This window comes from Amycolatopsis sp. NPDC049252 (assembly GCF_043197175.1).
GTDB lineage: Bacteria > Actinomycetota > Actinomycetes > Mycobacteriales > Pseudonocardiaceae > Amycolatopsis.
Genome location: NZ_JBICSQ010000043.1, coordinates 1 through 57,671, shown reverse-complemented (window position 1 = coordinate 57,671; position 57,671 = coordinate 1). Strand labels below are relative to the sequence as shown.

General features: G+C 73.0%; 27 protein-coding genes and 1 pseudogene (1 of these 28 running past the window's edge). 24 read left to right on the top strand and 4 right to left on the bottom strand.

Annotated features, from left to right (window positions below):
• From ACGFMK_RS32325 to ACGFMK_RS32275, 11 genes are all read left to right on the top strand, one after another.
• Positions 1-10,584, top strand: the 3' portion of a protein-coding gene (locus ACGFMK_RS32325) for a non-ribosomal peptide synthase/polyketide synthase (RefSeq protein ID WP_392771291.1). 9,459 nt of this gene lie to the left of the window's left edge; 10,584 of the gene's 20,043 nt are visible here — the last part of the coding sequence; its start codon lies beyond the left edge, outside the window; the stop codon is at positions 10,582-10,584.
• On the top strand, positions 10,581-14,552 hold the full coding sequence (locus ACGFMK_RS32320; RefSeq protein ID WP_392771276.1) for an amino acid adenylation domain-containing protein: 3,972 nt from the start codon (positions 10,581-10,583) through the stop codon (positions 14,550-14,552). The genes ACGFMK_RS32325 and ACGFMK_RS32320 overlap by 4 nt, the downstream gene beginning before the upstream one ends.
• A gap of 11 nt (positions 14,553-14,563) precedes the next feature.
• Positions 14,564-15,496, top strand: a complete 933-nt coding sequence (locus tag ACGFMK_RS32315; protein WP_392771273.1) for a kinase — start codon at positions 14,564-14,566, stop codon at positions 15,494-15,496.
• Positions 15,497-15,501: 5 nt separating this feature from the next.
• Positions 15,502-16,530, top strand: coding sequence for a pyridoxal-phosphate dependent enzyme (locus ACGFMK_RS32310; protein WP_392771271.1), 1,029 nt, complete (start codon positions 15,502-15,504; stop codon positions 16,528-16,530).
• The gene (locus ACGFMK_RS32305) at positions 16,530-17,729 is read left to right on the top strand and encodes an ATP-grasp domain-containing protein (protein ID WP_392771268.1); all 1,200 of its coding nucleotides are present in this window, start codon (positions 16,530-16,532) and stop codon (positions 17,727-17,729) included. The genes ACGFMK_RS32310 and ACGFMK_RS32305 overlap by 1 nt, the downstream gene beginning before the upstream one ends.
• Positions 17,726-17,854 carry a hypothetical protein gene (locus ACGFMK_RS32300; protein ID WP_392771266.1) on the top strand — a complete coding sequence of 43 codons (129 nt, stop codon included), beginning with the start codon at positions 17,726-17,728 and terminating at the stop codon, positions 17,852-17,854. The genes ACGFMK_RS32305 and ACGFMK_RS32300 overlap by 4 nt, the downstream gene beginning before the upstream one ends.
• Complete coding sequence (argH, locus tag ACGFMK_RS32295; protein WP_392771263.1) at positions 17,851-19,338, top strand: argininosuccinate lyase; 1,488 nt, start codon at positions 17,851-17,853, stop codon at positions 19,336-19,338. Before ACGFMK_RS32300 ends, argH (ACGFMK_RS32295) begins: the two co-directional genes overlap by 4 nt.
• An 11-nt stretch (positions 19,339-19,349) precedes the next feature.
• Positions 19,350-20,465, top strand: a complete 1,116-nt coding sequence (locus ACGFMK_RS32290) for a GntG family PLP-dependent aldolase (RefSeq protein ID WP_392771260.1) — start codon at positions 19,350-19,352, stop codon at positions 20,463-20,465.
• Positions 20,466-20,827: 362 nt separating this feature from the next.
• On the top strand, positions 20,828-21,319 hold the full coding sequence (locus tag ACGFMK_RS32285; RefSeq protein WP_392771257.1) for a hypothetical protein: 492 nt from the start codon (positions 20,828-20,830) through the stop codon (positions 21,317-21,319).
• Between the two features lie 235 nt (positions 21,320-21,554).
• Positions 21,555-22,499 (top strand): TauD/TfdA family dioxygenase, encoded by a 945-nt coding sequence (locus ACGFMK_RS32280; RefSeq protein WP_392771254.1) that lies wholly within the window; start codon positions 21,555-21,557, stop codon positions 22,497-22,499.
• Between the two features lie 247 nt (positions 22,500-22,746).
• Complete coding sequence (locus ACGFMK_RS32275; protein WP_392771251.1) at positions 22,747-23,523, top strand: BTAD domain-containing putative transcriptional regulator; 777 nt, start codon at positions 22,747-22,749, stop codon at positions 23,521-23,523.
• Between the two features lie 30 nt (positions 23,524-23,553).
• On the opposite strand, the gene ACGFMK_RS32270 is transcribed toward ACGFMK_RS32275, so the two are convergent.
• From ACGFMK_RS32270 to ACGFMK_RS32255, 4 genes are read right to left on the bottom strand one after another with little or no spacing between them, the layout of a single operon-like run.
• On the bottom strand, positions 23,554-24,147 hold the full coding sequence (locus ACGFMK_RS32270) for an LOG family protein (RefSeq protein ID WP_392771249.1): 594 nt from the start codon (positions 24,145-24,147) through the stop codon (positions 23,554-23,556).
• A complete protein-coding gene (locus ACGFMK_RS32265) occupies positions 24,144-25,250 on the bottom strand; it encodes a branched-chain amino acid aminotransferase (RefSeq protein ID WP_392771247.1) in 1,107 nt (368 codons plus the stop codon). The genes ACGFMK_RS32270 and ACGFMK_RS32265 overlap by 4 nt, the downstream gene beginning before the upstream one ends.
• A gap of 9 nt (positions 25,251-25,259) precedes the next feature.
• Positions 25,260-26,285, bottom strand: a complete 1,026-nt coding sequence (locus tag ACGFMK_RS32260) for a class I SAM-dependent methyltransferase (protein WP_392771245.1) — start codon at positions 26,283-26,285, stop codon at positions 25,260-25,262.
• Between the two features lie 16 nt (positions 26,286-26,301).
• Positions 26,302-27,597, bottom strand: coding sequence for a Zn-dependent hydrolase (locus ACGFMK_RS32255; protein WP_392771243.1), 1,296 nt, complete (start codon positions 27,595-27,597; stop codon positions 26,302-26,304).
• Positions 27,598-27,803: 206 nt separating this feature from the next.
• Between ACGFMK_RS32255 and ACGFMK_RS32250 the strand changes: the two genes are divergently transcribed.
• The 13 genes and pseudogenes from ACGFMK_RS32250 to ACGFMK_RS32190 all read left to right on the top strand — a co-directional run.
• Positions 27,804-29,096, top strand: a complete 1,293-nt coding sequence (locus ACGFMK_RS32250) for an MFS transporter (protein ID WP_392771241.1) — start codon at positions 27,804-27,806, stop codon at positions 29,094-29,096.
• A complete protein-coding gene (locus tag ACGFMK_RS32245) occupies positions 29,093-30,082 on the top strand; it encodes a kinase (protein ID WP_392771239.1) in 990 nt (329 codons plus the stop codon). The genes ACGFMK_RS32250 and ACGFMK_RS32245 overlap by 4 nt, the downstream gene beginning before the upstream one ends.
• Positions 30,079-36,423: an amino acid adenylation domain-containing protein gene (locus ACGFMK_RS32240; RefSeq protein WP_392771236.1), complete on the top strand. Its 6,345-nt coding sequence runs from the start codon at positions 30,079-30,081 to the stop codon at positions 36,421-36,423. The genes ACGFMK_RS32245 and ACGFMK_RS32240 overlap by 4 nt, the downstream gene beginning before the upstream one ends.
• Before the next feature lie 44 nt (positions 36,424-36,467).
• Positions 36,468-36,674 carry an MbtH family protein gene (locus tag ACGFMK_RS32235; RefSeq protein WP_392771289.1) on the top strand — a complete coding sequence of 69 codons (207 nt, stop codon included), beginning with the start codon at positions 36,468-36,470 and terminating at the stop codon, positions 36,672-36,674.
• Positions 36,675-36,766: 92 nt separating this feature from the next.
• Entirely contained in the window at positions 36,767-49,726 is a 12,960-nt protein-coding gene (locus ACGFMK_RS32230) for an amino acid adenylation domain-containing protein (protein ID WP_392771233.1), read from the top strand.
• Positions 49,727-49,735: 9 nt separating this feature from the next.
• Entirely contained in the window at positions 49,736-51,070 is a 1,335-nt protein-coding gene (locus ACGFMK_RS32225; protein ID WP_392771230.1) for an acyltransferase domain-containing protein, read from the top strand.
• On the top strand, positions 51,067-52,230 hold the full coding sequence (locus tag ACGFMK_RS32220) for an acyl-CoA dehydrogenase family protein (protein WP_392771228.1): 1,164 nt from the start codon (positions 51,067-51,069) through the stop codon (positions 52,228-52,230). The genes ACGFMK_RS32225 and ACGFMK_RS32220 overlap by 4 nt, the downstream gene beginning before the upstream one ends.
• A complete protein-coding gene (locus ACGFMK_RS32215) occupies positions 52,227-53,468 on the top strand; it encodes a hypothetical protein (protein WP_392771226.1) in 1,242 nt (413 codons plus the stop codon). Before ACGFMK_RS32220 ends, ACGFMK_RS32215 begins: the two co-directional genes overlap by 4 nt.
• Positions 53,465-54,316, top strand: a complete 852-nt coding sequence (locus tag ACGFMK_RS32210; RefSeq protein ID WP_392771224.1) for a 3-hydroxyacyl-CoA dehydrogenase family protein — start codon at positions 53,465-53,467, stop codon at positions 54,314-54,316. Before ACGFMK_RS32215 ends, ACGFMK_RS32210 begins: the two co-directional genes overlap by 4 nt.
• The gene (locus tag ACGFMK_RS32205; protein WP_392771221.1) at positions 54,313-54,576 is read left to right on the top strand and encodes an acyl carrier protein; all 264 of its coding nucleotides are present in this window, start codon (positions 54,313-54,315) and stop codon (positions 54,574-54,576) included. The genes ACGFMK_RS32210 and ACGFMK_RS32205 overlap by 4 nt, the downstream gene beginning before the upstream one ends.
• Positions 54,573-55,622 (top strand): cysteine synthase family protein, encoded by a 1,050-nt coding sequence (locus ACGFMK_RS32200; RefSeq protein ID WP_392771219.1) that lies wholly within the window; start codon positions 54,573-54,575, stop codon positions 55,620-55,622. The genes ACGFMK_RS32205 and ACGFMK_RS32200 overlap by 4 nt, the downstream gene beginning before the upstream one ends.
• The gene (gene argH / locus ACGFMK_RS32195; protein ID WP_392771216.1) at positions 55,619-57,115 is read left to right on the top strand and encodes an argininosuccinate lyase; all 1,497 of its coding nucleotides are present in this window, start codon (positions 55,619-55,621) and stop codon (positions 57,113-57,115) included. Before ACGFMK_RS32200 ends, argH (ACGFMK_RS32195) begins: the two co-directional genes overlap by 4 nt.
• Positions 57,112-57,671 (top strand): annotated as a pseudogene (locus tag ACGFMK_RS32190) (argininosuccinate lyase); the annotation flags it as partial. The gene argH (ACGFMK_RS32195) and the pseudogene ACGFMK_RS32190, both read left to right, overlap by 4 nt.

Genomic DNA, 57,671 nt, shown 5'->3' with positions numbered 1-57,671 from the left:
GTCACCGAGCAGGCGCGGGTGAAACGGGTCCTGACGACCGCGCCGCACCACCCGGACACCACGAACCCGGACGTCGAGCTGACCCCGGCCGACCTGGCGTGCGTCATGTTCACCTCCGGCTCGACCGGTGTGCCCAAGGGCGTCGCGACCTCCCACCGCGGGGTCGTCGCCACCATGGGCCAGGGCTACGCCACCTTCGACGCCGACCAGGTGTGGCTGCAGTGCGCGCCGGTGTCGTGGGACGGCTTCGCGCTGCAGCTGTTCGGCGCGCTGCTCTACGGCGGCCGCACGGTCCTGCAGCCCGGCCAGAACCCCGAGCCGGACCGCATCGCGGCGCTGATCGTCGAGCACGGCGTCACCGTGCTGCACGCTTCGGCGAGCCTGTTCAACTACCTGCTCGACCAGGAACCGCAGGTCTTCGGCGTGCTGCGCCGGGCGATGACCGGCGGCGAGCCGGCGTCGGTGGCGCACGTGACCAAGGCGCTGCGCGAGCACCCGGACGTCGCGCTGATCAACGGCTACGGCCCGGCCGAGAGCATGGGCTACACGACGTTCCACCCGATCACCGCCGCCGACCTCGGCGGCCCGGCCATCCCGATCGGCCGCCCGGTCGCCAGCAAGCGCGCCTACGTCCTCGACGCGCACCTCACCCTGACCGCCCCCGGCGTGACGGGTGAGCTGTACCTCGCGGGCCACGGTCTCGCCGACGGCTACCGCGGCCTCCCCGGCGCGACCGCCGAGCGGTTCGTCGCCAACCCGTTCCAGGCCGGGGAGCGGATGTACCGCACCGGCGACCTGGTGCGGTGGAACGCCGACGGTGTCCTCGAGTACGTCGGCCGCGCCGACGACCAGGTGAAGGTCCGCGGCTTCCGTGTCGAGCCCGGCGAAGTTCAGGCCGTGCTGGCCCGCCACGACGGGGTCGAGCAGTCCGCGGTCGTCGTCCGCGACGGCCGGCTCATCGGCTACGTCGTCGGTACCGCCGAACCCGCCGCGCTGCGGGCGTACCTGGGCGAGCGGCTGCCGGACTACCTGGTGCCCTCGGCGATCGTGCCCCTGCCCGAACTGCCCCGGACGGCCAACGGCAAGCTCGACCGCCGCGCACTGCCCGCCCCGGACTTCACGTCTTCGTCCAGGCGCCCGCGAACCGTCACCGAGAACGTCCTCTGTGGACTGTTCGCCGAGGTCCTCGGGCTGCCCGAGGTCGGCGTCGACGACGGGTTCTTCGACCTCGGCGGCCACTCACTGCTGGCCGCCCGGCTGATCGGCCGCGTCCGCGCCGTCCTCGGCGTCGAGCTGGGCATCCGCGACCTGTTCCGAACGCCCGCCGTCGCCGGCCTGGCCGAGGTGCTCGGGGACGCCGCCCCGGCGCGACCGCCGGTGACCCGCCGCGAGCGTCCCGAGCGGCTGCCGCTGTCGTTCGCGCAGCAGCGGCTGTGGTTCGTCGACCAGGCCGAGGAGGCCAACGCCGGCTACGACGTCCCGCGAGCCCTGCGCCTGCGCGGTTCCCTCGACGTCGAGGCTCTGCAAGCCGCGTTGGCGGACGTCGTCGAGCGGCACGAAGCCCTGCGGACGCTGTTCCCGTCGCACGAAGGTGAGCCGTGGCAGGAGATCCTGACCACGCCTTCGGTGCCGTGGACGGTCACGCAGTCCACCGAGGACGAGCTGCCGGGTGTGCTCTCGGCGGCCGCGTCCCACGTCTTCGACCTGCGGGCCGAGCTGCCCCTGCGGGCCCACCTCGTCGAACTCGCTGACGACGACCACGTCCTGCTGCTGGTGCTGCACCACATCGCCAGCGACGGCTGGTCGGCCGCGCCGATGCTGCGTGACCTGTCGACGGCCTACGCCGCCCGCGTCACCGGTGAGGCCCCGGGCTGGGCGCCACTGCCGGTCCAGTACGCCGACTACACGCTCTGGCAGCGCGAAGTCCTCGACGAGACCGAGCTCGCCGAGCAGATCGCCTTCTGGCGTTCCACGCTCTCCGGCGCCCCCGAAGAGATCGCGCTGCCCGCCGACCGCGTCCGCCCGGCCGTCGCGACCCACCGCGGCGGGGCCGTGGACTTCGCACTCGGCGCCGACGTCCACGCGGCCCTGGCCGACCTGGCCCGCGGCAGCGGAGCGACGCTGTTCATGGCGCTGCAGGCCGGGTTCGCCGCGCTGCTGTCGCGGCTCGGTGCCGGGGACGACGTCCCGCTCGGCGCCGTCGTCGCGGGCCGCGGGGACACCGCGCTCGACGACCTGGCCGGGTTCTTCGTCAACACCCTGGTACTGCGCACCGACGTCTCCGGGCAGCCGACGTTCCGGCAGCTCCTGGACCGCGTCCGCGACACCGGGCTCGCCGCGCTGGCCCACGCCGACGTCCCGTTCGAGCGGGTCGTCGAAGAGCTGAACCCGGCCCGCTCGGCGGCTCGGCACCCGCTGTTCCAGGTGATGCTGGTGCTGCAGAACAACGTCGCCGGCGAGCTGCGGCTGCCCGGCCTGACCGCTTCGGCCGTCACGGTCCAGCGTGACGTCGCGAAGTTCGACCTGACCGCGGGCATCGAGGAGAACCGCGCCGCCGACGGCACCCCGGCCGGCCTGACCGGCCAGCTCGAGTACGCCGCCGACCTGTTCGACGCGTCCACGGCGGAGTCGATCGCAGCCCGGTTCGCCCGGTTCCTGACCGCCGCGGTGTCCACTCCGGACGTCCCGGTGACGGCGTTGGACCTGCTCACCGCCGACGAACGCGCCGGGCTCCTGGCGCAGGGCATGACCGAGGTGACCGCGCCCGCCGTGCGGCTGCACGAGCTGGTCGAGCGGCAGGCGGCCTGGGCGCCGGACGCGACCGCTCTCATCTTCGAGGGTTCACGCTTCAGCTACGGCGATCTCGACACGGAGGCCAACCGGCTCGCGCGGCACCTGGGCGCCGAGGGGGTCCGCCGCGGTGACGTGGTCGGTGTCCACATCGGACGCGGTCCGCGGCTGGCCGTCGCACTGCTCGCCGTCCTCAAGGCCGGCGCCGCCTACACCGTGCTGGACACGGACTTCCCGGCCGAACGCCTGGCCGGGGCGCTGCGCCGGACGTCCGCCGCGCTGGTGCTCACCGACGGGGGCGAGCTGCCAGGGCGCAGGGTCGATGTCGTGGCCGACGCGGCCGCGATCGCCGTCCGCGACGGGAGTGTCCTGGGGCTACCCGGCAGCCCGGACGACCTCGCCGTCGTCATGTTCACCTCCGGCTCGACCGGGGTCCCGAAGGCCGTCGCGGCTCCGCACCGGGCCGTCGCAGGCACGCTGACCGGGCAGGACTACGCCGGCTTCGGCCCGGACGACGTCTGGCTCCAGTGCGCGCCCGTGTCCTGGGACGCGTTCGGCACGCAGCTGCTCGGCCCGCTGCTCTCGGGCGGCACGGTCGTGCTGCAGCCCGGCCAGCGTCCCGAACCAGCCCTGATCGAGGAGCTGGTGCTCGCGCACGACGTCACGGTCCTGGACGTCTCGGCCAGCCTGTTCAACTTCCTGGTCGACGAGCACCCAGCCGTGTTCGAGACGGTCCGCCGCGCGATGACCGGCGGTGAGGCGGCGTCGCCGGCGCACCTGGCGAAGGTGCTGCGCTCGTACCCGCACGTCGCCGTGATCAACGGGTACGGCCCGGCCGAGACGATGGGGTTCACCACCTTCCACGCGGTCACCGCCGTCGACGGCCCGGTCCCGATCGGACGGCCGCTCACCGGCAAGCACGCCTACGTCCTCGACGCCCTTCTGCAGCCGGTGCCGGCGGGCGTCGTCGGTGAGCTGTACCTGTCCGGTGTCGGTACTGCGCACGGTTACCTCGGGCAGCCCGGCGCGACCGCCGAGCGGTTCGTCGCCTCGCCGTTCGGCGCGGGGGAGCGGCTGTACCGCACCGGCGACCTCGCCCGGTGGAACCGCGACGGTGTGCTGGAATACGCCGGCCGCGCGGACGACCAGGTCAAGATCCGCGGCTTCCGCGTCGAGCCCGGCGAGGTCCAGGCCGTGCTGGCGCGGTACGAGGGTGTCACGCAGGCCGCGGTGGTGGCCCGCGACGGGCTGCTGGTCGCCTACGTCGTCGGCACGGCCGACCCGGCCGCGGTCGCGGAGTACGCCGCCGCGCAGCTGCCGGACCACCTGGTGCCGTCGGCGATCGTGCCGCTGGAAGCACTGCCGCGGACGGCCAACGGCAAGCTCGACCGGGCCGCCCTGCCCGCGCCGCAGCGGGTCAGCGCCGGTCACGTCGCCCCGCGGACGCCTGTCGAGGTCGCCTTGGCCGCGATTTGGGCCGACGTCCTGGGCATCCCGGAGCCGGGGGTGGAGGACAACTTCTTCGCCCTGGGTGGTCACTCCCTGCTGGCGGCGAAGGTCACCGGCCGGATGCGTACCGAGTTCGGCGTCCGGCTGGGAGTGCGAGCCCTGTTCGAAGCGCCCACGATCGCGTCGCTCGCCCGGCTGATCCCGGACGCGTCCACAGTGGACTTCGAGGCGATTCCGGCTCGTGACCGCGACGCTCGTACGCCGCTGTCGCCGGTCCAGCGTGGTCTGTGGTTCGCCGAGCGGCTCGCGCCGGGGTCGGCGGAGTACTTGGTGCCGCTGGCCCTGCGCATCGGCGGTGACCTGGACATTGAGGCGCTCACGGGGGCGTTGTCGGCGTTGGTGGCACGGCACGAGGTACTGCGGAGCCGGTTCGTCGAGGTGGACGGTGAGCCCGCCCAGGTGGTCGACGCGGTGCGGCCGATGCCGCTCCCGATCACCGACGTGACCGAGGTCGAAGACTTCGTCCGGTCCCAGGTGGACACACCGCTGGACCTCGAGAACGGTCCCGTCTTCCGGGCCGCGCTCGGCCGGCTCTCGGCCACCGAGCACGTGCTCGTCCTGTGCCTGCACCACATCGTCGCCGACGGGTGGTCCATGGGCGTCCTCGCGGCCGAGCTGCGGGACCACTACGCCGGGATCCGGCCGGCCGCGCTGCCGGTGCAGTTCGGGGACGTCGCCGCGTGGCAGGCCGCCGCGGCCGACGACGCCAGGCTGGCTTTCTGGCAGGATGCCCTCGACGGGATGCCGCACGTCGCCGAGCTGCCCGCCGACCGGCCCCGCCCGCTGACGAGGGACATCGCCGGCGCCAAGACTCCGGTCCACGTGCCCGCCGCGGTCGTAGCGAAGCTGGCGGCGCTCGGGGCCGAGCACGGCGCGAGCCTGTTCATGACCGTCCTCGCCGCGTTCGAGGTCCTCATCGGCCGCTACACCGCCATGCGGGACTTCGCGATCGGCACCCCGGTGTCCGGTCGCAGCCACCCGCAGACCGAAGCCCTGGTCGGCCACTTCGTCAACACCGTCCCGCTGCGCGCGGACCTCACCGGCGACCCGGCCTTCACCGAACTCCTGCGCCGGGTCCGGACGAGCACGCTGGCCGCGTTCGACCACGACGACGTCCCGTTCGACCGGATCGTCGAACTCCTGCGCCCGCAACGCGACCTCACCCGCACCCCGCTGGTGCAGATCGTGTTCGCCCTGCAGAACAACGACGAGGCCGGCTGGGCCCTGCCGGGCCTGGACGTCGAGCGGCTGAACGTCGACACCCGGGTCAGCAAGTTCGACCTCGAACTCGCCCTCGCCCAGGACGCCGACGGCGCCCTGACCGGCATCTTCGAGTACCCGACCGCGCTGTTCGACACCACCACGATCGAGCGGCTCGCCGGCCACTTCACGACGCTCCTGCACCGGATCGCGGACGCGCCGACAACCCCGGTCGGCGAGCTGGACCTCCTCAGCACAGCCGAACGCGAACACCTGATCAACGGCGTCAACGACACGAAAGTCGCGTACGACGAGGACGTCTGCCTGCACCAGCTGATCACCGAGCAAGCCGGAAAGACGCCGGACGCGACAGCCGTCGAGTACCTGGACGAGCACGTCGACTACGCCGAACTCGAACGCCGGGCCGGAGTCCTCGCCGCCCGGCTCGCCGAGCACGGCGTCGGCCCGGACGTCCCGGTCGGGCTGCGGATGGACCGCTCGATCGACCTGATCGTCGGCCTGGTCGCGATCCTCAAGGCCGGCGGCGCGTTCGTCCCGATCGAGACCGACGCGCCCGAACCGCGCGTCCTGGGCATCCTCGGCGACGCGAACTCGCCCGTCTGCCTGGTCAACGCGGGTGCGCCAACGCCGAAGGACAGCGAGATCGTCTTCCTCGAGGTGTCCGGTTTGGACGGAGAAGCACCTGAGCTGCCGGACACCACCCACCCGGACAACCTGGTGTCGATCTACTACACCTCCGGCTCCACCGGGAAACCCAAGGGCGTCGCCAGTACCCACCGCGGCTGGGTCAACCGATTGCGCTGGCACCAGGACACCTACCGCCTGCAGCCGGGGGAGGGTGTCCTGCAGAAGACGACCCTGGTGTTCGACGACGCGGCCGTGGAATGCCTGTGGCCGCTCATCGTCGGCGGCCGCGTCGCGCTGATCCCGCCGGGCCTGCACCGCGACCCGGCCGCGATCCTCGAAGGCGCCGTGAAGCACCAGGTGTCGAACCTGCAGTTCGTGCCGAGCATGCTGACGCTGTTCCTGGAGCAGCTCACCCCGGCCGACCGCGCGGCCCTCAAGCCGCTGCGCAACGTCATCACCAGCGGCGAAGCCCTGCAGCCGGAACTGCTGAAGCTGTTCTTCGACCGGCTGGGCGAGCAGGCGACCTTGCACAACCAGTGGGGCGCCACCGAGGTGTCGATCGACTCGACCATGCGCACGTGCCTCCGGTCCGACCTCGACGGCGCCGGTTCGGTGAGCGTCGGGTCGCCGATCGCGAACAACCAGATCCACGTCCTCGACGAGCACTTCCGGCCGGTCCCGGTCGGCGTCCCCGGTGACCTGTTCATCGGCGGTGTCGGGCTGGCGCGGGGCTACCTCGGCAATCCGGGCAAGACGGCGGCGGCGTTCCTGGCCAGCCCGTTCGTGCCCGGCGAGCGGCTCTACCGCACCGGCGACCGCGGCCTGCGCACCCCCGACGGCGCGCTGACCTTCCTCGGCCGCCAGGACTCGCAGGTCAAGATCCGCGGCATCCGCGTCGAGCCCGGCGAGGTCGAGCAGGTCCTGCTGGAGCTGCCCGGAGTGCGCGAAGCCGCGGTGACGGTGTGGCAGCCGTCGCCGGGCGACAAGCGCCTCGCCGGGTACGTCACCGCGCAGGCCGGCGTGACGCTCACCGAAGCCGAGGTGCGCGAGCAGCTGCGCGAACGGCTGCCCGTCTACCTCGTGCCGACGGCGCTGAGCGTGCTGCCGGAGTTCCCGACCACGACCAGCGGCAAGATCGACCGCAAGGCGCTGCCCGCGCCCGCCGCTGCCGGAGCCGAGTACCGGGCGCCGGAAGGCCCGGTCGCGGAACTCGTCGCCGAGGTCCTGCAGCACGTCCTCGGCGTCGAGCGGGTCGGCGCGGACGACAACTTCTTCGACCTGGGCGGGCACTCCCTGCTGGGGGTGCGGGTGGTCGCCGAGCTGCGCAAGCGGCTCTCGGCCGACATCCCGATCCGGCTGATCTTCGACTCGCCCACGGTCGCGGAACTCGCCGACGCCGTCACCCGCGCCACCCGGCGCGAGTTCGAGGCCATCCCGAAGCGGCCGGACGGTCCCGCGCCCCTCGCGGGTGTCCAGGTCGGCATGTGGCTGGCCGACCGGATGGCGCCGTCGAGCGCGGAATACCTGGTGCCCAACGCGGTCCGCCTGCGCGGCACCCTGGACGTCGACGCCCTCGCCGCCGCCCTGGCGAAGCTCGTCGAGCGGCACGAGATCCTGCGCACCCGGTTCGTCGAGCTGGACGGCGAGCCCAAGCAGGTCGTCGACCCGGCCGGGCCGGTCCCCTTGCCGGTCACCGACATCGACGCGGTGGAGCCGTTCCTCGAGGCGCGACCCATCGACCTCGCCACGGGACCGGTGTTCTCGGCGGCGCTCGGACGGCTGGCCGAGAACGACCACGTCCTGGTCCTGTCAGCGCATCACATCGTGCTCGACGGCTGGTCCGAAGGCATCCTCGCCGAGGAGCTGCGCGACCTCTACGCGGGCGTCGACCTGGCGCCGCTGCCGGTGCAGTACGCCGACGTCGCGACCTGGTCCCAGCCCACCGAGGCCGATGTCCAGTTCTGGCGGACGCAGCTCGCCGGAGTCCCGCAGGTCGTGCAGCTGCCCGCGGACCGGCCTCGGCCGGCGGTGCGCGACCCGCGGGGCGCGCGGTACGAGTTCAGCGTCCCGGCGGAGCTGGCCACCCGGCTCGGCGAGCTGGGCGCCGGAGCCCGGGCCAGCCTGTTCATGACACTGCTGGCCGGGTTCCAGGTGCTCGTCTCCCGGCATACGGGCCTGCGCGAGTTCGCGGTCGGCAGCCCGGTCGCCGGTCGCGACCACCCGGACACCGAGCGGCTGATCGGCCAGTTCGTCAACACACTCGCGCTGCGCGCGGACCTGACGGGCTCGCCCGGCTTCACCGAACTCGTGGCACGGGTCCGCGAGACGGCGCTGAACTCCTTCAGCCACCAGGAAGTTCCGTTCGACCGGGTCGTCGCCGAGCTGCGGCCCGAGCGTGACCCGAGCCGGAACCCCCTGGTCCAGCTGATGTTCGCGCTCCAGACGGTCTCCGAAGGCGGCTGGGAACTCGGCGACCTCGACTGCGAGCCCCTGGGCGTCGAGACGGGCGCGGCCAAGTTCGACCTCGCGATGGTGCTGCGCGAGCAGCCCTCCGGGGCGGTCGACGGTGTCCTCGAATACCCCGTCGCGCTGTACGACGAGGAGACGGTCGCCGGGTTCGCCGAGCGGTACGTCCGGCTGCTGACCGGGTTCGCCGCCGACCCGCACCGCCCGGTGGACCGCGTCACGATGCTCGACGCGGCCGAGGTCACCCCGCTCGACGACCACGCCCCCGGCGGGACGTTCGCGGAGCTGGTCGAAGCCCAGGTGCGACGCAATCCGGACGCCCCGGCCGTGCTGGCCGGACCCGACTCGCTCACCTACGCCGAACTGGACAAGGCAGCGAACCGGGTGGCCCGAGTTCTGCGGGCTCGCGGTGCCGCTCCGGAGACGGTGGTCGCGTTGCTGCTGCCGCGTTCGGCCGACCTGGTCGTGGCGCAACTGGCGGTGGTCAAGACCGGGGCCGCGTTCCTGCCGGTCGACCCGAGCTACCCGGAGGAACGCATCCGCTACATGCTCGACGACGCCGACCCGGTACTCACCCTCCGGAAGCTGCCGGAGTCCACCATGGACGACAGCCCGCTGGACGTCGAGGTCAAGCGGGAGAACGCGGCGTACGTGATCTACACGTCGGGCTCCACCGGACGGCCGAAGGGTGTCGTCGTCAGCCACGCCGGCCTCGCCACCCTGGTGGCCAACACCGTCGACGCCTACCAGGTCGGCCCGGGGGACCGGGTGCTGCAGTACGTGTCACCGAGCTTCGACGCCTCGGTGCTGGAACTGTGCGCGTCGCTGATGACAGGCGCTGCGCTGGTCGTCACGCCGCCGGGACCGCTGCTGGGTGACCAGCTGCGGGACGTCCTCGCCGAGGGACGCGTGACGCACGCGCTGATCCCGCCCGCGGCCCTGGCCACCGTGGAGGATCCGGATCTGCCGGACTTCCGCACGGTCGTGGTCGGTGGCGACGTCTGCCCGCCGGAGCTGGTCGCGAAGTGGGCGCCGGGCCGCCGGATGCTCAACATGTACGGCCCGACCGAGGCCACGGTCGTCTCCACGGTCAGCGAGCCGCTGGTGCCGGGCGAGCAGGTGACCATCGGCCGTGCCCTCAAGCACACCCAGGCGTACGTGCTGGACGACCGGCTCCAGCCGGTGCCGCCGGGGGTGGCGGGCGAGCTGTACGTCGCGAGCCCCGGGCTGGCCCGCGGGTACCTCGGCCGTCCGGGCCTCACGGCGAGCCGGTTCGTCGCCAACCCGGCCGGCGGGCGGATGTACCGCACCGGCGACCTGGTCCGCCGCACCCGCACCGGGAACCTCGAGTTCCTGGGCCGGACCGACGACCAGGTCAAGATCCGCGGCTTCCGCATCGAACTCGGCGAGGTCGAGTCCGCGCTGCGGGCCCACCCGGCGCTCACCGCCGCGGTCGTCCTCGCCAAGCCCGACCCGGCCGGGCAGAAACGCCTGGTCGCCTACGTCGTCGGCGACGTCACCGCGGCCGCTCTGCGCACCGATCTGAGCCAGCGCCTGCCGGACCACTTGGTACCGAGTGCGTTCGTCGTGCTGGATGCGATGCCGGTCAACGCCAGCGGCAAGCTCGACCGGGCCGCGCTGCCCGAACCGGCCGAGGAGACGGCGGACTACGTCGCCCCGAGCAGTCCCGAGGAGCAGCTGATCGCCGACATCTGGGCCGAGGTGCTCGGCGTGCCCCGCGTCGGGCTCGGCGACGACTTCTTCGCACTGGGCGGGCATTCCGTGCTCGCCGCCAAGGTCCGCATGCGGCTGCAGGCCGCGTTCGGGGTGGACCTGTCCCTGCCCGTGCTCTTCCAGACCACCACGGTCACCGCGCTCGCCGCGGTGGTCCACACCGAGATCGAGGCCGAGCTCGCCGGCATGTCCGAGCAGGAGCTCCTCGACTCCCTCACCGAGGAGGCCAGCGCATGACCACGTTCGACACCCGCCCGGAGGCCGACGCCGATCGGGCGGCCCGGCTGCGGGCCGCGGTGCTCGCCCGGCGGCTGCGGGGACGCGCCACCGCGCCGGTCCGCACCTTCGGCCGCGCCGACCGCGACGTCCCGCTGCCGCTCTCGGCCGGGCAGCAGCGCCTGTGGTTCCTCGACCGCCTCGACCCCGACAGCGCCGAGTACGCCGTGCCGCTCCTGCTCCGCCTGGACGGCGACCTCGACGTCGACGCCCTCCAACGCGCCCTGGACGCCCTGGTGGCGCGGCACGAGATCCTGCGCACCACCTACGTCGCCGAGGACAACAAGCCGCGCCAGGTCATCGGAGAACCGGCCCCCGTCGACCTGCCGGTGGTCGAAGGCGACCTTGACGCGGTGCTGACGGAGTACGTCGGCCGCCCGTTCGACCTCGCCGCCGGCCCGGTGTTCCGGGCCATGCTGGTCCGCGAGGCGCCGCGGCGGCACGTGCTGGCGCTCAACGTCCACCACATCGCCTGCGACGGCTGGTCACTCCCGATCCTGCTCGACGACCTGCGCAAGCTCTACACGGGCGCCGAACTGCCGCCGATCGAACTGTCCTATGCGGACTTCGCCGTCTGGGAGCAGTCCCGGACGGACGTCCACGACGCTGACCTCGCCTACTGGAAGGAGCGGCTCGCGGGCCTGGAGACCCTCGAGCTGCCCGCGGACCGGCCGCGTCCGGCCACTCGGGACCACCACGGCGCGTCGATCCGGTTCACCATCCCGGCTTCGGCGGCGGAAGCGGTGCTCGACCAGGGCAAAGCGGTCGGCGCGACGCCGTTCATGACGCTGCTCGCCGCCGCGTACGTCGTGCTCGGTCGGCACACCGGCCGCGAGGACCTCGCCGTCGGCACCCCGGTCGCCGGCCGCTCGCGGGCCGAGCTGGAGCACATGGTCGGGTTCTTCGTGAACACCGTCGTCGCCCGCGGCGACCTTTCCGGTGACCCGGACTTCGCGACCCTGGCCGACCGCGTCAAGGTGGCGCGGCTGGCCGACCAGTCCCACGAGGACCTGCCGTTCGAACGCCTCGTCCAGGAACTCGCCCCGGAACGCGACCTCGCGCACACGCCGGTCGTCCAGGTGATGTTCGCCGTCTACGACTCCTCCGACGGCGAGGGCGCGCTGGGTGACCTCGCGGTGTCGCCGGTGGACCAGGAGTCGACGACGGCCAAGTTCGACCTGATGATCTCCTTCGTCCGTCAGTCCGACGGCTCGGTGGCCGGCGTGCTGGAGTACGCGACCGCGCTGTTCGACCAGGTCCGGATGGAGCGGATGGGCGAGCACTTCGTCCGCCTCTTCACCGAACTGGCCGCCCGCCCCGGCGCCCGGCTGTCCGAAGTGGACGTCCTCGGCGCCGGCGAGCGGACGCTGCTCCTGGAGACCTGGAACGCCACGGCCGAGCCCTACCTGCGCGGCACCCTGCACGGCCGGATCGCCGAGCAGGCGGCGTCCAACCCCGAGTCGATCGCCGTCCGCTGCGGCCCGGCCGAGCTGACCTACGCCGACCTGGAGACCCGCGCGACCCGGATCGCCCAGCGGCTGCGCGCCCACGGCGTCGGCGTCGAAACCCCGGTCGGCGTGCTCTGCGAACGCGGCCCGCTGCTCCTGCCGGTGCTGCTGGCCATCCTCAAGACCGGCGGCCACTACATCCCGCTCGACCCGGCCTACCCGCAGGACCGCAAGGAGTACATGCTCCGCCAGGCCGGCGCCCGGGTGCTCGTCACCACCCGCCGGTACGCGGGCGAGAACCTCGGCGAGGTCGTCGTCTACGCGGACGAGCCGGTGGCCGACGACCCGGTGCCGTGGGCCGACCCGGTCGTCGACCCGGAGAACCTCGCCTACGTCATCTACACCTCGGGTTCCACCGGCCGCCCCAAGGGCGTGATGATCAGCCACCGCGGGGTGCTGCACTACCTCGACTGGTGCCGCCAGGCCTACCGCGCCGACGAGGGTGACGGCGCGCCGGTGCACTCCTCGCTCGCCTTCGACCTCACCGTCACCGGGTTGTTCCTGCCGCTGCTGTGCGGCACGACCGTGACGTTGGTCCCGGAGGACGAGCACCCGGTCGCCGGGCTCGCCGACGTGCTCTCCAGCGGCCGCCGGTTCAGCTTCGTCAAGCTCACCCCGGCCCATCTCGAACCGCTGCGCCGCTGTCTGGAGCCCGAGGCGGCGGGCGCGGCCGCGCACCTGGTCGTCGGCGGCGAGCAGCTCACCGCCGAGGCCCTGGAGTTCTGGCGCGAGAACGCCCCCGAAGTCGTGGTGGCCAACGAGTACGGCCACACCGAGACGTCCGTGGCCAACGTGATCAACCTGCTGCCCGCCGCCGAGTGCGTCAGCACGCCGATCTCGGTCGGCCGGCCGATCTGGAACACCGAGGTCTACCTCCTCGACGAGCACCTGCGCCCGGTCCCGGTCGGCGTCACCGGCGAGCTGTACGCCGGCGGGGCCGGGGTCGCGCGCGGCTTCGCGGGCAATCCGGGCCTGACCGCGGCCAAGTACGTGGCCAGCCCGTTCGGCCCCGGCCGGCTCTACCGCAGCGGTGACCTGGCCCGGTACCTGCCGGACGGGCGGCTGGAGTTCGTCGGCCGCACCGACCACCAGGTCAAGGTGCGCGGCTACCGGATCGAGCTGGGGGAGATCGAGGCCGCGCTGGTCGGCGGCCCCGGCGTCACCGAGGCGGTCGCGGTGGTCCGCGACGGCGCCCTCGCCGGGTACGTCGCGCCGTCCACAGTGGACGCCGGAGAACTGCGGGCCCATCTGGCCGAGCGGCTGCCGGAGTACATGGTCCCGTCGACCCTGACCACTTTGGACACCCTGCCGCTGACGTCCAACGGCAAGATCGACCGCGTCGCCCTGCCCGCGCCGGACGCCACGCCGGTCGCGACGTCCGGCGTCCTGCCGCGCGACGAGCTGGAGATGGCCCTGGCCAAGCTCTGGGAGGACCTGCTCGGCCGCCGCGTCGGCGTCACCGACGGCTTCTTCGACGTCGGCGGTCACTCGCTGCTGGCCGTGGTGCTGGTCGACCGGATCAAGGCCGAACTGGGCGCCACCGTCGGGCTGGCCGAGGTGTTCCGCGCGCCGACCGTCCGGGCGCTGGCCGACCACATCCGGGCCGGGGAAAGCGGCGGGGGACTGGTCGTGCCCCTCTCGCCGGGACGCGCGGGTGTCGCCCCGCTGTTCCTGCTGCCGCCCACCGCGGGGAGCCCGTTCCCCTACCTGCAGCTGGTCGCCGAGCTGGACCCGGCGCTGCCGGTGTTCGGTCTGCAGGCGCCCGGGTTCGCCCCCGGCGAGGCCCCGGTGCACACCATCGAGGAGCTGGCCGCGCGGTTCGTCGCCGACCTCCTGCCCGTCGCCGGGGACCGGCCGATCCGGCTCGCCGGCTGGTCGCAGGGCGGCTCGGTGGCCTTCGAGATGGCCGCGCAGCTGGAAGCCGCGGGCCGCGCGGTCGAGCACCTGTGCGTCATCGACGCGACCGTCCTCGGCGTCGACGACTACGGCAACCCGCTGCCCGACATCGACACCAGCGACCCGCTGGCCTGGTTCGGCGAGGCTGTCCTGAAGCTCGAACCGGGCGTCGACACCCTCGACGAGATGCTCGCCGAGGCCCGGGACCGCGGCATGGTCTCCGAGGTCGCGGGCAACGCCGTCGTCGAGCAGATGGCGCGGGTGTACCTGGCGGGCAAGGACGCGGTCGAGGCCTACCGCTGCCGCGCGGTCGTCGACACCGGCATCCACCTGATCACCTCCACCGGCACCCACCCGGTGAAGGGCCGCCCGGAGGTGCGCCCGGAGAGCTGGCGCGCCCGCACGCGCGGCGAGCTGACGGTGACGCCGGTTCCGGGCCACCACTGGGACATGGTCGAACCGCCGCACGTGGCGGAGCTGGCGCGGGCCGTGCTGGCCGGGCTGGCCGTGACCGCCGACGAGTGAAGGAGAACGCCATGACCGAAGACCTCGCGGTCGCCGCACCCGCCCCGGCCACCGTCACCGACCCCCGCGCCGGCAGCTTCCGCGTCGACGCCCACCACGGCGAGATCCTGCAAGGGGTCTTCGTCACCGGCGACAAGCTGCGCCGCGGCCTGGTCACCCTGCCCTGCCCGCTCTACAGCACCCGCGCCACGTTCCTGCCCACCGAAGACGCCGGCACGACCGTGCGTCCGGCGTGGCGCAGCAAAGCTCGCCGCGCGGCCGACCTGACGCTGGCCCGGCTCGGGTACCCGGTCCCGGGCGGGCTGCTCGACATCACCAGCGACATCCCGCTGTGCCGCGGGTTCGGGTCGTCGACGGCGGACGTGACGTCGGCGATCGGCGCGGTGCTCGCCGCGACCGGCGCCCGGCTCGCCCCGGCCGAGGTCGGCGCGCTCGCCGTCGAAGCCGAAACCGCGTCCGACTCCCTGATGTACGGCGGCCGCGCGGTGGTCTTCGCGCACCGGGAAGGCGAGCCGATCGAAGACCTCGGCGAGCTGATGCCGCTGTCCGTGCTGGGTTTCGGCACCAGCCCGGGCGGTCGGGGCGTCGACACCCTGGAACTCCCGCCCGCGCGCTACACGTCGTGGGAGATCGAGGCGTTCCGCCCGCTGCGCGGCCTGCTGCGACGGGCGATCCACGACGGCGACGCGCGGCTGCTCGGCCGCGTCGCCACCGCCAGCACCCTGCTCAACCAGCGCCACCTGCCCATCCCGGGCCTCGACGACGTCCTCGCGGCCGCCCGCGCCGCGGGCGCCGCCGGGGTCCAGGTGGCCCACAGCGGCGACGTCGCGGGCCTGCTGTTCGACACCGCCGACGCCGAAACCCCGGCCCGGCTGGAGTTCGCCGCGACGCGGCTGGCCGCGCTGGGCGTGACCGAGACCTGGCAGTTCGAAACCGAGAGGTGAGTCCGATGACCCTTGCCGCCCCCGTCAGCCGGTCCGTGGTGGAAGCCACCGAGCTGCCCCGGATCATCCGCATCCGGCCCAACTTCCACGTCGCCGCCTTCGGCCTGATGAAGCTGCTGCCCGCCCGGTTCATGCTCGACCGCGCCGAGGAACGCGGCGAAGTGGGCCCCGGCACGACCGTGCTCGAGACGTCGTCGGGCACCTTCGGCCTCGGCCTCGCGATGGTCTGCCGGCTGCGTGGCTACCCGCTCACGATCGTCGGCGACCCGGCGATCGACGCCCCGCTGAAGCGACGGCTCGAGCACCTCGGCGCCCGCGTCGAGATCTGCCCGAAGCCCAGCCCGGTCGGCGGCTTCCAGCGCGCCCGGCTCGACCGTCTCGAGGAGCTGCGCGCGGAGTACCCGAACCACTGGGTACCGGGCCAGTACAGCAATCCCGACAACCCGGCGTCCTACGCGCTGGTCGCCGAGCAGCTCGCCGAGACGATCGGCGTGCCGGACTGCCTGGTCGGCGCGGTCGGTTCCGGCGGGTCGACGTCCGGGACCAGCTCGTTCCTGCGGATGCTCGCCCCCGAGCTGAACCTGATCGGCGTCGACACCCAGCGCAGCGCGATCTTCGGCCAGCCCGACGGCCCACGGGTGCTGCGCGGGCTCGGCAACAGCCTGGTCCCGCCCAACGTGGCGCACGAGAGCTACGACCAGGTGCACTGGATCGGCGCCGCGGAGGCGTTCGCCGCGACCCGCGAGCTGTACGCGCGGCACTGCCTGTTCATGGGCCCGACCAGCGGCGCGTCCTTCAAGGTGGCCGACTGGTGGTCGCGGCGGAACCCGGACGCCACGGTCGTCGCGCTGCTGCCCGACGAGGGCTACCGCTACCAGGACACCGTCTACTCCGACGAGTGGCTGCACGCCCAGGGGCTGGCGCACCCGGGCGAGGCCGAGCCGTACGAGGTCGTCGCGCCCACCGAGCCCGGCGGCTCGTGGACGTGGCTGAACTGGGGCCGGCGCAGCCTGGCCCCCGCCGTGGCGGCGTGATGCGCACCCTGCTGCTCGTCGAAAGCAACACCACCGGCACCGGGCGGCTGTTCGCCCGCCGGGCCCGCGAGCTCGGCTACGAGCCGGTGCTGGCGGCGGCCGACCCGGACCGCTACCCGTACGCGGCCGAAGACGGCGTCCGCGTCGTGCCGGCCGACACGGCCGACCCGTGCGCGGTCCTCGCCGCCGACGTCGGCGAACCCGCGGGCGTGACGACCAGCTCGGAGTACTTCATCCCGGTCGCGGCGCGGATCGCGGCGAAGCTGGGCCTGCCCGGCCCGGACCCGGACGCCGTCACCGACTGCCGCAACAAGGCCCACCAGCGCGCCACCCTGGCGGCGATGGCGCCGCGGTGCACGGTCGTGACGTCGGTGGCGGCGGCCGTCGCGGCGGCCACCGAGTTCCCGGTGGTGCTCAAGCCGGCCGAGGGCTCGGGCAGCGTCGGGGTGCTGCGCTGCGAGACACCCGACTCGGTCGCTTCCCAGGCGGCGGCGCTGCTTTCGGTGACGCACAACGAACGCGGCCTGCCGGTGCCGCCCCAGGTGCTCGTGGAGCCGTACGCGAGCGGACCGGAGTACTCGGTCGAACTGTTCGGCGACGTCGTCGTGGCGATCGTCCGCAAGCACCTCGGGCCGGCGCCGTTCTTCGTCGAGGTCGGCCACGACGCCCCGGCCGCGCTGCCGCCGGCCGACGAGACGGCGCTGGCGGACACGGCCCGCGCGGCGGTGAGCGCGCTCGGGCTCGGCTTCGGCGCCGCGCACGTCGAAATCCGGCTCACCCCGGACGGCCCGCGCCTGATGGAGGTCAACCCGCGCCTGGCGGGCGGGATGATCCCCGAACTGGTCCGCGCGGCGACCGGCGTCGACCTGGTGGCGGCGCAGGTGGCCGCGGTGCTGGGCGCCGAGCCGGACCTGCGTCCGGACCGGCGGGCGTGTGCTTCGCTGCGGTTCCTCACCGCGTCGTCGGCCTCGGTGCTCGCGGCGGGGGACACGGTCGCCGCGGCCACCGCCGTGCCCGGCGTGGTGCAAGCCCGCCTGTACCGGCCCGACGGCACCGCCATCCGGCCGGCCCGGGACTACCGCGACCGGGCCGGGCACGTCCTGGCCGTGGCGGACCGGCCCCGCGCCGGCCGCGCGGCCGCGGTGGCCGGACTGAACGTGCTGCGCGAAGCCCTGATCCCCGAAAGGGAAACCCGATGACCCTGCGGTTCCTGATCACCACCGTCGCCCGGACCGCCGAAGCCCGCGCCGACCGCGCGCGCGACGAGCGGGACCCGGACGGTCCCGAACCCCACCCGGACACCCCGGAAGGAGCACCCCGATGACCATCGCCAAGGGCGGCACCGGACGACTGACCCGGCCGGTCGCCGCCGCGGCCCGGGAAATCCTCTTCGACCGCGACACCGCACCCGCCCCCGATCCGATCGCCGCCGAGCTCGGCCTGATCAGCCAGGTCGACCGGGCTCACGTCGTGATGCTCGCCGAACGCGGCATCGTCGACCCCGGCCGCGCCGCCGAACTCCTCGCGGGCATCGAAAACCTGCGGGCGCACCGGTTCGCGCCGCTGCACGAGGTCCCCGCGCCCCGCGGCCGCTACCTCGCCTACGAGTCGTACCTGATCGACACCCTCGGCGCCGAGATCGGCGGGGTCCTCCACAGTGGACGGTCCCGCAACGACCTCAACGCCACCGTCGTGCGGCTGCGGCTGCGGGAGCCGCACGAGCGGCTGCTCGCCGAGTCCGACGCGCTCGGCCGCGCCCTGCTGGAGCGCGCGCGGCGCTGGGCCGGGGTCACCATGCCCGCCTACACCCACCACCAGCCCGCCGTCCCGATCACCTACGGCCACTACCTGGCCGGCGTGGCGAGCGCGCTGGTGCGCGACGTCGAAGGGCTGTGGCAGGCCGGGGCGGAGCTCGACCAGAACCCGCTCGGCGCGGGCGCGGTCGGCGGCACGTCGCTGCCGGTCGACCAGCACCGCACGACGGCGTTGCTCGGCTTCGCGGCACCGCTGGCGAACTCGCTGCACGCCGTGGCGTCGCGTGACCTGGTACTGCGGCAGCTGTCCGCGGCCACGGTTCTCGGGGTGCTGCTCTGCCGCGTCTCGCACGACCTGCAGGCGTGGACCAGCGCCGAGGCCGGGCTGCTGCGGCTGGCCGACGACGTCGTCGGGTCCAGCTCGATGATGCCGCAGAAGCGGAACCCGTTCCTGCTGGAGCACGTCCAGGGCCGGGCGCTGGCGCCGCTCGGCGCGTTCACGGCGTCGGCGAGCGCCATGGCCACCGCGCGGTTCACCAACGCCATCGCCGTCGGCACCGAAGCCGTGGCCCCGGCCTGGTCGGCCCTCGAAGCGGCGACCGACGCCGTGGTCCTGCTGCGGCTGGTCGTCGAGGGGGCCGAGCCGGTGCCCGAGCGGATGTACGACCGCGCCGTCGACGGCCAGACCGCGGCCACGCACCTGGCCGAACGGCTCGTCGACGCCGGGATGCCGTTCCGGCAGGCCCACCACGAGGTCGGCGCCGTGGCCAAGGAGGCCCTCGAAGCCGGGCTTCCGCTGCACGAAGTCGCCCGGACCCGGCTGGCCGGCCAGCCCGACCACGTCCTGGCGGCCCTCGACCCGGCCGAAGTCGCGCAGCACGCGGCCCACGGCGGGGGACCGGCACGGGAGTCCGTGCTCGCCGCCGTCGCCGAGGCCGAGACGGCGTTCGCCCGCGTCCGCGCCGACGCCGAGGAACGCCGCTGGCGCTGGAGCCAGGCCGAAGTAGGCCTCGACGACGCCGTCCGCTCGCTGATCGACACCCACCGACCCTGAGGAGCCCAGTCATGACCACTTTCGCCGACGACCTCGCGACCCTGCGCCCGGAGACCGTGCCGGTCCAGGACACGCACGTCGAACTCCGCAGCGACACCTTCACCCTGCCCACCCCGGCGATGCTCGAAGCCGCCGCGCGCGCCCCGCTCGGCGACGACGTCTACGGCGAGGACCCGACCGTGGACCGCCTCGAGCAGCTTTCGGCCGAGCTGCTCGGCAAGCAGGCGGGCTGCCTGATGCCGAGCGGCACGATGGCCAACCTGACCGCGTTGCTGGCCCACTGCCCGCGCGGCGGCAAGGCGATCGTCGGCCACGAGTCGGATGTGTACGTCTACGAAGCGGGCGGCGCTTCCCTGTGCGGCGGCATCGTCTACGACCCGCTGCCCAACCTCGCCGACGGCACCATCGACCCGGCCGCGATCGCCGAGGCGTGCGCGGTGGACCGCACCGACCCGCAGATCGCGCCGCCGGCGGTGCTGAGCCTGGAGACGCCGCAGAACCGGTGCGGCGGGCTGCCGCTGCAGCTGGACTACCTGAGCGAGGTCTCACGGCTGATCCGCTCCCACGGCGTCGCCCTGCACCTCGACGGCGCGCGGCTGTTCAACGCCGCGGTGGCGCTGGGGGTCAGCGCGGCGGAGATCGCCAAGCACGCGGACACCGTGCAGATCTGCCTGTCGAAGGGCCTGTGCGCGCCGATCGGCTCGGTGCTGGTGGGCGACCGCGTGACGATCGCGGCGGCCCGCCGGATGCGCAAGATGCTCGGCGGCGGCATGCGCCAGGCGGGAATGATCGCGGCCTGCGGCATCGTCGCGCTGACCGAGATGACCGAGCGCCTGGCCGACGACCACGCCCGCGCGGCCCGGCTGGCCCGCGGCCTCTCGCGCGTCCCGGGTGTGCGCCTGGACCCGGGGCCGCCGCTGACGAACATGGTCTTCTTCAAGGTCCGCGACGACCGTTATACGACCCGCACGCTCATCGAGGCGGCCCGCCGCCGCGGCATCCGGGTGGAGGAACTGGGCACCGACCGCATCCGCGCGGTCACCCACGCCGGGGTGGACGACGACGCGATCGACCGCGCGGTCACGGTGTTCGGCGAGCTGCTGGGCCCGTCCGCCGGGCTGCGGTGAAATGAGCGATGCCCGCCGGAAACCCTTGGTGGAAAGGGGACGGCGGGCATCGTTCGGTGGTCAACTGTGGCTGGGCGGCGGTCACCGGGCCGGCGTGACGGTGCCGGAGGTCGGGCGTTCACTGCGCTTGCGCTGGATCGCTTCCTGCTGACGCTGCAACTTGTCGTGCCAGGCTCCTGAGTCGTTCATGATGATCTCCGGGTGGACGCGCGGCGACCCGGCGGGAGCGCCGCGGAAGGTGGGGTGGCGTTGTGTCGCAGAAGTACCCCGGCCTGCGGCAGGTCAATCAGCTTTTGTGCCTTCCACCAGGCAATTAGGCCACCTGGATGAAGCGGGCGCCGGGGCCGGGCTAGCGTGGCGCGGTGGCCCAGGTCTTCATCCAGCCGTCCTACGGCACCCCGGACGCGCGCCGGTACGGGGCGGCGTCACTCGAGCAGGCCGTCGAGTTCCGCGCGTACGCCGATCTGCTCGAGCCGGCCGATCTCGCCCGCCTGAACGCGCTGCACCCGGGTGGCCGGGCGCGGTTCTGGGGCGCCAAGGACAAGTACGACCGCCGGATGGACACCGTCACCACCGGTGACGTCGTCCTGTTCACCGGCCGCAAGCACGTCCAAGCCACCGCCGAAGTGGGGCACAGCTTCCGCAACCCCGGGTTCGCGCGTCACTTGTGGAATCCGGATCCGGGGAAGTGCTTGTTCAGCAACGTCTACAGCCTGCGGCACTACCGGCGCGTCGAGCTGCCGTACGACGAGATCTGGGCGCTACCGGGTTTCACCGCCGGCGACAACTTCATGGGCCTGCGGTTCCTGGACGAGACGAAGTCGGCGGCGGTGATCGGGCTGCTCAGCTCCTAGACCGGCGACGCGCCTTTCAGAGGATTTCGCGGTCGTGGCAGAAGGCCGTGCCTTTCGTCGAGGCTCCTTTCCAGTGGCGCGATCGGTGATATCGAGGTGATAGGAGCCGCCATTACCGTGGCGTGCGGAATCGGTCACCGTGAGGGGCCCACTCGACCACCAGGGACGGACTATGTCGGCCGGAGTTGACGCAGAATTCGTTCGGGCCGGATCCGCCGGCCCGGCCACAGCCGAAATGACGACGGTGAGCGCGGACGACAGCGCCGAACTGCTCGGGGCACTGCGCGAACTGGCCGCGTCGGCGCCGGGTCTCGTCGATGCACCCGACTGGGTGGCGCTGGTCCGGCACAGCTGGGAACGGCTGCCGCCGAGCTTGCGCATGGCCGTGCGTGCGTTCCGGCGTGACTCCGGTCCGCACGGAGTCCTTCTGCTGCGCGGGTTTCCGGTGGGCGAGCTGCCCCCGACGCCGATGGTCGCCGGTTCCGTCCAGCGCGGCGCGACAACACCGGCGGCCATCTTGCTCGCGGTGGCCTGCGGCCTCGGTGACCCCGCCGCTTTCCGGGCGGAAAAGTCGGGTGCGCTGGTGCAGGACGTCGTGCCCGTCCCGGGCCAAGAGGAATTCCAGGGCAATGCCGGTTCGGTGCGTCTTTCATTCCACAACGAGAACGCATTTCATCCGCATCGGCCCGATTTCGTGCTGCTGCTGTGCCTGCGTTCGGACCACGACGGAGTCGCGCGGCTGCGGACCGCCTGCATCCGGACGGTGCTGCCGCTGCTGAGCGCGGAAGCGCGGGAGACGCTGTTCCAGCCGAAGTTCGTGACCGCGGCGCCGCCGTCGTTCGGAGGAGACCGAGCGGGTGGTTCTCCGCATCCGGTCCTGTCCGGCGCGGCCGACGATCCCGACCTGTGTGTCGACCTGGCGGCCACGCGGCCTTCGGGAACCGGCGCGGAGGCCGCGCTGGCCGAACTCGGCGATCTCTTCGACCGGACCGCCCTCGGGGTGCCGCTGCGACCGGGCGACCTGGCGATCGTCGACAACCGGGTCACCGTGCACGGCCGGACGCGATTCGAGCCGCGTTACGACGGCCGGGACCGGTGGCTGCAGCGCACTTTCGCGTGTGCCGACCTGCGGCGATCCCGGGCCGCCCGGCCCGGCGACGGCTACGTCCTGGCCGAGTGAGCCGGCGCTTCCTGCGAAGACCGCGCTGAGCCGCCTTGTAACCGGACTGTCGACGGATTGTCGACCGCTCGTGCGACCGTGCAGTTTCAGCGGGCCGACTCCCCTCCACCACGGGCGGGACGCGGTAGGGGTGACTTGGCAGGACTCCCGTCGATCGACGATGGCAGCAGACCTCAGACGCGGCATCACGTCCGCAGTGCCACCGACCCGGCCCGCCGAACGCTGGACAACTGTCGGGAGGGGTCACGTGCGTGTCAGATTGCTCGGCCCGGTCGACGCCGTCATCGACGGCGTGCCGGTGCCGGTATCGGGGCTGCGGCGAAGAGCGGTACTCGCGATACTCGCGTTGCACGGCGAAAAGATCGTCGGGACGAAGCAGCTCATCGAAGCCGTGTGGGGTGACAAGGCCGGCGGAGTGTCGACGAACACCCTGCAAAGCCACATGTCCGCCCTCCGGCGCCTGCTCGGCGACCGGAACGCGATCGTCGCCCGGGCGCCCGGCTACCTGCTCGATCTCGGTCTCGGGGCAACGGACGTGGCCGAGGCGCGGGTCCTGGTCGAACGGGGCGAGCGCTGTGACGACCCGGCGCAGAGTGCCGCGAAGCTGCGTGCCGCGCTCGCCCTGTGGCGGGACCGTGCGCTGATCGACGTCGGCGGGGTGGCGTGGCTGGACGAGCACGCCGTCAACCTGGAGGGGTTGCGCACGCGGGCCCAGCTGGCGCTCGTCCGGGCCAGGCTCGCGCTCGGCGAGAACGCCCAGCTCGAACCGGACCTGGAACGGCTGGCCCACGAGCGCCCGTTCGACGAGCAGGTGCACGCGCAGCTGATGCTCGCGCTGTACCGCACCGGCAGGCAGGCCGACGCGCTCAGCGTGTACCGCAGGCTGCGCACTGTGCTGGCCGACAACCTGGGCATCGACCCCAACCAGCGGCTGCGTGACCTGGAGACCGCGATCCTGCGGCAGGACCCGGTTCTCGACCGGTCCGCGTTCGCCGTCCGGCTGCTGGCCGGTTGCCCGACGTGATCACCGTCGGCGTCGCCGGGTGGCTTCGCGTCACCCGGACTGGCCGACCGGCTCGCGAACCGGTTCGGGCACCCGGATCGCCAGCAGCCGCAACGTGTCCGGCACGGTGTCGGTGACCGCGAACAGGCCGCGTTCGGCCGGCGTCAGGAAGGATTCGGCCACCGCGTGGTCGAGCATGCCGAACAGGGCGTCGAAGTAGCCTCGCACGTTCACCAGCACGATCGGTTTCGCCCCACCGTCGACCCTCGCCAGCGTCGCGAACCCGATGAGGTCGCCGATGGTGTCCAGACCACCCGGCAGCACGACGAACCCGTCCGACAGCCGGTAGATCAGCCGGCGCCGGTCGCCGGCCGTGCGAACGGCGTAGGTCAGGGCTCGGGGCGCCGGCCGGGCCCTGGTGGGCAGCACCGGGTGCGGCACCACGGTGACCACCGCGCTGCCGGTCGCGGCCGCGGCCGCGATCACGGAGCCGGCCACACCGGACCCGGCGTCACCGCACACCACCTCCACTCCGCAGCCACCGAGGCCGGCGCCGAGTTCCGCGGCGAAGTCCAGGTACTCCGCCCGGACCTCGTCCGTCGTCCCGCCCAGGAGCCCGATCCCGCGGACCCGCACCGCTGTCACTGTGCGAAACCCTCCTCGGTGACGGGGTCGAGCCAGCCGTGGGGCGCCGGCTCGACCCCGCGGTGCACCGCGCGCAGCCGGTGCCACCAGGCGGTCGCGACCGGTCCGGTCGCACCGCCGCCGACGAGCCACTCGTCGCCGGCGGTCCGGACCCGGCCGACCGGGACGACGACGGCAGCCGTGCCGCAGGCGATCGTCTCGGTGATTTCCCCGGTCCGGCAGCCCGCCCGCCATTCGTCGACGGTGATGGGCTCCTCGGTGATTTCGCACCCGCGTGCCCGGCCCAGCGTCAGCAGGCTGTCCCTGGTCACGCCGGGCAGGATGGTGCCGCTCAGCGGCGGCGTCGTGATCCGGGCGGCACCGCCCGCGCCGTGCACGAAGAAGAGGTTCATCCCGCCCATCTCCTCGACCTGCCGGCGCCGGGTGGCGTCCAGCCACACCACCTGCGCGCACCCGTGTTCGGCGGCTTGCGCCTGGGCGAGAAAAGCGGGCGCGTAGTTGCCCGCGCACTTGGCCGCACCGGTGCCGCCGGGCGCGGCACGCACGAAGTCCGTGCTCACCCAGACCGAGACCGGATCTGCGCCGGTGGCGAAGAAACCCCCGGTGCGGAACGCGATGACGGCGAAGAGGTAGTGCTCCGACGGCCGCAGGGCCAGCGTGGGTTCGGTGGCCACCAGGATCGGGCGGAGGTAGAGGCTCAGCGACGGATCGTCGGACAGCGCCCCGGCGTCCCGGCCGGCCAGCAGGCGCACCGCGTCGAGGAACAGCGACTCGGGTGGTGGCGGCATCGAGAACCTCGCCGCCGACCGCCGCATCCGCTCGGCGTGCGCGTGCGGGCGGAAGATCGCCGTGCTGCCGTCGGCCTGCCGGTGCGCCTTCAGCCCTTCGAACACCAGCTGTCCGTAGTGGAGCCCGACGGCGGCCAGGTCGAACGCGACCGGCCGGCGTTCGGACAGCACCGGCGCGCTCCACCCGGTCGACGCCGACCAGGTCGCCGTGACCATGTGCGCGGTGAACGCCGTGCCGAACTCGCTGCTCGCGTCCGGACCGGCCACCGAAACCGTGGGGAGCAGGGGACTTTCCCCCAGCACCGGGGACGACATGCCGGGGCCCTACTTCTTCGCGAGGAACAGCCGTCCGGTCGGGAAGGCGAGCTCGACCGCCTGTACCCGGGAGAACCCGGCGGCACGCAGTTTGCCGGTCCATTCCTCCTCGGTGAGCAACCGCCGCTTCATGAACTGCCGGTGGTAGTAGGTGACGATCGCGCTGAAGCGGCGTTCCCGCTCGTTGCGCAGGTAGGGCACCGCCTCGGTGATGGCCATCAGACCGCCGGGCTGCAGGGCGTTCCGGCAGTTGGCCAGCACCGCGTCCGCGACATCCTCCTCTTCGGGGAACATGTCGTGGAAGACGAACCCGGCGTGAATGACCTGGGCGCCGTCCAGCGGCGTCGGATCGGTGGCGATCGACTGGATGGACCTTTCGACCACCCGCAGCCGATCTCCGACGCCGGCCCGCTGCGCCGCCTCCCCGGCCGCGCGGCACGCGTCGGGGTCGAGGTCCAGCCCCACCGCGTGAGTCTGCGGCAGGTTCCGGAGGATCTCGATCAGCAGCCGGCAGGTGCCCGCACCGAGGTCCACCGCCACGGTCGGCTTGGTGTCCAGGATGGTGGCGAGCGCGGTGGGGTAGAAGGCCTTCGAACCCATCCACTGCGAGCTGACCGCGACCTCGCGTCCCTCCCGCAGGTCGATGCCGCTGGTCAGGCTCGGGTCGCTGAGGAACCGCCGCGCGTTCTCGATGAACGGCCGGTTGGCGTTCATCGTCCAGGAGACGAAACCGGCCTGGTGCTGGATCAGGTCGAAGTCCGCGACCGCCCGGAAGGTCGTCCCCGCCGAGCCCACCGGCTCGATGATGCCCGCGGATTCCAGCGCCTCGCAGTAGCCGGCCACACCGGCGTCGGGCAGGTCGGCGACCAGCGCCAGCTCGGAGACGGTGAAGGCGGAGCCCGTCTCGATCACCCCGATCAGGCCCAGCCGGTCGCCCATCTCCAGCAGCGCCGCCGCGGCGGCGAGCTCGGGCGCGCCGCCACCTGCCCGGCACGCCGCGTCGAAGTCGTGGTCAAGGGGGTTCGTTGTCGTCATGGCGTGCGTGTTCCTCTCATCGGTGGGATGTCGGGCCGGTCGGCAGGTGCAGCACCGTGTTCAGCAGGGTCTCGGCGCCCGCGACCAGGTCGTGGTCGTCGGTGTGCTCTTCGGGGGCGTGGCTGACGCCGTCGTGGCTGGGGACGAAGATCATGCCGATCGGCGCGATCCCGGCGACGATCTGCGCGTCGTGGCCGGCACCGCTGTCGAGCGCCAGGTGGGGCAGCCCCAGGTCGTCCGTCGCACACCGGATGGCGTTCCGGGCGAGCTCGCTGGTGGCCGTCGGCTCGGCGACGCGGTGGCTGCGCACCTCGATGCCGGTGTCGGTGGCCTTGGCCAGCCTGGCCAGCTCGATGCGGAGGCCGTCCTCCGCGGACTGCAGGCGCTGCCGGTCCCCGTCGCGCAGTTCCGCGGTGAGCCGGACCCGGCCCGCGATGACGTTGGTGACGTTCGGCCGGGGATTCAGCACACCGACGGTGGCCACCGCGCACCGGTCCTGCTGGCCGGCCAGCCGCTGCACGACCAGCACCACGTGCGCGGCCACGGTGAGCGCGTCGCGGCGCAGCTCCATCGGTGTGGTGCCGGCGTGCCCCTGGGTGCCGGTGACGGTGATGTCCAGGACCGTTCGCCCGGTGATCGTCTCGACCAGCCCGACCGGTATCCCGCGCGCTTCCAGCAGCGGTCCCTGTTCGATGTGCAGTTCGAGGTAGCAGCCGATCGACCCGGGCGGCCACGCCGCGTCGTTGATGGTGTCCAGGTCGCCACCCGCGCGCCGCAGGGCGGCCCGCAGCGGCGTCCCCGCGGGGTCCACGAGCGAATCGGCCCGGTCCACGTCGACTCCGCCGGTCAGCGCCAGGGAACCGAGGAACGGGTAGGCGTAGTGCGCGCCTTCCTCGTTGGTGAAGGCGATCGCGACGGGCTCCCAGGCCGGACGACGGTCCGCGTGCGCCAAGGTGCGGACGACCTCGCAGGCGGCGATCACCCCGTAGGCGCCGTCGAAGCGTCCACCCCGGGCGACGGTGTCGAGGTGTGATCCCATCAGGACCACCGGCGCCGCCGGGTCGGCGTTCGCGCGGCGGACGATCAGGTTGCCGGCCTGGTCGGTGCTGGTGCGCAACCCGCCCGCCCGGCACCGCCGGGCCAGGTGGTCGCGCGCTGCGGTGTCCTCGGGACTGAGGCCGGTCCTGGTGACACCCCCGCCGGGGTGGGCGCCGAAGCCGGAGACCTCCCGCAGCAGGTTCAGCATCCGGTCCCCGTCGACGAGCGGCCGGGCCGCCGCCGCCGGGCCGTTCTGGGCTGGTGTCGCCTGCATGACCATGATCTCCTCGGCGTCCGACCGGATTTTTCGGCAATTTCCCGAATCGATCGGAATGGTGCACAGGCGGCGCCATCGATCGGATATCGAACCACTATCAAATCGCTGTCGTGCCGAATCGTTGACGTTCCCGGCCGGCCGCGAACATAGTGGCGATGTGTTCAGCGGTACCGGGCGAACGTCGCGAAGAATGGGGAGAGCGGATGCGGAACGTGTGGCACTTGGTGCGGCGCAACCGCGACTACCGGCTGCTGCTCGGAGCCAACCTCGTGTCGCAGGGCGGGGACTGGATTCTCGCGATCGGCATGATGTTCTACATCTACGACACCACGAGGTCCTCGCTTGCGGCGGGAACCATGCTGCTGGCGGCCCTGGCCCCGCAATTGGCGTTCAGTTCGCTCGCCGGTGTGTTCGTCGACCGCTGGGACCGCCGGACGACAATGGTCGTGAGCAATCTGCTGCTCGCCGCCTGCCTGGTTCCGCTGTTCTTCGTCCGGGCTTCGGGTGACGTCTGGATCATTTACGTCGTCGTCTTCGTCCAGGGTGTGCTGGAACAGTTCTTCGTGCCCGCCGAAGCGGCGATGGTCCCGCAGGTCGTGCCCGCGGACGACCTGGTGGCCGCGAACGCGCTCAACGGTCAGAACCGGCAGGTCGCGCGTCTGGTCGGAGCCGCGGTGGGCGGGATCCTCGCCGCCGTGGGCGGGATCGCGCTGGTCGCGGTCGTGGACCTGGTCAGCTACCTGGCCGCCGCCGCGCTCGTCGCCATGGTCAAGGCCGAACGGACAACCCCGCCACGCGCGGCGAAGCCCGCGGCCCGACGACGGGTCCGTCGCGAGTGGACCGAGGGGCTCACCCTGTGCTTCGGCAGGCGCGACCTCGCGACGCTGCTGATCTTCCGGACGATGTCCGGCTTCGGTGAGGGGGTGATCACCGTGCTGCTCGCGCCGTTCGTGATCAGCGTCCTGCACGCGAGCGGCGCGCAGTACGGTGCGGTCAACTCGGCTCTGGCCGTCGGCGGCATCGTCGGTGCCGTCACGGTGGCGGGGATGAGACGGGCGAACCGGCCCCGCGCCCTGCTCGGCTACGGTGCGCTGGCCTTCGGTGCCCTCGACCTGGTGATCGCGCTCTACCCGCTGGCACTGCCGCGGCTGTGGCCGGTGTTCGTGTTGATCGGCATCGTCGGATTTCCGGCGGCGGCGATGAACGCGGGCTTCCAGACCCTGCAGCAGACCCGGACACCGGACGCCTTCCGGGGGCGGGTGTCCGGGGCGATCACGACCGGGTCGGCGGTGGCCATGGTGCTCGGCATCGTGCTGGCCGGTGCCCTCGGCCAGGTGGTCGGGATCATCCCGATCATCGCGATCCAGGGGCTGATCCACGTCATCGCCGGTCCGGTGGTGCTGCTGCGGATGCGACGGGGCCCCGCTGAGCTCCCGGACGATCCGGCGCTCCCGGTCCTCGCCCCGGGTACCGGCCCCGGCAGGACCGCGTCGTGACGGGCGCCTGGGTCGCCGAACGCCGCGACACACCGATGGGCGCCCGCGGCGGCTTCGGAGTCTGCTTCGGCACCTTCGGTGAGCTGCTGCAGGGCGCACTGGCCGGACCCGACGAAGACTTCCTGGTGACCCTGCCGATCGCCCGGTGGTCGACCGCACGCATCACCCTGACCCCGGAGGGAAACGGGCTGGTCGTCGAACCGGCCACGAAACTGAAGGCACGAGGGGTCGCCACGTCGATGCTCGCGGACGCCGGTGTCGCGCCACACGGCCGGCTCGTGCTCGCCGGCGACCTGCCCGAGGGCAAGGGCATGGCCAGCTCGTCGGCGGACGTCGTCGCGACGGTCCGCGCGGTCGCTGACGCGCTCGGCATCGCGGTGCCGCCCCGGCGCATCGAGGACCACCTGCGCGGGGTCGAACCCACGGACGGGCTGATGTACCGCGACGTGGTCGCCTTCTACCACCGCCGGGTCGAGCTGCACGGCGTGCTGGGTCCGGTCCCCGCGCTGACCGTCGTCGGCATCGACGAGGGCGGCCAGGTCGACACCGTGCGGTTCAACGCGGCCCTGCCGCCGATCACCCCGGCGCGGCGACGCGAATACCGCCTCCTGCTCGACCGGCTGGCGACGGCCCTGCCGGCCGGCGACCTGACGACCATCGGGCAGGTCGCGACGCGCAGCGCGCTGCTCAACCAGGATCGCTGCCCCAAGACCCACCTGGCCGAGGCCCTGCGGATCTGCGGCGACCTCGAAGCGCTCGGCGTGACCGTGGCGCACAGCGGCACGCTCGTCGGCATCCTCGTCTCCGGCGACGACCCGCACCACGCGGCGAAGGTCACCGAGGTGGTGGCGGCCTGCCGCGAGATCAGCCCGGCGGTGACGGTCGACCACACGCTGCGGTTCCCCTCCGTCCCCCGCCTCGCCGAAGCCGCCGCGGTCGTCGACGACGGCCGCGCCCACGCCGAGCAGGAGATGAGCCCGAGATGAATCCCGTGCCCGACCGCGAGGCGCCCCTGTCGTTCGAACAGGAACGCTTCTACCTCGTCGAACACCTCGGTGCCGGTTCGGGCGCGAGCAGCGTGGCCTTCCGCTACCTGATCACCGGGGACCTGGACACCGGCGCGCTGGCCGACGCGATCACCGAACTGCACCGGCGGCACGGCGTGCTGCGCACCCGCTACCCGGGCGTGCAGCGGCAGCTCGTCGCCGCGCTGCCGGGTTCGTCGCTGATGCTGGTGGACCTGCGTGGGCACGCCGACCCGGAGGCCGAAGCGATCCGGCTCGCCGAACGGTCGGCCCTCGAGCCCTTCGACCTGGCGACGGCGGCGCCGGTCCGGTGGACGTGCTTCGCGCTGGGCGCCGGCCGGCACGTGCTCGCCCTGCACATCCACCACATCGCCATCGACGCGTGGTCGAAGACGATCATCGAAGAGGACCTTTCCGCGCTGTACGGCGCTTTCCGTTCCGCCGCACCGCTGCCCCCGGCGCGACCGGCGTTGTCCTACGCCGACTACGCGACCGCGCAACGCGCCCAGGACCACAGCGCGGAGCTCGACCACTGGGTCGAGCACCTGGGCGACCTGGCCGGTCCGACCCGGCTGCCGTTCGACCACCGGCCGCACGCCGACAGCGGTACGCACGGCGCCCGAAGCACGGCGAGGCTGCCGGACCCGATCGTCGCGGCGGCCGCCGCGCTGGGCCGGCGGGAGCATGCTTCGCTGTACATGGTGCTGCTCAGCGCGTTCGCCTGGCGGCTGGCCCAGTACGGCGACCAGCGCGACTTCGTGGTCGGCATGCCGACCGGCAGCCGCGACCTGCCGGAACTGGAGCCGGTGGTCGGGTGCTTCGTGGACACGGTGCCGTGCCGGCTGTCCGTGCCGGCGGCACCGACCTTCCGCGCACTGCTGGCCCACGTGCGCGACGCCACCCTGACCGCGCACGACCACCGGCTCGTGTCACTGGCGCGCGTGGTGGCGGCCCTGCGCCCGGCGCGAGAGCCGGGCCGGGAACCGCTGGTCCAGGTGTCCTTCGGCGCCACGAACGCCCCGGCGGGCGGGTTGCGCCTGCCCGGTCTCGACGTCGTCGAGACCGAACGCGAGCCGAGCGCGACCGAACTCGAGCTGACGGTGATCGTCGCCGAGGGGCCGGACGGCGTGTGCACGCAGTGGGAGTACCGCACCGAGCTGTTCGAGCCGAGCACGATCACGGTGCTGCAGCAGGACTTCCGGCAGTTGCTGGAGTGGGCCCTGGCCGACCCGGACCGGCCGCTGACCGGCTGCCCGCCGCCGGCCGGGCCATCCGGCGGCGCCCGGCCGGCGACCGGCGAGCGAGCCGGCCGGCGGTCCTCCGCCGCCCCGGCCGGCACGTTGCCCGCGATGTTCCTCGCCCAGGTGGCGAAGACCCCCGACGCCGTGGCCGTGTCGTCCGAAGACGAGGTCTTGACGTACGCGGAACTCGCGGCCCGCTCCGAGCGGCTGGCGCGGCGACTGGCCGGGCTGGGCGTGGCCGTCGAGGACACCGTCGGCCTGCTGGTGGCCCGGTCCGCCGAGGTTGCCGTCGCCGAGGTCGCCGTGGTCCGGGCCGGTGCCGCGTACGTGCCGCTCGACGTGCGCGCTCCGGCCGACCGGATGCGCGGGGTGCTCGCGGCGGCCGGCTGCGGCGTGCTGCTGGCCGACCGGGCTTCCGCGGCCGAGGCCCGGCAACTCGGTGTCGCGCGGCTGCTGGTGATCGACGAACAGGCACCCGAAGGGCCACTGCCGGAGGCGCTCGATCCGGACAACCTGGCCTACGTGATGTACACGTCGGGGTCGACCGGCGTCCCCAAGGGAGTCGCCGTCCGGCACCGCGACGTGGTCGCCCGCGCGCTCGACCACCGCGTCGGCCGCGAGCACGAGCGAGTCCTGCTGCACTCGCCGCCGGCCTTCGACGCGTCGACCTACGAGCTGTGGGCCCCGCTGCTGCACGGCGGCCAGGTCGTGGTGGCACCCCCCGGTGACCTCGACGCCGGAACGCTGCGGCAGACCATCACCGCGCACCGGGTCACCGGGCTGTGGCTGACCGGAGGCCTGTTCGGCCTGATCGCCCGCTACGCGCCCGGCAGCCTCGCCGATGTCCGCGAGGTGTGGACCGGCGGGGACGTCGTTCCCGGTGCAGCGGTCCGGCGCGTCCTCACGCACTGTCCCGGCACGACGGTGATCAACGGTTACGGCCCGACCGAGACGACGGTGTTCGCCACCGCGCACGAGATGCGGGACGCGCGGTCGGTGGCGGACGAGCTGCTGATCGGCCGGGCGTTGGACGGCACCCGCGTGGCCGTGCTCGACGGGAACCTCCGGCCGGTCCGGACCGGTGTCACCGGCGAGCTGTACATCGCGGGAGCCGGGCTGGCCAGGGGCTACCTGAACCGCCCGGCCCTGACCGCCGAACGGTTCCTGCCGGACCCCTCCGGCACCGACGGCGCCCGGATGTACCGTTCCGGCGATCTCGCGCAGTGGACCGGCGACGGCCTGCTGCGGTTCGCGGGCCGGTCGGACGACCAGCTCAAGATCCGTGGCTTCCGGGTCGAACCGGGCGAGGTCGAGCGTGCGCTGACGGCCTGCGCCGGTGTCGCGCAGGCCGTGGTGAGCGCGGTGGAACGGACACCGGGGCAACGGTCGCTCGTGGCGTACGTCGTCGCGACGCCGGGGCATCCGGAACCCACCGCCACCTCGCTGCGTGCGGCGCTCACGACAGTGCTGCCCGACTACATGATCCCGTCGGCGTTCGTCGTCCTGGACGAATTCCCGTTGACCCCCAACGGAAAGGTCGACACGCGGGCGTTGCCGTCGGCGTTCCGGCCGGAACCGGGGGCCGGCCTGGCCCGGACCGGCGCCGCGCCGCGGAGCGAACCGGAACGCGTGGTCGCGAAGATCTGGAGAGAGCTGTTCGAGCTGCCCTCGGTCGGCGTCGAGGACGGGTTTTTCGAACTCGGCGGCCATTCCCTGATCGCGGCGCAGATCGTCGCGAGGCTCGGCGAGCTGGTCCCGGGCCTGCCGACCACGGGCCTGATGCGCGACGTGCTCAAGTACCCGACGGTTGCCGCGTTCGCGGCGAGGCTCGCCGACCGGATGTTCGAGCACGCGACGAACCGCCCGGCCGAGCTCCCCGGCCCCGTCCCGGCGGTCGGCCGAAGCGGCACTCGGACGCTTTCGCTCGGCCAGAAACGGCTGTGGTTCCTGGACCAGTTCGCCACCGGCAGTGCGGAGTACGTGGTCCCGCTGGTCCTGCGCATCACCGGTGAGCTCGACGTGGCCGCGCTGACCGCCGCGCTCACCGAGATCGTCGACCGGCACGAGATCCTGCGCACGAGCGTGGTCGTGGTGGACGACGAACCGGCCGGTCGGGTGCGGCCGCCGGGCACGTTCGCGCTCGCGCGGTCCGTCATCGGCGAGGCCGGCTTGGCCGACGCCGTCCTCGCGGAGGTGTCGAGCCGGTTCGACCTCGCCGGCGGGCTGCCGGTGCGGGCCGCACTGTGGCGGGTGGACGGTGGCGAGGACCACCTGCTGTGCGTGACCTTTCACCACATGGTGTTCGACGGCTGGTCCGTCGGCCTGTTCTACGACGAACTCGAAGCGCTCTACGGCGCCTTCGCCGCGGGACGGCCCTCGCCGCTGCCGCCGCTGCGCGTCCAGTACGCCGACGTCGCCGCGCACCAGGAGGCCGGCCAGCGGGGTCCCGCGTTCGAGGCGACCCTGGACTTCTGGCGCGCCGAGCTCGACGGCGCGCAGCCGTTCGAGCTGATCCCGGATCTGCCGAGGCCCGCCCGTCGCACCGCACTGGGCCGGACGCGGCACTTCTCGCTGCCCGAGCACGTGGTGGTGAAGCTGGAACAGCTCGCCCGGCAGCACGGCGCCACCCTGTTCATGACACTGCTGACCGCGTGGCAGGTACTGGCCCACCGCTACTCCGGCGCGGAGGACCTCACGGTGGGCACCACGGCCACCGAACGGCCGGTGACCGAGTCCGAGTCGTTGATCGGGTTCTTCATCACCATGCTGGCGCTGCGGGGAGACGTCTCGGGCAACCCGGCCTTCGGTGAACTGCTGACCCGGACCCGGGACCGCACGCTGGAGGCCTACGCGCACCAGGAGGTGCCGTTCGACCGGCTCGTCGAGGAGCTGCGCCCGGACCGCGACCTGGGCCGGACACCGATCTTCCAGGTCGTGGTCAAGCTCGACAGCGCGCGACAGCGGACGGCCGCCCTGCCGGGCCTGCGGGTGCGGCAGCTGCCACCCCCGATGCTGCCCGCGAAGTACGACCTCGAGGTCGCGCTGATGCGGCGGGCCGACGGGCTGTCCGGCGAAATCACCTACGACACCGGGCTGTACCGGCCGGAGACGATCGACCGGCTCGTCGGCCACTTCCGGACGCTCCTGGCCGACATCGCCGCCGACCCGGCCAGGCCGATCGACCGGCTGGCACTGATGGGCTCCGCCGAGCGCGCCGAGGTACGCGCGCTCGTGGCGCGGCCGTCGGCCGGCTTCCCCGATCGCTGCCTGCACGAACTCGTCGCCGACCAGGCCGCCAGGACACCCGGTGCGGTCGCGGTGGTCCAGGACGGACGCCGGCTGACCTACGCCGAGCTCGACGCCTGGTCGGACGAAGTGGCGGCCGAACTGACCCGGCACGGTGCCGGCCCGGACGTGGTGGTCGGGGTGCTGCTGGACCGGTCACCGGTGATGGTGGCCGCCCTGCTCGGCGTGCTCAAGGCGGGCAGCGCCTACCTCCCGATCGAGCCGGAGTCGCCGCCGGCCAGGATCGCCGAGCTGCTCGCCGACGCACGGTCGCCGGTGTGCCTCACCGAGGACCGGCTCGCCGACGTCGTGGCCGCCGCCGGCTGCGCTCCGCTGACCGTGGCGGCGGCCGGTGCTCGCCCGGCCGGTGCCGGCGTGCCTTCCGGGGTCCGGCCGGGCAACCTGGTGGCCGTCTACTACACGTCCGGCTCGACGGGAAAACCCAAGGGCGTCGCGTGCACCCACGCGGGCTGGGTGAACCGGATCCACTGGATGGGCCGGTACCACCCGCTCGCCCCCGGCGACACGGTGCTGCACAAGACGACGCTGACATTCGACGATGCCGCGGTCGAAATCTTCTGGCCGCTGACGACCGGCGCCACCGTGGCCCTGCTCGGCGCGGGCCAGCACCGCGATCCACGCGCGATCGCGGACGCCGTGATCCGCTACCGGGCCGTGCACGTCCAGTTCGTGCCCAGCGTGCTCGAGCTGTTCCTCGACGTCGTCGACGAACGGGACGCCGCCCGGATGGACGCGCTGCGCAGCGTGCTGTCGAGCGGCGAGGCCCTGCGTCCCGCGTTGGTGGGCCGCTTCCGCGAGCGGTTCGGTGACCGGGTCGTGCTGGACAACACCTGGGGCGCCACCGAGGTTTCCATCGACTCGACCTGCCGGGACTGCGTGGCCGAGGACAGCGTCGGCACCGGTGCCGTCTCGATCGGCCGCCCGATCGACAACAACGAAGTGCTGGTGCTCGACCGGCGGTTCGACCACCAGCCCATCGGCGCGCCCGGTGAACTGTGCATCGGTGGTACCGGGCTCGCCCGCGGCTACCTCGGCGACCCGCGGCGGACGGCCGAGGTGTTCGTGCCGCACCCGGAACGGGCCGGCGAGCGGATCTACCGGACCGGCGACTGGGGCCGGCTCACCGCGGACGGTTCCCTCACCTACCTGTATCGCCGCGACGACCAGGTGAAGATCCGGGGAGTGCGGGTCGAGCTCGGCGAGGTCGACCACGCCCTGCGGGCGCACCCGGCCGTCTCCGACGCCGCCGTGCTCGCCTGGACCACCGTCTCCGGGGATCGGCGGCTGGCCGCCTACGTGGTGGCGACGTGCACCGCGAAGGACGTGCTCGAGCACCTGCGGGCCCGCCTCTCCGGCTACGCCGTCCCCAGCTCGGTCACCGTGCTGGAGGTCCTGCCGAGGCATGCGAACGGCAAGCTCAACCGGCGGCTGCTGCCCGAACCCGAGACGACCGAGTCCGAACTGGACTACGTGGCGCCCGCAACGGCCACCGAAGAGGTGCTCGCGAACATCTGGGCGGCCGTGCTGGAACGCGACCGCGTCGGGACCGACGACGACTTCTTCGCCATCGGCGGGCACTCGCTGCTGGCCACCCGGGTCATCGCCCGGATGAGACAGGTCTTCGCGGTGGATCTGCCGGTGACGCTGCTGTTCGAACGACCGACGGTGGGCCGTGCGGCCGCCGCCGTCGAGCAGATCGTGCTGGCCGACGTGACGCGGCTGACCGAGGAGGAGACCCGCCGGCTGCTCGACTGAGCCCGGCGTGCGACGTGAACAGGAGAGGTGACGTGGCGGACGGAATGACTTACCAGGTGGTCGTGAACGCCGAGGAGCAGTACTCGATCTGGCCGGCGGGAAGGGAATTGCCGCCCGGCTGGCGCGGGGACGGTGTGGCGGGCAGCAAGCAGGAGTGCCTCGACCACATCGAGCGGGTGTGGGTGGACATGCGACCGCTGAGCCTGCGCCGGGCGATGGCCGCCGGCAGCGGGGGCGGGGCGGGCGAGTAGCCCGCCGGCGGCCGCGGAACCACGGCAGGGAAACGACAACGGCAGCGAACGGACGGTGTGCCCACCGTCCCGTCGATCCAGGGGACACGACCATGACCGAGACTCCGTCCGGGGCCACTGCACTCTCACCCGCCAAGCGGGCCCTGCTCGCGCGGCGGCTCGCCGGCGTGCCCGCCGGAGCGGGCGGCATCCCGCGTCGCCCCGAGGGCGTGCCGGTGCCGCTGTCGCCGGTGCAGCACGGGCTGTGGGTGGTGGACCAGTTCCTCGTCGACAACACCTCCTACGCGGTGCACCGCGACCTGTGGCTGCGCGGCCACCTCGACGTGCGGCTGCTGCGCGCCTGCCTGGACGAACTGGTGCGCCGCCACGAGATCCTGCGCACGACCTACGCCGGGGAAACCGACCCGGTGCAGGTCGTCGGGCCACCGCGCGCGGCAACCTTCGCCCACGTCGACGTCGACGGCGGGCAGGACCGGGCCGTGCTGCTGGCCGAGCGGGAGCTGCGCCGCCCGTTCGACCTCGAGCACGGGCCGGTCTTCCGGGTCACGCTGTTCACCGTCGAGCCGGACGAGCACCTGCTGGTACTGGCCATGCACCACATCGTCAGTGACGGCTGGTCGTGCGGCGTGCTGGGCCGCGAGCTGGCGGAGCTCTACTCCGCCGGCGTCGCCGGCCGGTCGCCGGTGCTGCCCGAGCTGCCGATCCAGTACGCCGACTACGCCCACTGGCAGGCGAAGCGGGTGACCGGCGCCCTGCGCGAGGCGCAGCTGCGGTACTGGCAGGAAGCGCTCGGCGCGGTCCGGCCGGTGCTGCAACTGCCCACCGACCGGCCGTTCCCCGCGCGCCCCAGCCACCGTGCCGACCGGGTCCGCCACCGCCTCACCGCACAGCGGGCGGCCGAACTCCGCGAGTTCGCACGAAGCCAGGGGGTCACCCTGTTCACCGTCCTCGTGGCCGCCTTCTCGGTCGTGCTGTGGCGGTGCTCGGGTCAGGACACGTTCGCCATCGGCTCGTTGACCTCGGGCCGGGAACGGGCCGAGGCAGAACACCTGCTCGGCCTGTTCTCCAACACCGTCGCGATCCCGGCGGACGTGTCGGGCGATCCGACGGTCGCCGAACTGCTGGGCCGGACCCGCCGGGCCGTGCTCGGCGCCCTCGACCACCAGGACGTGTCGTTCGACGACGTCGTGAGCGTGCTCCGGCCGCCGAGGGAGACCGGCCGCAACCCGCTGTTCCAGGTGCTGTGCCAGTTCGCGGAGGCCGGTGCGGAGGACTGGCGCCTCACGGGGCTCGAGGTGGAGCTGATCGATCTGCCCAACGAGCAGGGCAAGGTCGATCTCGCCCTGTTCGGCATCGACCGCGCGGACGGCCTGGACCTGGAGGTCGAGTACGCGTCGGACGTCTTCGACCGCGTGACCGCCGACCGGTTCGCCCAGCGGGTGGCGGCGGTGCTGGCGGGTTTCGCTGCCGGTCCGGACCGCCGCGTCGGCGAACTGGACGCGCTGTCCCCCGACGAACGGTTCTTGGTGACGGCGGGGTGGAACGACACGGATCTGGCTGTTCCGGATGTGACGTTGGGGGAGTTGTTCGAGGCGGCGGTGGCGCGGACTCCCGATGCGCCGGCGGTGGTGGACGTCGACGGTTCGGTGGTGTCGTTCACGGAACTGAACACCCGGGCGAATCGGCTGGCGCATCGGTTGCGGGCATCGGGTGTCGGCTGCGAATCCATCGTCGGGGTGTGTGTCGGATCCGGTGTGGACGTGCTGGTGGCGTTGCTGGGAGTGGTCAAGTCGGGCGGCGCTTATCTGCCGCTGGATCCGGCGCATCCGGTGGAGCGGCTGGCTTTCATGACCGCCGACACCGCGGCCGGCGTGGTCGTGACCGAACGGGCGTTGACCGGCACGGTGAGTTCGTTCTTCGACGGTGGAATCGTGTACGTCGACGGCGACGAATCGGCCGGGTACCCGGCGGTGAACCCGGTTCGGGTGAACGCCCCCGGGAATCTCGTGTACGTGATGTACACCTCCGGTTCGACGGGTGTGCCGAAGGGGGTGATGATCAGTCACCGGGGTTTGGTCAATTACCTGTGGTGGGCCGTCGAAGGGTACGGCCTCGCCGGGGACCGTGGTGCGGTGTTCGTCGGCTCGGTGGCGTTCGACCTGTCCGTGCCGAACTTCTTCCTCCCGCTGATCGGCGGCAAGGACGTCACCTTGCTGCCCGACGGTGACGACGCGTTGCCCGCGCTGGCGAAACTGCTGACCGGCGAGCACGACTTCTCGCTGCTGAAGGTCACCCCGGGACACCTCGATGTCTTGCGGGGCTTGGTGGGCGAGGATGCCTCGGTCGGTTCGGTGCGGACGTTCGTGGTGGGGGCGGACGAAGTCCGACCCGAGACCGTGGTGGCGTGGCAGCGGGTGGCGCCCGGAGCCCGGATCATCGACGAATACGGCCCCACCGAAACGGTCGTGGGGTGTTCGACCTACCTGATCGGTGACGATTTCGATCCGTCGGTTCCGGTGTCGATCGGCCGGCCGATCGGGAACACGCGGATGTACGTGCTGGACGATTCCCTGGACGTCGTCCCGGTCGGCGCGGTGGGGGAGCTGTGCATCGGCGGGCTTGGCGTGGCGCGTGGTTATTGGGGCCGCCCCGGGTTGACGGCGGAGAAGTTCGTGCCGGATCCGGTCACCGGTGAGCGGATGTACCGGTCGGGTGACCGGGCGCGGTTCCGGGCGGACGGGAACATCGAGTTCCTGGGCCGGGCCGACGACCAGGTGAAGATCCGCGGCTACCGGGTCGAACCGGGTGAAGTCGAGGCCCGCCTGCTGACGCACGAAGCGGTGAGCGAGGCGGTGGTCGACGCCCGGGCCGACGCGACCGGCCGCCGGCGGCTGGTCGCGTACCTGGTCACCGACGGTGGCCGCGCGGTCGACCCCGGCGAAGTGCGTGACTTCGTGGCGCGGGCCCTGCCGGAGTACATGGTGCCGAGTGCGTGGCTCGTGCTGGACAAACTGCCGTTGACCGCCGCGGGCAAGGTCGACCGGCGCTCGTTGCCCGCCCCCGACGAGGTGGCGGACGCGACCGCCGCACCCCGCACCGGGACCGAGCGGCTGCTGGCCGGCATCTGGGCACAGGTCCTCGAACTGCCGGCGGTGGGCGTGCACGACGACTTCTTCGCACTCGGCGGGGACTCCCTCATCGCCATCCGCGTGGCCGCGGCCGCCCGCGCCGGCGGGCTGCCGGTCTCGGTGCGCCAGGTGTTCGAAGAGCGGACCGTGGCCGCGCTCGCCGAGGCCGTCGGCCGCGACGAGGTCGCGCCCGCCGTGGCCGAACAGGGGCCGGTGACCGGGGACGTGCCGCTCACCCCGATCCTGCGCTGGTTCACCGGCACCGTCGGCGCCCCCGACCACTACAACCAGGCCGTGGTCGTCGAGTGCACCCCGCCGGTCGACGCGGCCGTGCTGGCCGGCGCCCTGCGTGCGGTCGTCGCGCACCACGACGGACTGAGGACGAGGTTGGCGCGGCACGGGGACGAATGGCGGGCGACGGTCCGCGACGAGCCCGGTCCCGGCCTGATCCGGGTCGTGGACCTGGCGGCGGTCCCCGCCGAACGCCGTGCCGCGGTCCGCGAGGAGGTCGACACCCAGGTCCAGGCCGGGCTGTCCCTGGCCGAGGGCAGGCTGGTGGCCGCCGTCCTGTTCACCGGTGCCGGCGACGAGCCCGACCGCCTGCTCATCGCCGTGCACCACATCGCGGTGGACGCGGTCTCCTGGGGCATCCTGCTCGCCGACCTGGAAACCGCGTGCCGGCAAGCGGAGGCGCGTGAACCGATCCGGCTGCCCGCCAAGACGACGTCGTTCCGGTACTGGGCGTCGCGGCTGGCCGGGTACGCCGCCTCGGCGGAGTTCGCGGCGGAAGCCGGGCACTGGGCCGAGGCGGCCCGGCGCCCGGTCGTCTCCCTGCCGGTGGATCACGACCTCGGCCCGAACGCCGAGGCGTCCGCCGCGTCGGTCGACGTCGAGGTCTCCGCGGAACTCACCGAGGCGCTGCTGCGGCAGGCGCCGTCGGCGTACCGGACCGAGACCAACGACCTGCTGATCGCCGCACTGGCCCGGACGCTGACCGACTGGGCCGGCGGTCCCGTCGTCGTGGACCTCGAAGGCCACGGCCGTGAGCCGCTGTTCGACGACGTCGACCTGTCCCGCACGGTCGGCTGGTTCACCACGCTGCGGCAGGTCCGGCTGCCCGACGGCGACGGCGACTGGGACGGGCTCGTCAAGGCGGTCAAGGAGGACCTGCGGTCGGCCCCGCACCACGGCATCGGCCAAGGACTGGCCCGGCACGCCGGACCGGATTCCGGCCCGGCGCCGGAGATCGCGTTCAACTACCTCGGCCGCCTGGATCCCACGGGCACGGACAGCGGCCGGTTCCAGCACTGGACGGAACCCTTCGGCCCGACCCGCGACCCTCGTTCGCGCCGGCCCCACCTGATCGAGATCAACGCGATCGTCCGCGCCGGACGGCTGCGGATGTCCTGGCACTATTCGACGTCCCGCCACTCGGCAGCCACCATCGAGCGCCTGGCGACAGCCTTCGCGGACCACCTCGGCGGACTCGTCACCCACTGCCTGTCCGGCGCGCCCCGCCTGGCCCCCGGCGACGTGCCGCTCGCCGGACTCGACCAGGCCGAGCTGGACGACCTGCTCGGCAGCCTCGACGTCCGGGCCCGGGACGTCGAGGACGTCTACCCGTTGACCCCGCTGCAGAACGGCATGCTGTTCAACGCCGTTTACGACCCCACATCCCGCGACTACTTCGAGCAGAACGAATACGTCCTCCGCGGTGGGCTGGACATCGGCGCGTTCGTCGCGGCGTGGCGGCTGGTGATCGGGCGGCACGCGGTCCTGCGGAGCAGGTTCGCCTGGGAAGGCCTGCCCCACCCGGTCCAGATCGTGCTGCGCGAGCACGACGCGACGTTCGACGTGCGGGACTGGACCGAGGTCGCCGCCGCCGAGCTGCCGGCCCGGCTGGACGAACTGATGCGCACCGACCGCGCCGACCCGTTCGACCTCACGTCGAGGTGCCCGTACCGGTTCACGATCGTCAAGACGGCCGGCGACGTAACCCACGTCCTGTGGACCTTCCACCACATCCTGCTGGACGCGTGGAGCGTGTCGGTGGTGCTGGACGAGGCGTTCACGAGCTACCGCGCGATCCTCGCCGGCCGGACGCCGGACCTGCCCGCGGTCGTGCCCTACCGGCACTACCTCGCCTGGCTCGGCCGGCAGGATTCCTCGGCCGAGGAAGCCTTCTGGCGGGCGCGGCTCGCCGGCGTCACGGCACCGACGGTGCTGCCTTCGGGGCCGGTCACCGATCCCGGGCCCGGCGTCGGCCGGGTCGGGCGCACGCTGGACGAGGACCTCGTCCGCAGGTTGTCCGCGGTCAGCCTGCGCAGCGGCTGCACGGTCGGCACCACGTTGCAGAGCGCCTGGGCGTTGCTGCTCAGCCGGTACACCGGTGAGAACGACGTGCTGTTCGGCACGACGGTCGCCGGTCGGTCCTCGGACGTGGCGGGCATCGACGGCATGGTCGGCATGCTCATCAACACCCTGCCCACCAGAGTCGAGATCGATCCGAGCCTCCGGGTGGTCGACTTCCTCGCCGCCGCGCACGCCGATCAGCAGGCCCTGCGCGAACGCGAGCACTGTGCGCTGACCGACATCCAGCACCAGACGGCGATCCCCGTCGGGACCCCGTTGTTCGACAACGTGTTCATCTACGAGAACTTCACGTCGGACCGGGAACCCGGCGCCGGGCTGGAGATCGACACGCGCGGCCGGATGTTCGAGCAGACCGAGTGCCCGCTCATCATCGACGTCGGCCAGCACGGGACGATCGACATCGTCGCGACCTATCACCGCTCGAGGTTCGACGAAAGCACCTGCACCCGGCTGCTCGGCCATTTCGAGAACCTGGTCCGCCAGCTGGCGGATCACCCGGAAACCCCGCTGCGGCAACTGGAACTGCTGTCCCCCGACGAACGGTTCCTGGTGACGGAAGGGTGGAACGACACGGATCTGGCTGTTCCGGATGTGACGTTGGGGGAGCTGTTCGAAGCGGCGGTGGCGCGGACCCCTGATGTGCCGGCGGTGGTGGACGTCGACGGTTCGGTTGTTTCGTTCGCGGAACTGAACACCCGGGCGAATCGGCTGGCGCATCGGTTGCGCGGGCTGGGTGTCGGCTGCGAGTCCGTGGTGGCGGTGTGCGTCGGCGCGGGCGTGGACGTGCTGGTGGCGTTGCTGGGAGTGGTCAAGTCGGGCGGTGCCTACCTGCCGTTGGATCCGGCGCATCCGGTGGAGCGGCTGGCTTTCATGACCGCCGACACCGGAGCACGGATCGTGGTCACGGAGCCGGCCTTGGCCGAGCTCGCCGGTTCGGTGTGCGGAGGCCTGGTGGTCTACGTCGACGACGAGCCGGACCGGTATCCGGCGGTGAACCCGGTCCGGGTGAACGCCCCCGAAAATCTCGTGTACGTGATGTACACCTCCGGTTCGACCGGTGTGCCGAAGGGGGTGATGGTCAGCCATCGGGGTTTGGTCAATTACCTGTGGTGGGCCGTCGAAGGGTACGGCCTGGCCGGGGATCGCGGTGGGGTGCTCGTCGGTTCGGTGGCGTTCGACCTGTCGGTGACCAACTTCTTCCTGCCGTTGATCGGCGGCAAGGACGTCACGTTGCTGCCCGCGGGTGAGGACGCGTTGCCCGCGCTGGCGAAACTGCTGACCGGCGATCAGGACTTCTCGGTGTTGAAGGTGGCGCCGGCGCACCTGGACGCGTTGCGGGATCTGGTGGACGGGGGCACCGCGGTGAATTCGGTGCGGACCATCGTCACGGGCGGCGACCTGCTGCCGCCGGAAACCGTCTCGGCGTGGCAGCGGATGGCGCCCGCGGCCCGGATCGCCAACGAGTACGGCCCCACCGAGACGGTGGTGGGCTGCTCGGCCTACCTGATCGGCGACGACTTCGACCCCTCGGTCCCGTTCCCGATCGGCCGGCCGTTCGGGAACATGCGGATGTACGTGCTGGACGACTTCCTGGACGTCGTTCCGGTCGGTGTGGTGGGGGAGTTGTGCATCGGCGGGCCCGGGGTCGCGCGCGGCTACTGGGGCCGGCCGAGCTTGACGGCGGAGAAGTTCGTGCCGGATCCGGTCACCGGTGAGCGGATGTACCGGTCGGGCGACCTGGGACGTTTCCGGCCGGACGGGAACATCGAGTTCGCGGGCCGGGTCGACGACCAGGTGAAGATCCGCGGCTACCGGGTCGAACCGGGCGAGGTCGAGGCCCGCCTGCTGACACACGAAGCGGTGACCGCCGCGGTGGTCGACGCGCGCCCCGACGCGCAGGGCCGCCACCGTCTCGTCGCCTACGTCGTCCCCCGCAAGGGCGCCGAAGCCGACCTGGCCGAGCTGCGCGAGTTCGCGGCGCGGGCCCTGCCGGAGTACATGGTGCCCACCGCCTGGATGGTGCTCGCCGAAGTGCCGCTGACCACGGCGGGCAAGGTGAACCGGCGTCTGCTGCCGGAACCGGGCACCCGGCGGCCCGACGCGGCCGGCGGGCCGCCGCCCCGCACCGAGACCGAACGGCTGCTCGCCGCCACCTGGGCCCGGGCCCTCGGGTGCGACCAGGTGGGCGCGCACGACGACTTCTTCGAACTCGGTGGGGACTCCATCCTGGCGATCCAGGTCGTCGGCCGCGCCCGGCAGGCCGGCGTGCCGGTGACCCTGCGCCAGGTGTTCGAACTGCGCACCGTCGCCCGGCTGGCCCAGGCCGTGTCCGACGGCGGACCGCGGGCCGTGCCCGCTGAGCAGGGGCCGTCAACCGGCGACCTGCCGCTGACGCCGATCCTGTGCTGGTTCACCGAGGTCCACGGCGGGCTCGACCACTACACCCAGTCGATCCTGGTGGAGAGCCGCTCGCCCGTCGGACCCGGTGTGCTGTCGGACGCGCTGTCCGCGCTGGTCGAACACCACGACGCCCTGCGCACCCGGCTCGTCCACGGCCGGAGCGGCTGGACCGCCACCATCGCCCCCCAGCACGACGCCGACCTGCTCCGGGTCGTCGAGCTGTCCGGGGTCCCGGTCGGCGAACGCGACGACCGGTGCCGGCACGCGGTCTCCGAGGCCCAGTCGACGCTGTCGCTCGCGGACGGGAGGCTGCTCGCCGCGGTGCTCTTCACCGGCGACGACCGCCACCCCGACCGGCTGTACCTCACGGTCCACCACATCGCCGTCGACACGGTGTCCTGGAACATCCTCGTCGAAGACCTCGGCACCGCGTGCGAGCAGCTCGAAGCGTCCCGGACCCTCCGCCTGCCCGCGAAGACCACGTCGTTCCGGCACTGGGCCCGGCGGCTCGCCGAGTACCAGCCCGCACCGCACACCCACCCCACCGGTGGGGCACTGCCCACCGACCACGAGCGCGGAGCGGCCACCGAAGCCGGGGCCCGCACCGTTGCGGTGGCCCTGCCGGCGGACGTGACCGCCGACCTCGTGGGTGAGGTGGCGGCGGGCGGCACCCCCACCCACGAGCTGCTGCTCACGGCGCTGGCCAGGGTGCTGACCGAGTGGAGCGGCGCGGACAGCGTCGTGGTCGACGTCGAGGGTCATGGCCGTGAACCGCTGTACGACGACGTCGACCTGTCCCGCACGGTCGGCTGGTTCACCACCATCCGGCCCGTCGAGCTGCGGGCGGGGCACGACGGACCGCTGCCGCACCTGGCCCGGGTCCGGGCGGTGCTGCGTGAGGAACCGGACCACGGCATCGGCTACGGCGTGGCGCGTTACCTCCGCCGTACCGTCCCCGGTCCGCTGGACCCGCCGGGGGTCTGCTTCAACTACGGCGGCCGCGCCGACCTCCAGCGGCAGGAAGCGTCCCGGTTCGTGGAGGTGCCGGTGCCGCTGGGAGCCGACCGGGCGGGCAGTGCCCGGCGGCCGTACCTCCTGGACGTCAACGCCGAGATCGCCGACGGTCGGCTACGCGTGTACTGGACCTATTCGGCCGGCCGCCACCGCCACGAGACCGTGCAGCGGCTCGCCGAGCGCTACCTCGACGAGGTGGCGTCCCTGGTCGAAGCCTGCGTGCTGGACCGCTTCCCGCTCTCCGGTCTGGACGCCGGCGCGCTGGCGGACGCCTGCGCGCCGTGGAGCCTCGGTGACGTCGAGGACGTGCACCGGCTGTCCCCGCTGCAGGCGGGCATGCTGGTCCAGGGCCTCGGCGCGGCCGCCGAGGATCCCTACCGCATCCAGTGGCACTACGACATCGACGGTGCCCTGGACGCGGAATCGTTCGGTCGTGCCTGGCAGGAAGTTGTCGATCGGCACGCCATGCTGCGAAGCCGGTTCGCCTGGGAGGGCCTCCCGCACCCGGTGCAGATCGTGCACCGCACCTGGCCGGTCACCGTCGAGCGGTGGGACGCCACCACCGTGCCCACCGAGGAGCGGGGCGCCTGGCTGAACCGGCTCGCCTCGGACGAGCGGGCGGACGAGATCGACCTGCGGGCGGCTCCGCCGATCCGCCTGGTCCTGGTCCGCACCGGCGCACGCCGCCACCGGCTGATCTGGACCACCCACCACATCCAGCTCGACCACTGGAGCCGGATCCTGGTGGAGAACGAGGTCTTGGCCCGGTACCAGGCGGTCACCCGGTCCGCTCCGCCGCCGGAGCCGGCGGAGCCGCCGGTGCCGTTCCGCGACTTCATCGCGTGGACCACCCGCACCCAGGGCGCTCCCGGCTACTGGCGCTCCGCCTTCGAGGGCTTCACCAGACCGGTGCCCGCGCCCGGCGCCACCCGCACCGGCGCCCCGGCCGGCATGGGTGTCACGGACGCCGTGCTGCCGGTCCGGCTGGTCGACGCGCTGCGCGGCGCGGCCACGGGGATCGGGGTGACCGCGGGCACGATCGCGCAGGCGTGCTGGGCGCTGCTGCTGGCCACCACCACCGGGTACCGCGACGTGGCGTTCGACGTGACCGTGGCGGGCCGGTCCGCCCCGGTGCCCGGCATCGGCGAGATCGTCGGCATGCTGATCAACACCGTGCCCGCCCGGATCGGCATCGATCCCGCCTGCCCGGTCGGTGACTGGCTGCGCCGGGTGCACGACGAGCAGGCGAAGCGGTACGAGCACGAGCACCACTCACTGGTCGACATCCGCCGCTGGGCCGGCCTCGCCGGCGGCAGCCAGGTCTTCGCCACCCGGTTCCTGTTCGAAGGCGCCGGGGCCGACCCGGCACCGGCGCCCGACGGCCTGGTGATCACCCCCTTGGACGAGGTGAACGGCGACATCGAGCACGCCGCCGTGTGCACGGTGAGCCCCGGCGAGGACTGGCACGTCCAGTTGCGCTACGACCGGGCCCGCTACCGGCCGGCGGGCGCCGGCGACCTGCTTTCGTCGTACGTGACCCTGCTGACCGCGGGGGCCACCGCCGACCCGGCCGCGCCCCTCGGCACACTGGTGCGGCTGCCGGAACGGGAACAGGCCGCGGAACCGGACGTTCCCGCGGTGCCGACCCGGCGCGGCACGGCCCCGGCCACCGAGGAAGAAGCGGTACTCGCCGGGATCTGGGCCCAGGTGCTCGGCGTCGAAACCGTCGGCGTGCACGACGACTTCGCCGCTCTCGGCGGTAACTCGATCCTCGTGTTCCCCATGGTGGCGCAGGCCCAGCGGGCGGGCATCGGCATCACGGTGCGCCAGGCCCTGCGGCTGCGCACGGTCGCCGAACTCGCGGCCGCCGCCTCGTCCGACGACCGTTCGGAGAGCGGGCACCCGCCGCTGCCTCCGGCACTGCTCGAGTTCGCCGCCACGCACGACCTGCGCGACGGCTCCGCCCGGTCGGTGCTGGTGCCCTGGCCGGCGGGCGGCGATCCCGCCCGCCTCGCCGGGGCACTGGCCGCGGTCGTCGGGCGGCACGACGCCCTGCGGTCGCGGCCGGCCGAAACCGGGGGCTTCTGGCGGCTGGAGGTCCTCGAAGGACGGGACTTCCGCCCGCCCGAGGTGATCGACGCGACCCACGCCGGCCCCGGCAACGAGGTGGCCGGGCAGCTCGGCGCCGAGCTCGCGGCCGGTCTCGACCCGGTGACCGGCCCGCTGATCGGCGCCGCCCTGCTGGCGGGTGACGACGGCCTCCGGCTGCTGGTCGCGGCCCACCCCAGCGCCGTGGACGACGGGTCGTGGCCCCTCTTGGCCGCCGAGATCACCGCGCTCGTGCGGGGCGAGGCCCTGCCGCCGCCGACCGCGTCCCTGCGGCACTGGGCGCGGCGGCTCGCCGAGCACGCGGCAAGCGCACAGTTCGCCGACCAGCTGGTGTTCTGGCTGGCGGACCGGCCGGAACCGGCCCGGCTGCCGGCGGCCCGGCCCGGCACCGCCGAGCCGGGGGCGGTCGTGTCGGTGCGCAGGGAACTGCCCGCCTCGGTGGTCACCGGCCGGCCCGGCCACCCACCCGGCGAGGTGCTGCTGGCCGCCGTCGCGACAGCGCTCGCCGGGTGGACCGAGCGCGCGGACGTCCTGATCGACGTGGCCGGGCCCGGCCGGCGGACGGACTTGCCGGACTTGGACGTGAGCCGGACGGTCGGCCGGCTGGACACGGTGCACCCCGTGGCGCTGTCGGTGTCGGGCCGGGATCCCGGTACGCGCTTGGCCGTCGTCGCCGAACAGGTGCGGGCCGAGCCGTACGGCGGTGTCGGGTACGGCATGGCCAGGTGGCTGCGCCCGGAGACGGCCGCCGTGCTCGGCGCCCGGCCCGCCCCGCAGGTCCTCTTCCGGCACCGGGTGCGGCCGGCCGGTCACGAAGACGGGCCGGAGGCGGACGGCCGGCTGTCGCATCCCGTCGTGGTCGACACCGAACTGGCCGGGGACCGGCTGGTGCTGCGGTGGTCCGCCGCGGCCGGCGTGTGCGACGAAGCCACGCTGCGTCGCGTGGCCAGCCACTGCGCCGGTGAACTCACCGCGCCGGCGGCCGGCGATCCGGCGGCGGCTCCCCGGGGCGAGGCCGCCAGGCTGACGGCGGGCCTGTTCCCGAACGCGCCCGCGCTGCGCACGGCGATGGCACGGCACCGGGTGCCCGGCGTAGGGGTCGCTCTGCTGACCGACGGGCAGGTGACGGCTTGGGGGCACGGGGTCACCGGCGGCGAGCACTCCGTGCCGGTCACCGCCGACACCCTCTTCCCGGCCTGCTCGGTGAGCAAGCACGTCACCACCCTGGCGGTACTGCGCCTGGTTCAGGAGGGGGTGCTCGACCTGGACGAAAACGTGCACCGTTACTTGAGTTCCTGGCGGCTGCCCGACGACGAGCCGGTGACGCTGCGGAGCCTGCTCAGCCACACGGCGGGCCTCGCCGGTGGCGCCCGGGAGGAGTACCAGCCGGGCGAGGCCGTGCCCTCGGCGTCGGGGGTGCTGCGCAGGATCGTGCGTGAGCGGCCGGCCGGTTCGGGCTTCCACTACGCGAACGCCCATTTCACGGTGGTCCAGCAGGTGCTCGAGGACGTACTGGGACGCCCGGTCACCGCGTCGCTGCGTTCACTGGTGCTCGACCCGCTCGGTATGCGGCACAGCGGCTACGAACAGGACTTCGACCGCACGCACACCGGCGGTGTGGCCTCCGGCCACGACCAGGACGGTGTGCCGTGGCCGGGCGGCTGGCGGACCACCCCGGAGGTGGCCGGGAGCGGCCTGTGGAGCACACCCGCCGACCTGGCCAGGTGCCAGCTCGAGGTGGTGGGCGCCCTCACGGGGGGTACCACGGCGTTCCTCTCGCGGGAGCTGGCCGAGCTGATGATCACGCCGGTGGCCGGTCACTACGGCCTCGGCACCACCACCGTGCTCCGCGACGGGTCGCACTGGTTCGGCCACCCCGGCGATCGCCGCACCCACCAGAGCATCGCGGCCTTCGACCTGCGCAGCGGCGCCGGCCTGGTGGTGATGGCCAACATTTCGGGCGGCGCGCCGTTCCTGGCCGACCTGGTCAACGGGCTACGGCTCGAACTCCACTACCTGATCAGCTGAGGGGATCGCATGGCAGGCGGCACGGCACGACGTCCGGGGGAGTTGCTCGTCCTCTCGGCGGATACCCGCGAAGAACTCGACGGGGCGACCAGGGCACTGGCCGACGAACTGGCTTCCCGGCCCACGAAACCGCTGGCCGACGTGGCAGGAGAGCTGCAGCTCACGCGGCCCGCGTTGCGCTACCGGCGCGTCGTCGAGGCGGCCGACACGACGGCGGCCGTCCGGCTGCTGCGCCGCCCACTGTCCACTGTGGAGAAGACCGCCGACCCGGCGGTGGTGTTCTTGTTCCCGGGGGTGGGCGACCACCACGCCGGGATGGGCCGGGACCTCTACCGGCACGAGCCGGTGTTCCGGCACTGGCTGGACCGGTCCGCCCGGTTCCTGGCGCGGCACTGCGGCCTGGACCTCCTGCCGGTGCTCTACCCGAGCGACGAGACCGGGCGGGAGCCGGGCCGGATCGACCTGGCCGGGCTGCTCGGCCGCGGGGACGGCTCAGGACCGCTCGTGCGCGAGTCCGCTTTGGACGACACCAGGGTGGCCCAGCCGCTGGTGTTCGCCGTCGAACACGCGTTGGCGAAGTTGTTGCTCAGCTGGGGGATCCGGCCGGCGGCCATGGCCGGCTACAGCATCGGCGAGTACGTCGCGGCCACCCTGGCGGGCGTGTTCTCCCTGGAGGATGCGCTCACGGTGGTGGCACGCCGGGCGGAGCTGATCGAGACGGTGCCCCCCGGCGCGATGCTCGTCGTCATGCTCGGCTCCGCCGAACTCGCGGCCCGGCTGGACGACGAACTGTCCCTGGCCGCCGTCGACGGGGCCACCCTGTGCGTCGCCGCTGGCCCCCACCATGCCGTGGAGCGGCTGGAAAAGCTGCTCACGGCCGACGGCGTGGCCAGCGTGCGGGCCACCACCAGGCACGCGTTCCACTCCGCGATGATGGCTCCGGTCGAGCGGCCGCTGGCCGAGCTCGTGCGGTCCGTCCGGCTGCGCGCTCCCTCGACGCCCCTGCTGTCCAACGTCAGCGGCACGTGGCTGCGTGCCGACGAGGCGACCAGTCCCGGCTACTGGGCCCGCCACCTGAGTGCCACCGTGCGCTTCCACGACGAGCTGACCGAACTGTGGCGGCAGCCCGGCGCGATCGCGCTGGAGGTCGGCGCCGGCCGGATGCTCGGCGGCCTGGCCGCCCAGCACCCCGGCTGTCCGCGCGGTGCCCCACCCGTGCAGTTCACGCTGCCCGGTGCGACCGCAGGAGCCGATGTGCCGTCGTTGGCGGTCACGGCGGGGCGGCTGTGGCAGGCGGGCGTGCCGGTGGACTGGTCCGGGTTCCGGTCGCAGGAGGGACGATGACGATGGACTTCTCACTCACCGGGGAACAGGCCGCGGTGCGGGCCAAGGTGCTCGACTTCGCGAGGACCGAAATCGGCGGCCGGGCCGCCGAGCACGACCGGGCCGCCACGTTCGACGTGGCGGGCTGGCGGGCCTGCGCCCGGTTCGGGGTGCTGGGCTGGCCGGTTCCGGTGGCCCACGGCGGCTCCGGCTACGACCCGCTCACCTCCGTCATCGCGTGCGAGGCGCTCGGTTACGGCTGCGCGGACAACGGGCTCGTGTTCGCGGTGGAGAACCACCTGTGGGCGTGCGTGATCTACGTGATCCGGCACGGCAGCCCGGAGCAGCAGGCCCGGTTCCTCCCCCTGCTCGCCGACGGCACCCTGGTCGGCGCCCACGCCATGACCGAGCCCGGCACCGGTTCGGACGTGCTGTCGCTGAGCACCACAGCCCGCCGCGACGGCGGGCACTACGTCCTCGACGGCACGAAGTCGTTCATCAGCAACGGACCCAACGCCGGCTTGTACGTGGTGTTCGCCAGGACCGGCGCACGCGCGCAGCAGAGCTTGTCCGCGTTCCTGGTCACCAGGGACACCCCCGGCCTCGAGGTGACGAGGGTGATCGGCAAAGCCGGTCTGCGCGGCACGCTGATGGGTGAGCTGCGCTTCAGCGGGTGCCGCGTGCCCGCCGCAGACCGGCTCGGCGCCGAAGGTGCCGGTTACCACGTCTTCACCTCCACCATGGAATGGGAGCGCGGCTTCATGGCGGCGAGCCAGGTCGGGCGCATGCAGCGGCTGCTGGACACGTGCGTGGCGTACGCGGCCGACCGGGAACAGTTCGGCGGCCCCATCGGCGGCTTCCAGGCCGTGTCGCACCGGCTGGCCGACGTGCGCGTGCGGGTCGAGCTGGCCCGCCTGCTGCTCTACAAGGTCGGCTGGCTGAAAGCACAGGGACGGCTGGCGTTGCTGGAGTCCTCGATCCTGAAGCTCTTCACCAGCGAGAGCCTGCTGGAGTCGGCACTGGACGCGGTCCGGGTCCACGGCGCCCGGGGTTACGTCACGCACCTGCCGATCGAGCGCGAGCTGCGGGACTCGCTCGCGGGCCCGATCTACGGCGGCACGTCGGACATCCAGCGCAACGTCATCGCAAGCCTGATCGGCATACCGGGAGCACCCTCATGACCACGACACAGCGCACCACAGGCGCCGAGACCGAGCACGTGATCCCGCTGGACACCGCGCTGCCGGAGATCCTCGCCGGCGAACTCGCCAAGCGCGTCTACTTCGTGGCGGAAGAGATCCTGGACTTCCGGCTGGTCCGGGCGCACGGCGAGGTCGTCGCCGTGGCGGTGACCACCGCGGGGCCCGAGGCGCCCGCCGGGCTCGCCGGCAAGTTCCAGTTCGTGCTGCACAACGACGTGCTGCCGCAACTGCACCAGGAGCCGAGGGTGCTCTGGCGGTCACCGGCGCGCCGGCCGTACCCGCCGGGCACCTTCGACCGGCTGGTCGCGGCGGAAGCCGCCTGTCCGGTCGGTGAGGGACAGGTGGCTCTCGGCGGCCCCGTGCTCGACCTGATGGACGACCTCGACGGCGCGGTCCGCCGGGTCGTGGTGGACGAGTTCCACGGCACGGAGTTCCGCTACCCGACGCTGATCCCGGTCGGCGCGCTCGACCGCAGCGGGTACCTCACGTCGTTCCCCCAGTTCGCGATGTTCGCCACCCGCCTGCGGGCCGACGTCGACACCTACCGCGGCTTCGTCGAGGGGGCCCGGAACACCACCGACATCGGCGGCGAGATCCTCGGCCGCTGCGACGGCGTCGACTACTGCCTGCCGCCGACCATGTGCTACCACACCTTCCACCAGTACGCCGGTCGTCGGCTGCCCCCCGAGGTCACCGTGGTGACCGCGCGCGGCAAGTCCTTCCGGCACGAAGCGCGCTACCACCGCACCCTGGCCCGGCTGTGGGACTTCACCATCCGCGAGATCGTGTTCTTCGGGACCCGCGACGCGGTGCTGGCGGCCCGGGAACAGTTCCTCGGCCGCGCTCTCCGGCTCGTCGAGGCACTGCGGCTCTCCGGCCGGTGCGAGGTGGCCGGAGACCCGTTCTTCTGCAACGACGACAGCGGGGTGCGGGTGTCGTCGCAGCGATTGCTGGAGCTCAAGTACGAACTGCAGCTGGACCTGGACGACGGCGACTCCGCGGCCGTGGCGTCCTTCAACTTCCACGAGCGCTTCTTCGGCGAGGCCTTCGGCATCACCCTGGCGGACGGGTCGACACCCTTCACCGCGTGCGTCGGGTTCGGGCTCGAGCGGCTCGCCTTCGCGATGCTCTGCCAGCACGGCACCGACATCGCCGGCTGGCCCGCCGGCGTGCGGGCGGCGCTCGCCGGCGGCGCGCACCCGCGGAGGACGTCATGAGCCGGCACGTCGGAGTCGTGGGTGCCGGCACGATGGGGGTCGGCGTCAGCCAGGCGTTCGCCGAGGGCGGCTGCCGGGTCACCCTGGTGGACACCTCGGCCGACGCGCTGGCCGCCGCGCGGGAGCGGATCGCGGTCGACTCGCGGATGGCCGCGCTGTTCGACCGGAACCCGGCGGGCAAAGCCGGCGAGATCACCTTCACCACCGGCTTCGAGCACCTCGCCGACACCTGTTTCGTGGTCGAGAACGTGACCGAGAACGTCGAAGTCAAGCGCGTGGTGCACGAGCGGCTCGACGAGATCTGCCCGGCGGAGTGCGTCTTCGGGGTGAACACCTCCGCCATCCCGATCACCCAGGTCGCCGGCTACACCGGCCGGCCGGACCGGGTCATCGGCACGCACTTCATGAATCCCGCACAGCTCAAGCCGCTCGTGGAGGTGATCCGGGGGTTCCACACGTCCCCGGAGACGGTCGCGGCCACGCGGAGCCTGCTGGCCGCCATCGGCAAGGAGAGCATCGTGGTGCACGACTCGCCGGGGTTCGTCACCAACCGCGTCGCGATGCTCACCGTCAACGAGGCGATCTGCCTGCTCGACGAGGGCGTCGCGACCGCCGCCGACGTGGACCGCCTGTTCGTGCGGTGCTTCGGCCACCGGATGGGACCGCTGGCCACCGCCGACCTCATCGGGCTCGACACGGTCCTCTACTCGCTGGACGTGCTCGTAGAGCAGTTCGGCGACCCGAAGTACCGCCCCTCGACGCTGCTGAGGCAGTACGTGACGGCCGGGCTGCTCGGCCGCAAGAGCGGTCGCGGGTTCTTCACCTACGACATCGAGCCGGTCCGATGACCGGCGGAACCGGAGACGACATGGCCGACCAGCGCGCGACGATCCGGACGTTCGTCGCCAAGCACATCGGCGGAGCCGAGTTCGCGGACGAGGACGACCTGTTCGCGACCGGGTACGTGAACTCCCTGTTCGCCGTGCAGATCGTGATGTTCACCGAGCGCACCTTCGGTCTCGCGGTGGTGGGCCCGGACCTGGACATCGCGAACTTCTCCTCGGTGGACCGGATCGACACGTTCGTCACCAAGGCACTGAACCGGTGACCGTCGGCGCGTTCGCCGACGCCGTGGAGGCCCAGCGGATTCCGGCACTGGTCCGGCTGGACACCAACCTCTACGCACTGGCGTACCGGCTGATGAAGCTGCTGCCGGCGAAGCACATCCTGCGCCAGGCTGGCGCCGAAGGCCTGCTCGGCGCCGGCACCACGGTCGTCGAAACCACGTCCGGCACGTTCGGGCTCGCGCTTGCCATGCAGTGCGCCCTCCGGGCGCACCCGCTGGTCCTGGTCAGCGATCCGGTGATCGACGACGGGCTGCGGCGCCGGCTGGAGGACCTCGGCGCACGGGTGGACATCGTGACCGAACCCGCCGCGCACGGTGGCTTCCAGACCGCCCGCCTGGACCGGGTGGCGGCCATCCGCGACCGGCTCCCGGACACGTTCTGCCCGCGGCAGTACGAGAACCCGGCCAACCCGCAGTCCTACGCGCTGGCCGCCGAACTGCTGCGGGACCACCTCGGCCAGGTCGACTGCCTGGTCGGGCCGGTCGGCTCCGGTGGCTCGATGTGCGGCACGGCGCGGTACCTGCGGGAGGCGTTCCCCGACCTGGTGGCCATCGGGGTGGACACCCACCGCAGTGTCCTGTTCGGCCAGCGCGACGGCCACCGCACGCTGCGTGGACTCGGCAACAGCCTGCTGCCCGCGAACCTGGACCACACGCAGTTCGACGAGGTCCACTGGCTCGGCGCGGCGGACGCCTACGCCTCGACCCGGCGGCTGCACCGGTCTCGGGCGCTGTTCACGGGCCCCACGAGTGGCGCGGCCTACCAGGTCGGGTCGTGGTGGGCGCGGCACCACCCGGACGCGCTGACCGTGGTGGTGCTACCCGACGAGGGGCACCGCTACCAGGACACGGTCTACCGCGACGAGTGGCTCGCCGCGTCCGGCCTGGCGGTCACCGCACCCGCCCCGGCACCGGTCACGGTGACCGACCCGCGGGCGGCCGAGAAGGGCTGGTCCCGCTTCGCCTGGCAGCGCAGGTCGCTGGCCGAGGCGACCGCGGGCGGCGCGCTGGCGGGGGCGGCGTCGTGACCGGCAGGCTGACCAGCACGCTCACGCCGAGGACGGCGCGCGTCGTGTTCGGCGCCGACGCCGACGCGGCCATCGAGGGGGAACTGCCCTACGTCACCACCGTGGACCAGGCCCACGTCGTGATGCTCGCCGAGCGCGGCCTCATCGGGACCGCTGCGGCGTCGGGACTGCTCGCGGAGATCGAGTCGTTGCGTGCCAACGGGTTCGCGCCGCTGCGGGGCCGCGTGGCACCCCGCGGCGTCTACCTGCTGTACGAGGCGTACCTGATCGACCGGCTCGGCGTGGACGTCGGCGGGGTGCTGCACACCGGCCGGTCGCGCAACGACCTCAAGGCGACCACCCACCTCTTGCGGATGCGCGACACCGCGGCGGCGGTCCTCGGCGAACTGCTGCGGCTGCAGGCGGTGCTGCTCGGCCGGGCACGGGCCAACCGGGCGGTCGTCATGCCCGCGTACAGCCAGTTCCAGGCCTCGGTGCCCACCACCTACGGCCACTACCTGCTGGGTGTCGCGATGGCTCTGGACACCGACATCCGCGGTCTCGTCCAAGCGGGGCAGGGGCTGGCCCGGTGCCCGCTCGGCGCGGCCGGGGGCGCGGGCACCGACGTCCCGATCGACCCCGGGCGGACGGCGGCGCTGCTCGGCTTCACCGAGTCCGTCGACCACGCGGGGTACGCGATCGCGGCCCGGGACACCCTGGTGCGGATGCTGTCTTCGGCGGTGCTGGCCGGGCTGACGCTGTCGCGGCTGAGCACCGATCTGCAGCTGTGGAGCACGCGCGAGTTCGACCTCGTCGGGTTCCCCGACGACCTGGTGGGCTCCAGTTCGGCGATGCCGCAGAAGCGCAACCCGTTCCTGCTGGAGCACGTCAAGGGCGGCGCGGGGGCACTGATCGGCGCGTGGACCGCCGCCGTGACCACCATGAAGAACACACCGTTCGGCAACTCGGTCGAGGTCACCACGGACGCCGTCACGCCGGTCTGGGCGGGCATGGACACCTTGCGCGACATCGTGGCGCTGTCCACGGCGGTCGTCGCAGGCGCGGTGCCCCGGCCCGGCCGGATGCTGCGGTCGGCGCAGGCCGGTTTCACGGTGGCCACCGCCCTCGCGAACCGCCTCGCCGGCCAGGGCGTGCCGTTCCGGTCGGCGCACACGGCCGTCGGCGGCCTGGTCACGGAGCTGATCGCGGAGGGGGTGGAATCGTTCGCGGAGCCGGCCGCCGCCGACCTCGCCCGGCGGCTGTCGAGCCGGCTGGGCACCGAGGTCGTGCTGACGGCGGACGACCTCGACCCGGTGGCCGTCGCGGCGGCGACCACCGCCGGTGGCGGCCCTTCGCCGGCGTCGTTCGCCGCCGCGCACGAGCGGCTCACCGGGAGCTGGCGAGCACACGTCCTCGACCTCTCGCGGGCCGTCGCGAGTGGCCGGGCCGCCGACGAGCGCCGTCAGTCGGCCGTACGGGCGGCCGTGGCCACGACGCTCCGGAGCCGATCGTGACGCGGCGGTGGTTCGTGCTCCTGGAGAGCAACACGACCGGCACCGGCCGGGATTTCGCCCTCGCGGCCCGCGAACTGGGCCTCCGGCCGGTCCTGTTCACGCGGGCACCCCACCGGTACCCCTACGTCGACGAGCTCGGGCTCGACGTCCGGGAGCTGGACACCTCGGCGCCGGCCGCGGTGGCGGTCGCCGGCCGGCAGCTGGCCGGGGAAGTCGCGGGAATCACCAGCAGCAGCGAGTACTTCGTGGCCGAGGCCGCCACAGCGGGCCGGTCGCTGGGGCTGGCGACGCCGGATCCGGCCGCGATCGGCCGGTGCCGGGACAAGGCGGTCCAGCGTCGCGTACTGCGGGACCGAGGCGTGCCGGTGCCGGACTCGGTGGTGTGCCGGACGGAGACCGAGGCGCTGTCCGCCGCAGCCGGTATCGCCGGTCCGGTGGTCGTCAAGCCGGTGTCCGGCAGCGGCTCCGAAGGCGTCCGCGGCTTCACCGGCCCGGGGCCCGCCGGCGAGTGGGCCGCCCGCCTGCTGGACCGCGCCCGCCGCGTTCTCGTGGAGCG

What these genes read in the sequence shown, in the direction of transcription:
- ACGFMK_RS32230 (WP_392771233.1), top strand. Translation starts at nt 36,767, where the DNA reads ATGACCGAGACTCCGTCCGGGGCCACTGCACTCTCACCCGCCAAGCGG.
- ACGFMK_RS32310 (WP_392771271.1), top strand. Translation starts at nt 15,502, where the DNA reads ATGACCCTTGCCGCCCCCGTCAGCCGGTCCGTGGTGGAAGCCACCGAG.
- ACGFMK_RS32280 (WP_392771254.1), top strand. Translation starts at nt 21,555, where the DNA reads ATGACGACGGTGAGCGCGGACGACAGCGCCGAACTGCTCGGGGCACTG.
- ACGFMK_RS32290 (WP_392771260.1), top strand. Translation starts at nt 19,350, where the DNA reads ATGACCACTTTCGCCGACGACCTCGCGACCCTGCGCCCGGAGACCGTG.
- ACGFMK_RS32235 (WP_392771289.1), top strand. Translation starts at nt 36,468, where the DNA reads ATGACTTACCAGGTGGTCGTGAACGCCGAGGAGCAGTACTCGATCTGG.
- ACGFMK_RS32220 (WP_392771228.1), top strand. Translation starts at nt 51,067, where the DNA reads ATGACGATGGACTTCTCACTCACCGGGGAACAGGCCGCGGTGCGGGCC.
- ACGFMK_RS32240 (WP_392771236.1), top strand. Translation starts at nt 30,079, where the DNA reads ATGAATCCCGTGCCCGACCGCGAGGCGCCCCTGTCGTTCGAACAGGAA.
- ACGFMK_RS32320 (WP_392771276.1), top strand. Translation starts at nt 10,581, where the DNA reads ATGACCACGTTCGACACCCGCCCGGAGGCCGACGCCGATCGGGCGGCC.
- ACGFMK_RS32300 (WP_392771266.1), top strand. Translation starts at nt 17,726, where the DNA reads ATGACCCTGCGGTTCCTGATCACCACCGTCGCCCGGACCGCCGAAGCC.
- argH (WP_392771263.1), top strand. Translation starts at nt 17,851, where the DNA reads ATGACCATCGCCAAGGGCGGCACCGGACGACTGACCCGGCCGGTCGCC.
- ACGFMK_RS32215 (WP_392771226.1), top strand. Translation starts at nt 52,227, where the DNA reads ATGACCACGACACAGCGCACCACAGGCGCCGAGACCGAGCACGTGATC.
- ACGFMK_RS32250 (WP_392771241.1), top strand. Translation starts at nt 27,804, where the DNA reads ATGCGGAACGTGTGGCACTTGGTGCGGCGCAACCGCGACTACCGGCTG.
- ACGFMK_RS32305 (WP_392771268.1), top strand. Translation starts at nt 16,530, where the DNA reads ATGCGCACCCTGCTGCTCGTCGAAAGCAACACCACCGGCACCGGGCGG.
- ACGFMK_RS32210 (WP_392771224.1), top strand. Translation starts at nt 53,465, where the DNA reads ATGAGCCGGCACGTCGGAGTCGTGGGTGCCGGCACGATGGGGGTCGGC.
- ACGFMK_RS32225 (WP_392771230.1), top strand. Translation starts at nt 49,736, where the DNA reads ATGGCAGGCGGCACGGCACGACGTCCGGGGGAGTTGCTCGTCCTCTCG.
- ACGFMK_RS32315 (WP_392771273.1), top strand. Translation starts at nt 14,564, where the DNA reads ATGACCGAAGACCTCGCGGTCGCCGCACCCGCCCCGGCCACCGTCACC.
- ACGFMK_RS32255 (WP_392771243.1), bottom strand. Translation starts at nt 27,597, where the DNA reads ATGCAGGCGACACCAGCCCAGAACGGCCCGGCGGCGGCGGCCCGGCCG.
- ACGFMK_RS32205 (WP_392771221.1), top strand. Translation starts at nt 54,313, where the DNA reads ATGACCGGCGGAACCGGAGACGACATGGCCGACCAGCGCGCGACGATC.
- ACGFMK_RS32265 (WP_392771247.1), bottom strand. Translation starts at nt 25,250, where the DNA reads ATGTCGTCCCCGGTGCTGGGGGAAAGTCCCCTGCTCCCCACGGTTTCG.
- ACGFMK_RS32260 (WP_392771245.1), bottom strand. Translation starts at nt 26,285, where the DNA reads ATGACGACAACGAACCCCCTTGACCACGACTTCGACGCGGCGTGCCGG.